Origin of the sequence: Methanobacterium sp. (assembly GCA_016222945.1) — an archaeon.
Classification (GTDB): domain Archaea; phylum Methanobacteriota; class Methanobacteria; order Methanobacteriales; family Methanobacteriaceae; genus Methanobacterium_D.
In genome coordinates this window covers 87,699-145,369 of sequence record JACRPY010000003.1, presented here as the reverse complement: position 1 = coordinate 145,369, position 57,671 = coordinate 87,699, and the positions used below count along the sequence as shown (strand labels likewise).

At 35.3% G+C, this 57,671-nt stretch carries 51 protein-coding genes, 5 tRNA genes and 1 pseudogene (1 of these 57 only partly in view); 19 read left to right on the top strand and 38 right to left on the bottom strand.

What is annotated here, in order from left to right; all coding sequences use genetic code 11:
- A protein-coding gene (locus HZC47_05340) for an Ig-like domain repeat protein (GenBank protein MBI5680296.1) crosses the window boundary here: on the bottom strand, positions 1-1,074 show its 5' end (the start). 2,520 nt of this gene lie to the left of the window's left edge; 1,074 of the gene's 3,594 nt are visible here — the first part of the coding sequence; it begins with the start codon at positions 1,072-1,074; the stop codon falls past the left edge of the window.
- A 206-nt stretch (positions 1,075-1,280) separates the two neighbouring features.
- On the bottom strand, positions 1,281-6,377 hold the full coding sequence (locus tag HZC47_05335; GenBank protein MBI5680295.1) for a DUF11 domain-containing protein: 5,097 nt from the start codon (positions 6,375-6,377) through the stop codon (positions 1,281-1,283).
- Positions 6,378-6,875: 498 nt separating this feature from the next.
- Between HZC47_05335 and HZC47_05330 the strand changes: the two genes are divergently transcribed.
- Complete coding sequence (locus HZC47_05330) at positions 6,876-7,331, top strand: HIT family protein (GenBank protein ID MBI5680294.1); 456 nt, start codon at positions 6,876-6,878, stop codon at positions 7,329-7,331.
- Positions 7,332-7,538: 207 nt separating this feature from the next.
- Positions 7,539-7,745 (top strand): hypothetical protein, encoded by a 207-nt coding sequence (locus HZC47_05325; GenBank protein MBI5680293.1) that lies wholly within the window; start codon positions 7,539-7,541, stop codon positions 7,743-7,745.
- A gap of 88 nt (positions 7,746-7,833) precedes the next feature.
- On the opposite strand, the gene HZC47_05320 is transcribed toward HZC47_05325, so the two are convergent.
- Positions 7,834-8,214 carry a DUF5518 domain-containing protein gene (locus HZC47_05320; protein MBI5680292.1) on the bottom strand — a complete coding sequence of 127 codons (381 nt, stop codon included), beginning with the start codon at positions 8,212-8,214 and terminating at the stop codon, positions 7,834-7,836.
- A 245-nt stretch (positions 8,215-8,459) separates the two neighbouring features.
- Here HZC47_05320 and HZC47_05315 point away from each other — a divergent pair, with 245 nt between their 5' ends.
- Positions 8,460-9,668: a cation:proton antiporter gene (locus HZC47_05315; GenBank protein ID MBI5680291.1), complete on the top strand. Its 1,209-nt coding sequence runs from the start codon at positions 8,460-8,462 to the stop codon at positions 9,666-9,668.
- A 327-nt stretch (positions 9,669-9,995) separates the two neighbouring features.
- On the opposite strand, the gene HZC47_05310 is transcribed toward HZC47_05315, so the two are convergent.
- From HZC47_05310 to HZC47_05285, 6 genes are read right to left on the bottom strand one after another with little or no spacing between them, the layout of a single operon-like run.
- Positions 9,996-11,297, bottom strand: a complete 1,302-nt coding sequence (locus HZC47_05310) for an acetyl-CoA hydrolase/transferase family protein (GenBank protein ID MBI5680290.1) — start codon at positions 11,295-11,297, stop codon at positions 9,996-9,998.
- A 55-nt stretch (positions 11,298-11,352) separates the two neighbouring features.
- Positions 11,353-11,784, bottom strand: a complete 432-nt coding sequence (locus tag HZC47_05305; GenBank protein ID MBI5680289.1) for an ATP-binding protein — start codon at positions 11,782-11,784, stop codon at positions 11,353-11,355.
- A gap of 52 nt (positions 11,785-11,836) precedes the next feature.
- On the bottom strand, positions 11,837-13,189 hold the full coding sequence (locus HZC47_05300; protein MBI5680288.1) for a SpoIIE family protein phosphatase: 1,353 nt from the start codon (positions 13,187-13,189) through the stop codon (positions 11,837-11,839).
- Positions 13,190-13,239: 50 nt separating this feature from the next.
- Positions 13,240-14,961, bottom strand: a complete 1,722-nt coding sequence (locus HZC47_05295) for a thiamine pyrophosphate-binding protein (GenBank protein ID MBI5680287.1) — start codon at positions 14,959-14,961, stop codon at positions 13,240-13,242.
- A gap of 15 nt (positions 14,962-14,976) precedes the next feature.
- The gene (locus tag HZC47_05290) at positions 14,977-15,312 is read right to left on the bottom strand and encodes an STAS domain-containing protein (GenBank protein MBI5680286.1); all 336 of its coding nucleotides are present in this window, start codon (positions 15,310-15,312) and stop codon (positions 14,977-14,979) included.
- A gap of 44 nt (positions 15,313-15,356) precedes the next feature.
- Positions 15,357-16,826 carry an ATP-binding protein gene (locus tag HZC47_05285; protein ID MBI5680285.1) on the bottom strand — a complete coding sequence of 490 codons (1,470 nt, stop codon included), beginning with the start codon at positions 16,824-16,826 and terminating at the stop codon, positions 15,357-15,359.
- Between the two features lie 398 nt (positions 16,827-17,224).
- On the opposite strand from HZC47_05285, the gene HZC47_05280 reads away from it, so the two are divergent.
- Both HZC47_05280 and HZC47_05275 read left to right on the top strand, forming a co-directional pair.
- Entirely contained in the window at positions 17,225-18,016 is a 792-nt protein-coding gene (locus HZC47_05280) for a methyltransferase domain-containing protein (GenBank protein MBI5680284.1), read from the top strand.
- A gap of 158 nt (positions 18,017-18,174) precedes the next feature.
- Positions 18,175-18,661 (top strand): annotated as a pseudogene (locus tag HZC47_05275) (HD domain-containing protein).
- A 298-nt stretch (positions 18,662-18,959) separates the two neighbouring features.
- Here the strand turns inward: HZC47_05275 and HZC47_05270 are convergent.
- From HZC47_05270 to HZC47_05255, 4 genes are all read right to left on the bottom strand, one after another.
- Positions 18,960-20,042 carry an acyltransferase family protein gene (locus tag HZC47_05270; GenBank protein ID MBI5680283.1) on the bottom strand — a complete coding sequence of 361 codons (1,083 nt, stop codon included), beginning with the start codon at positions 20,040-20,042 and terminating at the stop codon, positions 18,960-18,962.
- Between the two features lie 273 nt (positions 20,043-20,315).
- Positions 20,316-20,807: a hypothetical protein gene (locus tag HZC47_05265; GenBank protein ID MBI5680282.1), complete on the bottom strand. Its 492-nt coding sequence runs from the start codon at positions 20,805-20,807 to the stop codon at positions 20,316-20,318.
- 190 nt (positions 20,808-20,997) lie between these two features.
- Entirely contained in the window at positions 20,998-22,233 is a 1,236-nt protein-coding gene (locus HZC47_05260) for a hypothetical protein (protein ID MBI5680281.1), read from the bottom strand.
- A 41-nt stretch (positions 22,234-22,274) separates the two neighbouring features.
- Positions 22,275-22,808 (bottom strand): hypothetical protein, encoded by a 534-nt coding sequence (locus HZC47_05255; GenBank protein MBI5680280.1) that lies wholly within the window; start codon positions 22,806-22,808, stop codon positions 22,275-22,277.
- 372 nt (positions 22,809-23,180) lie between these two features.
- On the opposite strand from HZC47_05255, the gene HZC47_05250 reads away from it, so the two are divergent.
- The 3 genes from HZC47_05250 (at position 23,181) to HZC47_05240 (ending at position 26,309) form a co-directional block, all read left to right on the top strand.
- Positions 23,181-23,363: a hypothetical protein gene (locus tag HZC47_05250; GenBank protein ID MBI5680279.1), complete on the top strand. Its 183-nt coding sequence runs from the start codon at positions 23,181-23,183 to the stop codon at positions 23,361-23,363.
- A complete protein-coding gene (locus HZC47_05245; protein MBI5680278.1) occupies positions 23,347-25,791 on the top strand; it encodes an AAA family ATPase in 2,445 nt (814 codons plus the stop codon). Before HZC47_05250 ends, HZC47_05245 begins: the two co-directional genes overlap by 17 nt.
- Before the next feature lie 77 nt (positions 25,792-25,868).
- Positions 25,869-26,309, top strand: a complete 441-nt coding sequence (locus tag HZC47_05240) for an ROK family protein (protein MBI5680277.1) — start codon at positions 25,869-25,871, stop codon at positions 26,307-26,309.
- A 161-nt stretch (positions 26,310-26,470) separates the two neighbouring features.
- Here HZC47_05240 and HZC47_05235 read toward each other — a convergent pair whose 3' ends face one another.
- On the bottom strand, positions 26,471-26,644 hold the full coding sequence (locus HZC47_05235) for a hypothetical protein (protein MBI5680276.1): 174 nt from the start codon (positions 26,642-26,644) through the stop codon (positions 26,471-26,473).
- Between the two features lie 238 nt (positions 26,645-26,882).
- Between HZC47_05235 and HZC47_05230 the strand changes: the two genes are divergently transcribed.
- Positions 26,883-27,578: an isoprenylcysteine carboxylmethyltransferase family protein gene (locus HZC47_05230; GenBank protein MBI5680275.1), complete on the top strand. Its 696-nt coding sequence runs from the start codon at positions 26,883-26,885 to the stop codon at positions 27,576-27,578.
- Positions 27,579-27,656: 78 nt separating this feature from the next.
- Positions 27,657-28,349: an isoprenylcysteine carboxylmethyltransferase family protein gene (locus tag HZC47_05225; GenBank protein ID MBI5680274.1), complete on the top strand. Its 693-nt coding sequence runs from the start codon at positions 27,657-27,659 to the stop codon at positions 28,347-28,349.
- Positions 28,350-28,517: 168 nt separating this feature from the next.
- Here HZC47_05225 and HZC47_05220 read toward each other — a convergent pair whose 3' ends face one another.
- On the bottom strand, positions 28,518-29,906 hold the full coding sequence (locus HZC47_05220; GenBank protein MBI5680273.1) for an MATE family efflux transporter: 1,389 nt from the start codon (positions 29,904-29,906) through the stop codon (positions 28,518-28,520).
- A gap of 311 nt (positions 29,907-30,217) precedes the next feature.
- On the opposite strand from HZC47_05220, the gene HZC47_05215 reads away from it, so the two are divergent.
- Together HZC47_05215 and HZC47_05210 are read left to right on the top strand one after the other, a co-directional pair.
- Entirely contained in the window at positions 30,218-31,075 is an 858-nt protein-coding gene (locus HZC47_05215) for an alpha/beta hydrolase (GenBank protein ID MBI5680272.1), read from the top strand.
- Between the two features lie 399 nt (positions 31,076-31,474).
- On the top strand, positions 31,475-31,894 hold the full coding sequence (locus HZC47_05210) for a hypothetical protein (protein MBI5680271.1): 420 nt from the start codon (positions 31,475-31,477) through the stop codon (positions 31,892-31,894).
- Positions 31,895-32,067: 173 nt separating this feature from the next.
- Here the strand turns inward: HZC47_05210 and HZC47_05205 are convergent, their stop codons facing one another.
- Both HZC47_05205 and HZC47_05200 read right to left on the bottom strand, forming a co-directional pair.
- Positions 32,068-32,286, bottom strand: coding sequence for a TIGR04165 family Cys-rich peptide (locus tag HZC47_05205; GenBank protein MBI5680270.1), 219 nt, complete (start codon positions 32,284-32,286; stop codon positions 32,068-32,070).
- A gap of 169 nt (positions 32,287-32,455) precedes the next feature.
- A complete protein-coding gene (locus HZC47_05200) occupies positions 32,456-32,839 on the bottom strand; it encodes a helix-turn-helix transcriptional regulator (GenBank protein ID MBI5680269.1) in 384 nt (127 codons plus the stop codon).
- Between the two features lie 105 nt (positions 32,840-32,944).
- Here HZC47_05200 and HZC47_05195 point away from each other — a divergent pair, with 105 nt between their 5' ends.
- On the top strand, positions 32,945-33,115 hold the full coding sequence (locus HZC47_05195) for a hypothetical protein (protein MBI5680268.1): 171 nt from the start codon (positions 32,945-32,947) through the stop codon (positions 33,113-33,115).
- A 210-nt stretch (positions 33,116-33,325) separates the two neighbouring features.
- Here HZC47_05195 and HZC47_05190 read toward each other — a convergent pair whose 3' ends face one another.
- Positions 33,326-33,490, bottom strand: a complete 165-nt coding sequence (locus tag HZC47_05190; protein ID MBI5680267.1) for a hypothetical protein — start codon at positions 33,488-33,490, stop codon at positions 33,326-33,328.
- Between the two features lie 460 nt (positions 33,491-33,950).
- Here HZC47_05190 and HZC47_05185 point away from each other — a divergent pair, with 460 nt between their 5' ends.
- The 5 genes from HZC47_05185 (at position 33,951) to HZC47_05165 (ending at position 40,190) form a co-directional block, all read left to right on the top strand.
- Positions 33,951-34,544, top strand: coding sequence for a hypothetical protein (locus tag HZC47_05185; GenBank protein MBI5680266.1), 594 nt, complete (start codon positions 33,951-33,953; stop codon positions 34,542-34,544).
- 221 nt (positions 34,545-34,765) lie between these two features.
- A complete protein-coding gene (locus tag HZC47_05180) occupies positions 34,766-35,560 on the top strand; it encodes an acetoacetate decarboxylase family protein (GenBank protein ID MBI5680265.1) in 795 nt (264 codons plus the stop codon).
- A gap of 19 nt (positions 35,561-35,579) precedes the next feature.
- On the top strand, positions 35,580-36,452 hold the full coding sequence (locus HZC47_05175) for an SDR family oxidoreductase (GenBank protein MBI5680264.1): 873 nt from the start codon (positions 35,580-35,582) through the stop codon (positions 36,450-36,452).
- A gap of 457 nt (positions 36,453-36,909) precedes the next feature.
- Positions 36,910-38,862, top strand: a complete 1,953-nt coding sequence (locus HZC47_05170) for a DUF362 domain-containing protein (GenBank protein ID MBI5680263.1) — start codon at positions 36,910-36,912, stop codon at positions 38,860-38,862.
- An 83-nt stretch (positions 38,863-38,945) separates the two neighbouring features.
- On the top strand, positions 38,946-40,190 hold the full coding sequence (locus HZC47_05165; GenBank protein ID MBI5680262.1) for a DUF308 domain-containing protein: 1,245 nt from the start codon (positions 38,946-38,948) through the stop codon (positions 40,188-40,190).
- A 169-nt stretch (positions 40,191-40,359) separates the two neighbouring features.
- Here the strand turns inward: HZC47_05165 and HZC47_05160 are convergent, their stop codons facing one another.
- Complete coding sequence (locus tag HZC47_05160) at positions 40,360-40,761, bottom strand: hypothetical protein (GenBank protein ID MBI5680261.1); 402 nt, start codon at positions 40,759-40,761, stop codon at positions 40,360-40,362.
- A 322-nt stretch (positions 40,762-41,083) separates the two neighbouring features.
- Between HZC47_05160 and HZC47_05155 the strand changes: the two genes are divergently transcribed.
- On the top strand, positions 41,084-41,704 hold the full coding sequence (locus HZC47_05155) for a hypothetical protein (protein ID MBI5680260.1): 621 nt from the start codon (positions 41,084-41,086) through the stop codon (positions 41,702-41,704).
- A 69-nt stretch (positions 41,705-41,773) separates the two neighbouring features.
- Here the strand turns inward: HZC47_05155 and HZC47_05150 are convergent, their stop codons facing one another.
- From HZC47_05150 to HZC47_05060, 19 genes are all read right to left on the bottom strand, one after another.
- Complete coding sequence (locus HZC47_05150) at positions 41,774-42,241, bottom strand: hypothetical protein (GenBank protein ID MBI5680259.1); 468 nt, start codon at positions 42,239-42,241, stop codon at positions 41,774-41,776.
- A 52-nt stretch (positions 42,242-42,293) separates the two neighbouring features.
- Positions 42,294-42,896 (bottom strand): DUF2807 domain-containing protein, encoded by a 603-nt coding sequence (locus HZC47_05145; GenBank protein MBI5680258.1) that lies wholly within the window; start codon positions 42,894-42,896, stop codon positions 42,294-42,296.
- 454 nt (positions 42,897-43,350) lie between these two features.
- Positions 43,351-43,435: transfer RNA gene (locus HZC47_05140), tRNA-Ser, on the bottom strand.
- A 133-nt stretch (positions 43,436-43,568) separates the two neighbouring features.
- Entirely contained in the window at positions 43,569-43,877 is a 309-nt protein-coding gene (locus tag HZC47_05135) for a 30S ribosomal protein S10 (GenBank protein ID MBI5680257.1), read from the bottom strand.
- Positions 43,878-43,929: 52 nt separating this feature from the next.
- A complete protein-coding gene (tuf, locus tag HZC47_05130; GenBank protein MBI5680256.1) occupies positions 43,930-45,171 on the bottom strand; it encodes a translation elongation factor EF-1 subunit alpha in 1,242 nt (413 codons plus the stop codon).
- A gap of 162 nt (positions 45,172-45,333) precedes the next feature.
- Positions 45,334-47,526 carry an elongation factor EF-2 gene (locus HZC47_05125; protein MBI5680255.1) on the bottom strand — a complete coding sequence of 731 codons (2,193 nt, stop codon included), beginning with the start codon at positions 47,524-47,526 and terminating at the stop codon, positions 45,334-45,336.
- A 124-nt stretch (positions 47,527-47,650) separates the two neighbouring features.
- Complete coding sequence (locus HZC47_05120) at positions 47,651-48,211, bottom strand: 30S ribosomal protein S7 (GenBank protein MBI5680254.1); 561 nt, start codon at positions 48,209-48,211, stop codon at positions 47,651-47,653.
- A 65-nt stretch (positions 48,212-48,276) separates the two neighbouring features.
- Positions 48,277-48,702 (bottom strand): 30S ribosomal protein S12, encoded by a 426-nt coding sequence (locus tag HZC47_05115; GenBank protein MBI5680253.1) that lies wholly within the window; start codon positions 48,700-48,702, stop codon positions 48,277-48,279.
- Between the two features lie 85 nt (positions 48,703-48,787).
- On the bottom strand, positions 48,788-49,219 hold the full coding sequence (locus tag HZC47_05110; protein ID MBI5680252.1) for a NusA-like transcription termination signal-binding factor: 432 nt from the start codon (positions 49,217-49,219) through the stop codon (positions 48,788-48,790).
- Between the two features lie 5 nt (positions 49,220-49,224).
- Positions 49,225-49,521, bottom strand: coding sequence for a 50S ribosomal protein L30e (locus tag HZC47_05105; protein ID MBI5680251.1), 297 nt, complete (start codon positions 49,519-49,521; stop codon positions 49,225-49,227).
- A gap of 50 nt (positions 49,522-49,571) precedes the next feature.
- A complete protein-coding gene (gene rpoA2 / locus HZC47_05100) occupies positions 49,572-50,696 on the bottom strand; it encodes a DNA-directed RNA polymerase subunit A'' (GenBank protein MBI5680250.1) in 1,125 nt (374 codons plus the stop codon).
- Positions 50,697-50,744: 48 nt separating this feature from the next.
- Positions 50,745-53,357 carry a DNA-directed RNA polymerase subunit A' gene (locus HZC47_05095; GenBank protein ID MBI5680249.1) on the bottom strand — a complete coding sequence of 871 codons (2,613 nt, stop codon included), beginning with the start codon at positions 53,355-53,357 and terminating at the stop codon, positions 50,745-50,747.
- A gap of 49 nt (positions 53,358-53,406) precedes the next feature.
- Positions 53,407-55,221 carry a DNA-directed RNA polymerase subunit B gene (rpoB, locus tag HZC47_05090; GenBank protein MBI5680248.1) on the bottom strand — a complete coding sequence of 605 codons (1,815 nt, stop codon included), beginning with the start codon at positions 55,219-55,221 and terminating at the stop codon, positions 53,407-53,409.
- 12 nt (positions 55,222-55,233) lie between these two features.
- Positions 55,234-56,727: a DNA-directed RNA polymerase subunit B'' gene (locus tag HZC47_05085; GenBank protein ID MBI5680247.1), complete on the bottom strand. Its 1,494-nt coding sequence runs from the start codon at positions 56,725-56,727 to the stop codon at positions 55,234-55,236.
- Positions 56,728-56,750: 23 nt separating this feature from the next.
- The gene (locus tag HZC47_05080) at positions 56,751-56,987 is read right to left on the bottom strand and encodes a DNA-directed RNA polymerase subunit H (GenBank protein MBI5680246.1); all 237 of its coding nucleotides are present in this window, start codon (positions 56,985-56,987) and stop codon (positions 56,751-56,753) included.
- Between the two features lie 218 nt (positions 56,988-57,205).
- A tRNA-Lys gene (locus tag HZC47_05075) sits at positions 57,206-57,279 on the bottom strand.
- Positions 57,280-57,288: 9 nt separating this feature from the next.
- Positions 57,289-57,360 (bottom strand) — tRNA-Asp (locus tag HZC47_05070).
- Between the two features lie 119 nt (positions 57,361-57,479).
- Positions 57,480-57,553 (bottom strand) — tRNA-Tyr (locus tag HZC47_05065).
- A 42-nt stretch (positions 57,554-57,595) separates the two neighbouring features.
- Positions 57,596-57,670: transfer RNA gene (locus HZC47_05060), tRNA-Pro, on the bottom strand.
- Position 57,671: the final 1 nt, after the last annotated feature.

Here is a 57,671-nt window from a genome sequence, read left to right as displayed (position 1 = left end):
ACTGTTAATTACAGTTAAAGTGGCAGTACCGTCTTGACGGGCAGTATTTTTGATGGCTCCACCAAGACCTCCCAATCCATCCGAATCAAATCCTACACGGTTATCTGTGAATGTGCAGTTATTTAGGTTAAGATTTATAGTGCTACCACTATGTTCACTAAAGCTACAGATGGCTCCACCACATAATGCTTCATTACGGGTGAATGTGCAGTTGGTTAAATTAACATTGATAGTGCCGTAATTGCAATGATTGTAGATGGCACCACCCTCACCACCACCACCAAAATCAAATGTAGGTGTTCTTAAGTAGAGGTAGTTACCGGTGAATGTGCAGTTAGTTATATCAGCAGTTGTAGTGCCAAAAGTACAGTAGTTTTCGATAGCTCCACCATAACATGCGTAATTACCGGTGAATGTGCTGTTATTGATGATTAATGTTCCATAATTGAGGATAGCTCCACCCTTATAGTCTCCTCCATCTCTATATTTTGCAGCGTCGTTTCCAGTGAATGTGCAGTCGGTGACATTTAGAACACCTGTATTTTGGATGGATCCGCCTCCATCTGCCCGTCCTCCTGTGAGTGTGCAGTTGATTAAGTTTAAGGTACCTCTATTCCAGATTTGCCCGCCACGTGATGACTCTCCGTTTGCAAGTGTTATGTTTTCCAGGGTGACTGTGATTCCAGGTTCAATCCTGAATATACGGCCTAATCTTTGGGCATTAATTACAGTTCCACTCTGGCTTTCGCCAATGATTTTCATGCTCCTGTCAATTGTGATTCCAGTGTTGTTTACTCCAGTGTATCCTCCATCAGCTAATTGAACTGTTCCATCTGTGTTTACGGTTCCTGTTGCGTTTTTAATGGATAATTTTGGCCCGTGATTGGTTATGGGGTCGTATATTGAATTAAAACCGTCATATGAGTCATCCCCGATGTTGTTATTCACGTAAATTATATCACCATCTGCAGCAGAAACACTACTTGCGCAAAACAGTATTGTTAAGCTTAAAAGGAGTGGTAAAATTAAAAAGTTAGTTTTAATTGTAATTACTTGGTTTTTTATCTTTTTCACCTCCTAAAAATTCTTTGAATTTTTTGGGCCACAAAATTGTAAATTTTGTAGGCTCCTTTATGTTTAGTTAATAAAATATTTCAGTTTTAAATGGAATTTAGTTTAATTAGTTTGTAAGTGTGTTATTCAAAAAGAGTTAGTTTTTGCTATCATTAATACTTAACTAGATTAATAAAAAAAATAAAAAAATTGAGGAAGAATTTTATCTATTCTTCGGTTTCTCTTTTAGCTGCTAACAAGAACCAGAGTAGCCTGCCTGCTATTAGAAGCAGAATTGCTAGTATTATCCACCAGTATGAGAGTAACCAGTTTCCAAGTGTTTCTTGTGGTGTATCTTTGTATGGATCTGGAGTTACTTTAGATGTTATGTCTTTGGGTGTTATCAGTCCGTTTGCTGTGTTTTTGTTTACTGTTGCTGCATGTACTGTTATAGTTCCTGCTTTAGGTACGTAGATGCTTGAACTTGCTGAGCTTGTTGTTCCGGGGATTGTTGCAATGTTAGTTGTGGTTTTACCAACTAGAGCTTCTGTGACTTCACCGGTGAGGGTTAAAGTTGCTGTTTCACCACTTAAAAGGTATAGTGTCCAGATTCCAGAAGTATTGTCATATGTTCCTTTAGATGGAGTTATTACAACGTTATTAAAGCCAGATGGCATTATATCTCGTATCTGGATGTTTGTTCCAGCGTCTATCCCATTGTTTTGAACTTTGACTGTGAATGTGACTTTATCTCCAACATGTGGCCTTGGTTTATTAACTGTCTGGGTAACTGTTAATTTTACGTCTTTGTTGATGTTGATAAATGCAGATTCTGTGTCTGTTGTGTAACCATCTGCTGCTGCTGTTACCTTAACTGGATTGTATAATGGGTTTACTGGTCCTTCATTGGAGTAGAATGTTGTTGTTATTGCGCCGTCTACAGTATTTGCTGTGATTGAATGGGTGATTGCTGGGTTTTGGAAGCTTCCCCATGGTATGCCTAAAGTTATGGGCCCGTCGGGAATGTGTCCGCCTGTAAGTGCGCCACCACCGTTGATGTGGTTGAAATCAGCTGTAATAATGGATGTTCCACCATTGGTAATGGTTGTTGGGTTTGCAGTAACGGTTAGAATAACCCATGGATCCACAATTATGTTGGATGTTGCTCTTCCTTCTGCTATAGGGTTGGTTCCTATAAAGTTATCACCAAACCAATTTTTGGTGGCATCAACATTGGTTCCAGTGCTGTAAATGTCAACTCCGGGGTTGTTTAAGATGCGGCTGAAATGTATCTGTATATCTCCATTTCCATCGGTAAAAACAGCCCCACCATTACCAACATTCGTTGCTCTATTATTAATAAATGTGGCGTTTGATATGGTTACTGTTCCAGCATGGTTGTAGATAGCTCCGCCAGAATGAATACCTGCATAGTTACCGGTGAAAGTGGTACCAGATATGGTTACAATTCCAGCCTCGTTGTAGATTGCTCCACCACCAACAGCTATCAACCAATCATTTGAAGAATTGTTGTTGGTGAATGTGCTGTCAGTTATATCTAATCTTCCTGAACGGTTGTAGATTGCTCCACCAGCTATCCATGCGCCGTTACTGTTGAATGTGGTTCCGGATATGGTTACAGATCCACCATCATTGCAGATGGCTCCACCCACATTTGCAGTGTTACCATTGAATGTGTTGGTGCCTGATATGTTTAGTGTTCCAGCATTGTTGATAGCCCCACCATAACCATATGCATCGTTACTGGCGAATGTGTTAGTGCCTGTTAGGGTTACTGTGCCCGTGTTGTAGATTGCTCCTCCACCGCTTGTTGCGCTGTTGGTGTTGAATGAATTTATGCCAGATATGTTTAGTGTTCCAGCATGGTTGTAGATAGCTCCACCGTAACTTGTCGCAGTGTTACCATTAAATGCGGTGCCTGATAAGGTAACGGCTCCAACATCATTATATATGGCTCCACCATTTATTGCGGAGTTACCGGTGAGAATGCTGCTGCCGGATATGGTTACAGTTCCACCCATATTGTATATAGCTCCACCATAACTATTTATTGCAGTGTTACCTGTGAATGTGTTGGTACCTGTTATGTTCACTGTCCCTGAGTTGTGGATAGCTCCACCAGGACCGAATGTGGCAGTGTTACTGTTGAATGTGGTTCCGGATATGGTTACAGTTCCGCCATTATTGTAGATAGCTCCTCCTTGTGATGATGAGCTACTGGTGAAAGTGTTGGTACCTGTTATGTTTACGGTTCCACTACCGGTGTTGTAGATGGCCCCACCAAAACCATCTGACGTGTTACTTGTGAAATTGGTGCTTGATATGTTTACGGTTCCACTACCGGTGTTGTGGATAGCTCCACCATCACCATCTGACGTGTTACTTGTGAAATTGGAGCTTGATATGTTTACGGTTCCACTACTGGTGTTGTAGATAGCTCCGCCACCTGTATTTGTTAAAGGAATATTTGTATGGTTGTTTGTGAATGTACTGCCAGATATTCCGACGGTTCCGGTATTGTAGATGGCTCCACCATCACCACCGAATGAAGTGTTGCCTGTGAATGTGCTGCTGCCGGATATGTTTAGTGTTCCACTATTGTAGATGGCCCCAGCATAACCTGTCGTTGCAGCATTATTGATAAATGAGGTGTTAGATAGGGTTACTGTTCCACCTGCATTGTTGTTGATAGCCCCACCATTCAATGCGGAGTTACTGGTAAATGTTGTGTCTGAAATGGTTACTATTCCACCAACAGTGTTGTAGATAGCTCCACCATTAGTTCCTGCAGTGTTACCCTCAAATTTAGTGCCGAGTGCATCGCTAGATATGGTTACAGTTCCGCCATTATTGTAGATGGCTCCCCCATAAGTAGTTGTTGCTCTATTATTAATAAATGTGAGTTCGTCGCATGAAAAGTCTATATTTCCACCAACAGTGTTGTAGATTGCTCCACCATCACGTGTTGCGGTGTTACCGTTGAATGCGCTAGTGCCTCTTATGTTTACTGTTCCACGATTGTTGTAGATGGCTCCACCATACCCGGATATAGGATCAGTTGCGGCGTTACCGTTGAATGCGCAGCCGCCGAATATAGTTACTGTTCCACCATTGTTGTAGATGGCTCCACCACCACCACTTGCGCTGTTACCGTTAAATGAATTAGGGGAATTCCATATTAGGATGTTTCCACCATTATTATAAATGGCACCACCATAACAAAGCTGCCACCCCATAAACTCATCTACTGCCCTGTTGCCTGTGAATGTTGCGCATGATATGTTCATTATACTAGTGTTGTAGATTGCTCCACCATAACCACTTGATGCGGTGTTACCGTCGAATAGGGTGCCGCCAAATATGTCTGCTGTCCCGGCATTGTAGATAGCTCCACCACCACCATCGAATGAAGCCCTGTTGCCTGTGAATGTGCTGCTGTCTATTCTTAACGTTCTAGTGTTGAAGATAGCTCCACCATAACAATCACCAAAATCATGATATGCATGGTTGTCTGTGAATGTGCTGTCGTATATGTTTGCAGTTCCAGTATTGTAGATAGCTCCACCATCACCACCATTTGTGTGGTTATTGTCGAATGTGCCGCTGTATATCTCTACGGTTCCACCATTAACATTGTAGATGGCTCCCCCATCATAATTTGCAGAGTTGTGTGTGAATGTGCTGCCTGCACCTATGTTTACGGTTCCACCAACATTGTTGTAGATAGCTCCACCATCAATGTTTACGGTGTTATCAGTGAATGTGCTGCCTGACATGTTTACGGTTCCACTATTGTAGATAGCTCCACCATAATTTGCGGTGTTACCCTCAGATATATCGCCGAATGCAGAGTGGGATATATCTATCATTCCAAAATTGGCGATCGCTCCACCAATCCCTGCGCTGTTATTGATGAACCTATTGATTATACCATAGTCAAGTATGTTTACTGCTCCACTATTAGAATTGTAGATGGCTCCACCATAACCATCAGATACTTCGTTATGGTCGAAAGTGCTGCTTTCGAATATGTTTACGGTTCCATCATTGTTGTAGATGGCTCCACCATTACCATGTTGTGCATAATTACTGTTGAATGTGGTGCCTGATATGAACACCCTCCCGTCATTAGTGTTGTAGATAGCTCCACCGCTATAACCCGGATTATTTACTCTGTTGCCTGTGAATGTGCTGCCTGTACCTATGGTTACTGTTCCTCCATCATTGTAGATGGCTCCGCCATTACCACTAAATGCTTCGTTATTTTGGAATGTGCTGGTGTTTATGTCTAATGTTCCTGTGTTGTAGATGGCTCCGCCACCACCATTTGGTGCCGTGTTACTGTCGAATGTGCTGCCTGGTATGGTTACTGTTCCACCATTGTTGCAGATTGCTCCACCAAAGTCACCTGCGCCATTACTATAAAATGCACTGTTTAATATGGTTAATGTTCCACCATTGTTGTAGATAGCTCCGCCATAGTTAGTTACATAGTTACGATCAAAAATGGTATTAGATATGTTTACGGTTCCACTAACCGTGAGGATAGCTCCACCATAGGCAAGAGCATTTCCATGGGTAAGTGTTAGTTGTTGTATATTGACATTTGAAGCAGTTATATAGAATATACGTCCATTTTGGCCGTCAATTATGGTTGAGCCCATGTTTTCACCGTGTATTGTAACTGGGTTGTCGATAACCAAGTTGTGTTCATAGTAAGTGCTGGGTGCTATGTATACTGTGCTTCCAGTAAGTTCAGCGTGATCTATACCTGCTTGTATAGTAGTTCGAGCATTAGGTGCATTTCCATTAATTGTGGTAGTATCAGAGAAAGTAATATCATGAGTAGGATCTGAAGCCCATCCATTCCAGACGTAGGCGTCGTTAGCTCCCAGTTTGAAATCTGATGTTCCTGTGTAAGTACCATCGGAGTTTTCAACAACCGTAACTTCCTGAGTTGATGGTTTGTGTCCGTTGGCATTGGCTGTTACTGTGAAAACTCGCTTTTTGCTTTGGAAATTAAAATTGTAAGTCCCATCGGGATTTGTGGTGGTACTGGCAATCTCTGTCCCATTATCATGGACTTTTACTGTTGCTCCGGGGAAAGGTTCTCCATTAGAACATTGGTTGACTTGACCTGAAATTTCTATAAAGGCAAGGTCATCTGAAGAAACAGAATCAGATGGATTATCAGTTAAATTTGTATCTGCTGCCGAAACAGCACCTATTAATGTTAATGAAGCGATGATAAAGATAATAGAAATGAGAATTTTTGTAGTTGTTTGTTTTTTTATGTTTTTCACCTCCTAAAAATTCTTTGAATTTTTTGGGCCACAAAATTGTAAATTTTGTAGGCTCCTTCATGTTTAGTTAATAAAATAGTTCAGTTTTAAATGGAATTCACTTTAATGGCGCACCTCAAAGAAGATAATTGAAGTGAAAATAACTCCATTTATACTCAGATTAATTAGTTTGTAAGTGTGTATTCAAAAAGAGTTAGTTTTTGCTATCATTAATACTTAACTAAGTAAAAGAGAAATATGTGTATTGGTTTAATAAGCCCTAATTTAATTAATATGGCTTGATTTATATTATTCAATCATTTAATTAGAATTTCGCTAAACCCAACTATTTTTAGTTATATAGTTGCTATATTTTAGAAAATCAATTAAAAGATTTATAGATTATTTTTCTTGTATGGAAATTTAAAAAATATGAGATTACATGTGATAGGAAAAGTTTAAATGGACTAAATTTGAGAATAAGGAAATTGAATAGATAAAACTCTTAGGATAAATCATATGAATAGTTATAATACTGATTTAAAGAACCGGAATTACGGTGATTTAATATTTGAGTCACTTTACTGGACTATCTTTCTTGCACCAAACCAAAGCAACATAGGAACTTGTGTAATTGCCCTAAAAAGACGTTGCGATACTTTAAAAGGTTTAAAAGAGGAAGAATGGCTTGACTTTGGAAAAATAGTCAAAAAGTTAGAATGTTCACTTGAAAGTGCATTTAAACCCGTTATGTTCAATTGGGGTGCATTAATGAATGCTGACTATCTTGTTGAGAATCCAGATCCGCATATGCATTGGCATTTAATACCTCGTTATAAGGAAAAGATCCATTTTCAAGGATTAATATTTGAAGATAAGTACTTTGGTTCTATGGAGCCAAGGCCAATAAAAATTAGAGAAGTTCCAAAAAGTGTTAGAAAGAAAATAATTGAAAAAATAGGAGAAAATATATAGAATTAACTTTGACCTACAAAGAAAAGGTAGGGCTATTCTTCGTTAACTCAACTATATTTGGCCACATGGTCCTATATCATAATTGAAAAAATAATAGTACACTTATAATGTGAAGTATAATAAATATAGATTGAAAATATTTTAGTTTTAGATATATTCTTAGATTTAGTGAATCGGTAAAAAATTAAATTAATGGAGTTGAACAATATGGCAAAAGAAATAAATCAATTGGTAATTGGTATAAGTCGAGAGGGCGATGTAATTGTTAAAAGTGCAAGAGGCAGAATATATTCTGTTAAAAAAGCTGCAGATTTAAAATTTAGTTGTGAGGATTTATTAAAAGACACAGAAAAAGAGTTATACGCCACAATTGATACGGAAGCTCAACCTTGGGAATGTACCGCTATTGAATAGAGCAAATGGTTCCATATAAATAAATTATCATAAACAAAATAAGACGTTTTGAGATGTGATTTAACACAACCGTCTCTTTTTGGAACATTTACTTTTTCATAAGGATCCCTACGACTCCTCCCACTAATCCTAAAATAAAACTAATGATTAACGACAATTGAAGGATAATAAAGCTGCTGATAAATATATTGTTGATTGCCATTACTTCTATGACGTTACTTATATTTCCAATGCCCAGAATAGATAATAAACCTATTATTAAACCACCAATTAATCCTGAAATTGCCCCTACAACCATTCCATCTTTTTCATCCATTTTATCATAATCTTCAAATCCTTTGCTAAGGTAAGATGCTAAGAATCCTCCAATAAGCGGGCCTAAAACTAAGAGAGGAAAGAAGATTATTGATAAGACAATAGTTAAAGCAGCATTTACGAGAGCGGTTAGTCCTATAAGTTTTAAGTCCATTTTTTATCAACTCAAATAAGAGTTTAAATTTTCAATTAAATAAGTTTTTATTTATTCTAAAAATTATTGTCAAAATCTATGATTTTAGAAAGTGAAATAGAAAGTAGATTATTCTCTCTTATTCCATTAAATAACTTTTATAATTCTTAAATTATATCTATTATTTTTTAGAAATTAATTTAAGCATGGGGACTGAATATCAAATTAAGGATTTTAAAGAATAACGGTAAGAAGTTGGGCATGGCATGATAGAATTAACTGGTACTTTTTATAATCTTTCAATTATTTTCATAGTAGCTATTTTAGCCCCGATAATTGCCAGTGCAATCCCTCGGTTTAAATTACCTGTGGTAGTGCTTGAAATTTGTTTAGGTATCATTATTGGCCCACAGGTACTGGGATTAGTTCATCTTGATCCTACCATAACCGATTTAAGCTACTTTGGTCTGGCATTTCTATTTTTCCTGGCTGGTTTTGAGATTGATATTGATCTTATAAAGGGTAAGCCCCTGAAATATGCATTCATAGGCTGGATTTTATCATTATTAATTGCATTACTCATTGGAGGCATTCTACAGGCCAGTGGACTGGTTATTTCATTTATTTTCATTGGTTTAGCCATGAGCACAACTGCAGTGGGGGTATTGGTTCCTATTTTAAGGGATGAAGGAGAATTAAACTCTAATTTCGGTAGATTTGTTTTTGCAGCAGGAGTAATAGGTGAATTTGCACCTTTGACTATTCTGGCCTTATTTTTTAATAAAGTTTATGATAACTTCAGTAGCTTGTTATTAGTTATTTTATTTATCATAATTGCATTTTTAATATTAATTACAGTAAGACGATGGCAACCTCCATATATAGTTGATTTAATGAGAAAAACCATGAATACCAGTGGTCAGTTGGCTTTAAGACTTTCAATTTTACTATTAGTTGCTTTAATTTTCATTAGCATGAATTCTGGAATAGATTTCCTCTTTGGGGCATTTACAGCTGGAATTATTCTCTCAGAAATAATAAAAATGGCAAAAAATAAGGAAGATAAGGACATTGAAAATATGAGGATTAAATTTGAAGGTATTGGTTTTGGATTATTAATTCCAATTTTCTTCATTGTAAGTGGAATAAATTTCGATTTAATAGCATTTTTAACTAGTCCCACAAGCATTTTAATGGTTCCAATATTCATTATCTCATTCTTAATTGCCAGAGGATTACCAGCAATGGTCATCTACAGAAAAATACTATCAAAAGCTGAACAAGTTCCCCTAGCTCTATTTTCTGCAACTCAACTACCTCTTGTAATTGTCATAACAACTTTAGCAGTAAAAAGCGGAGCAATGCAACCAACTAATGCTGCAGATCTTGTTGGAGCAGCTATAATATCTGTAATTCTTTTCCCGCTTATTGCATTAATCTTACGACACGCTAAGACTAAAGAAAAAGTAGTATAATGTAAACATCTTTAGATTAAATCGAACATCAAAATATTCGCAAAAAAAACTATATATTACCTTTCAATTCTTTTAACTCTTTTTTCATCTTAGAAAATATGTCACATAGCCGGTTGTTTTGTCTTTGTAGTTTTCGGAACTCATCCAATGAATATTTTACATTTGAGTCTTTCACAGAAATATACTTGGATAAATCTTAGTATATTTTTCTTAACTAATTCGGAAATAACCGGATACTTCGTATTATAATATCTTATGTTAGTTTTATTGTTCCTTTTTTTTAATACTGATTTTATTGATTTTCAAGAGGTTTTATAAATAAAGTTTTTACAGCAAATACATATCCTCGGCACGCTTTATAAGGTCATCCCGGAATTTGGGGTGTGCAATATCGATGATTGCCAGTGCCCTGTCTCTAGTGGACTTACCCTTGAGATTAGCCACGCCGAATTCAGTTACCAAATAATGCGTGTCCATTCTGGGCGTTGTTACCATAGCTCCTGGATCTAAACGGTCTACCACCCTAGAAATAGTACCACCTTTGGCGGTGGAATAAAAAGCTAATATAGACTTCCCATCTTTCGAGTCAAAAGCACCCCTTACAAAGTCTAGTTGACCTCCTGTGCCGCTGTACTGGTGGCCGGATAGATATTCTGCATTGCATTGCCCTAACAAGTCAACCTGGAGAAGAGAATTTATAGATATCATTCGGTCATTTTTTGCTATTATTGCAGGGCTATTGACATAAGAACAAGGATAGCTGACCATGGCTGGATTATTATCCATAAACTCCAACATCTCCTGATTCCCCTGAGCCACGGTGAAGACATGTTTTCGAGGATGTAACGTTTTTCTCTCGCCAGTGATAACTCCTTTCTTTATAAGATCCACCATTCCAGGTCCAAAAACCTCTGTATGAATGCCAAGATCAGAGTGGTTATCCAGATATTTGGCAACGGCATCTGGCAGAACACCTATTCCCATTTGTAATGTAGCACCGTCAGGAACCATTTGGGATATGATTTTTCCAATGGTTTCAGCTTCAGGTAGCATTTTACCGGTTGGAAAGTCTGGAATTGGCTCATGATTTTCTACAACGGCATCTACTTCTGAAATATGGAGAAGAGATTCACCAAAAACTCGAGGCATGTTCCGATTTACTTCAACTATCAAAACCCTTGCTGCCCTTGCTGCTTTTGAAGTGAAATCATTGGCTGTTCCAAATGAGAAATAACCAGAATCGTCCATAGGGGATACTGTAGTTATACATACATCTACTCCAATGAACTCTTCTAAAAGTCTTGGAACTTGGTGTAGATGATTTGGCACATAATAATTAAGTCCTGTGCTTACTAATCCTCTTGTACCTCCATCAACAAACCCACTGTAGGCCTCAACGCAATCAACTAAATCTGAAGCTAGAACTGTGGAGCAAGCATGGGCCAAAGGAAGTATAGAAAAGACCTTCATATGTTTAATTTCACCTGATTTAAGTCGTGAAGCAACTGCCCTTAATAATGCTGGTGGTTCAGCCATGGTTAATCCGTGAACCAGCATATCACCTTCTCTGATTGATTTTACAGCATCATCAGGATTAGTCAATTTTTTTTGGTATTGGTTATGATACATTCAATCCCTCTCTATTTCAATTCCCATTATCAATATCATTTATTTTTTAACTCCTTTATTTAAGCTTAATTTTACTATTAAATGATTTTATCATGGTTAAAACGTTTTTACCATTTTCCTCATGATATTTGACATGATCCATAAAGGTTTTGATGAAATGTATTCCCAGACCTCCGATTTGACGTTCTTTAAAACCGGATTTAAGATCTGGAGGTTTAACTGATTGAGGGTCCCATGACTTCCCCCAGTCTTCTATAACTATTAGAATCTGTTCTTCTTTTTTAAAGCAGATAATATGGATTTTTCCTTTTTTTTGAGGATATGCATGATTTATTATATTAGTACAGGCCTCATCAACTGCTATTTGAATTTGATGCACTGTTTTTTCATCTAAATCAAAATCATTCATGGAATGAAAGATGAAATCTGCAATCATGGCTAAATTTTCGAGTTTTGCATCTGTCTCCAGTTGGAAATTTAATTTCATCAAAAATCACTCCATTTTTACATATTTATAATCAAAAAGATTTTCTAAATAGTTATGTGGCTTTTAAAACCATAAGGGTAATGTCATCAAACTGTGTTCTTCCTCCAGAGAATTCCTCTACTTCATCTATTATTTTACTTACCATTTTACTTGGGGATAAATCTTTATTCTCCTTTAAAAGCTTAAATAACCTTTTATCACCAAATTGTTCCTCTTCATTATTTAAGGCTTCTGTTACGCCGTCAGTATAAAATATTATCATATCACCAGTTTCAAGTTTTATTTTCTTCTCTTCAAATATCACTTCTTCAAGTGCACCTATTGCAATTCCTTCTGTTTTAAGGATTTTAATGCGATCAGTTTTTGATTTAAATATTAAGGGAGGGTTATGCCCTGCATTAACATATGTAAATGTTCTTTCTATGCAATTTAGAATGCCATAAAAGAGCGTTACAAACATACCTGACTCAGCTTCCGAAGTGATGAGGCGATTGGCATTCTTTATAATATCAATGGCTTTTTGAGTTTCAGTTGTCTTTGCCCTGATTACAGTTCGAGAAAAAGCCATGAAAAGCGCAGCAGGTACACCTTTTCCTGAAACATCTGCGATTACTAGCCCCATTTCTTCTTTACCTATGGGAATGAAATCATAAAAGTCACCCCCTACCTCCAAAGCAGGTATATTTATTGCATCCAAGTCAAAATTCTTGGGTTGAGGTATCTCCTTTGGAAGGAAACTTTTTTGAATATTTCGGGCGATCTGTAGTTCTTTTTTCTTTTGTTCCAATTCTTTGAAGTATTTATCGCGTTCACCGGATGTTTCTATTTCTTTTATCAAATTGGAGATTATGAATCCAAATATAAGTATTCCTAACGTATTAGAGAAAACCAATGGTAAACCTAGATATATGATGTAGTTGAACTCGTCAGGATAGTAATAAACCACAAGCAAGATAGTTAAAGAGCCCATTAAAAGCGAATATACAACTGAACCCAACATCCCTATGAATTTTCGCTGATTTAACATGTAGATTATTCCAGCAAACAACCCCGAAAGCATGATTGAAATGGAAAGAATTAAACTGGCAGGACCACCTGCCAAATAACGGGAAATACCTCCAATGACACCTACTGCTAGGCCAATAATGGGGCCTCCCACCAGACCTGCCACCATAGGAGCTAGCTCTGCCATGTCAGCTTCGGTATCAAATATATCTATTCCTGAGGCAATGGAAAATATGGTGATAATCCCAAAGATGGATATAAAAATAACCATGGTTTTTATTGAGAATTCACGGTCTAATATTCTGGTAAATAATTTCGTGCGGGTTATCAAATATGCTATAACTATGAATACACACATCTTTTCCAAGAGACTTAGCAGGAAATCTATAGTGACATCCATTTTTTTCACTTTTAGGGGATTTTTGATTGTATTTTAAATTTTTGAAAAAATTATAAATAGTCTAATCTTGAGCCAAGCTCTCTTACACCTTTAACCCAACTTTCTAAGGGTGGAACTTCATCTGGGTCGATGATTACATCTATTACTGTAGGTATCTGGCTTTCTATTGCTTTTGGAAGAATATCGGATATTTCTCCGGGTTTTTTTATTCTATATCCTTTAGCACCTAATCCTTCAGCTACTTTTGCCAGATTAACTTCTTTAAATGTTGTAGAAACAGTTTTATCTCCCAAATCAAATCTTTGAAGCTCATGCACCAGTCCCAACTTGGAGTTGTTTTGAACAATCCAAACAACAGGTATATCATGATTTACAGCAGTTGCTATCTCCATTCCATTCATCTGGAAGCATCCATCTCCTACAATGGCAATCACAGGTTTTTCGGGAGCTGCAAGCTTTCCTCCAATTGCAGCAGAAGTTGCATATCCCATGGGAAGAAATCCAAATGGAGGTATTATATTCGGACTTTTAAATTGCATGTAATGAATTGACCAGCATAAGATGTTACCTACATCAATGAAAACAATGGCATCATCAGGCAGATTTTCTTGAATTTCCCTGGTTAAAGCCTGGGGTTTTATAGGCACAGATTCAGAAAACATTTTATCCTCATCAATATACTTTCCCACACTTTCTTTGAATTTAACAATGTTTTCAGTTGGTCTTTCCTTTTGAAAGTCATGTTTTTGTAATTCTCGTAAAATACGAAATGAAATTTCATTTAAAACGGTTTGACAGTCTCCTACCAATCCAATATCTGCAACATAGTTTTTTCCAATGTCTGCAGGGTCAATGTTAATATGAATCATGGTTTCACTGGGTTGAAGTTTAGGATCCCATGATAAGGTGGTCATCTGATTTAAACTGGAGCCTACTACTAAAAGAACGTCTATATCGCTTTTTAAATATTCAGTCGCTGCTGGAGATCCGCTGAATCCAAAAACACCCAGGGAAAGAGGATGATCTTCTGGGAACGCCCCTTTTGCTTTGGGGGTTGTGGCCACAGGAATATTGAGCATTTCTGCAAGTTCAAAAACCTCCATGGTTGCATTTGAAGCTATAACTCCAGAACCAATCAACATTGCAGGTTTTTTTGCATTTATAAGCTTTTGGGAAGTTTCAACAACTAATCTCCGATCGAAATAGTTGGATTCTACCCTATAACTACGGGGCGGTAGCAGAGTATCTTCAATCTCCTCTTGCATAATATCTTTAGGATAACTTATATGTACAGGGCCTTTTTTACCGCTAAAAGCTATTCTTATAGCTTCCCTTAACGTTTCGGGCATTTTATATCTGGAAATTATCATTTCACTGAATTTGGTCATTGTATCGAACATGGCTACAGAATCAATACCCTCTTTAGTGGAGTCTTGAAATGTTCCTTTGCCATAAATATTGGTAGGGACCTGGCCAGTTATAACCAGAAGAGGGATATTATCCATATAAGCATTGGCAACACCAGTAACAAGATTCGTTGAACCTGGACCGGATGTAGCATAACAGACGCCGAGTTTACCACTTACTCTGGCATAACCATCAGCCATAAAAGCCGCGCCTTCTTCATGTTTACTTAAAATAGGTTTAATTGCATCCTGCTTGTTTAAAGCATCGTATAGAGGGACTAATGATGTACCTGGAACTCCGAAGATGTATTCTACACCTTCACCTTCCAAATAAAGTAAAAAAAGCTGTGCAGTGGTGATTTTCATATGTCTTCACCTTATTCATTGAAGACTGTTCACTGCTTCTTCTTCACTTTCATAAATATCAAAAAGGTGTGTAAAACCTGCTATTTCAAAAACTTCCAGTACATAGGGTTTAAGACAGGCTAATTTTATATCTCCGTTAATTTTCTTTAATTTTTTAAGCGATGCCAGCATAACCCTTAAACCGGAGCTGCTTATGTATTCTATCTCTTTAAAATTAACCACAATTTTGATTTTACCATCCTCGATTAGCGAATTTATGGTTTTTTCAACCTGGCTGGATGAATAGGCATCAAGCCTACCATTTAGAGGTATTATCTCCACATTATCTACACTTTTTTTCCCTATTTCCATTTTTTCACCACACCTTCCCCTTTAAATTAAATTTATCCCTAAAATTAATAATAATTTTTTGATTTCCATTCTTCTACTACATATGAAAATATATCCTTTCCAAATTCTGAGTAGACCTGTACATCTTCTGGATTAAAGATCACATTGTTAAGGTATTGCAGGCGCAGAGCATCTCCATCAAGGTATTCTGGCATGAGTCCACTAAAGAAAAATCCCAGATCTTCTATTTCTGGACAAAGGAGGGCAGTGGCAGGATCGCTTAATGGAAGATCAAGTACAATTAATTCCACATGACGATAGCACAGGTCATTTACTTGAAGCTTGAGTTCATCAAGAAAATCTATTCCAAATTTATTTACTCTAAGGAAAGCACTACTCATCTCTGGAAGTAGATGGGAGTGTATTTGTGAATGGAAAGATAATCCTTCATTAGAAGATTGATTGAAAGTTCGTTTTAATTCTCCATGATTATAAATCTTTTTGAGGATATCTCCATGTTTTAGTGGTAAAAAAACATTATGTCCAGGGTCAGGTGCAACAGGCACATAGAAAAGGGCTACTGTTCTTCGGTTACTTCCACTACTTGCTTCCATTTTTTTAAATATAGCAGTGGGTGGTGAATGTGCTAACACGAAACCAGTCTCTTTAGCCCCCATTTTTACGTTAGACTTTTGAGATGCCACATGTACAGTTACAGCACGGCTATAAAGTCCAAGAAGACCTTTCTTTTGGACATGTTCCATCATCAAATTTTTCATCTTTGGAAAGATTCCCCTACCTCGATATCGTGAATCCACTGCAGCTAATGCTGATTCTCCTACCAAATCATCTGGGTTCTCCAAGAAAACTCCTAAATGTCCAATAACATCATCTTTTGAGTTTACTGTAACGCAAGAAGTAACCAATCCTGATTCAATGAGAGAACTGAACTTTTGAGGATAGTAAATGTCTTCATGGGGATAAGTATAGCCATAAACCTTGTAGATGCATCTGGCTAAAGCCACGGTCTCATCAGGTCGCATAATTCTAAGTGAAATTTCTTCAGATTTAGGGGCAAGTAACTCCTCTTCTATAGGATGCTCAGGCTCTTCTATGGGTTCAAATGGAAGATATTTTACCAGTTCCACTTCTTTACCTTCCTTTCCCAAGTATTTACTGTTTATCTCGTCAGTATAAGCTCGCATTATCTTTATTCCAAGATCTGTCGGTTGTTCATCGGTTAAAAGGTTGAGGTTGAAAGGTATTCCCTGATCTTTAACGGTGATTACGAATTTGGTGGGTTCTTTATGAATTTCAACTTGATAATAACCCTTTTCATTATCAGGGTATGCATGTTCAATAACATTGTGGCAAGCTTCCTCTGTGGCAAGTTCAAGGTCCCGGGCATATTTTTCTTCTAACCCATATTTTTGGCTAACTTCACGAACTGCATGAAGAACCATGGGTAAGAGCTTTAATTCAGCTTTTACATCTATTATTGCCAGTTTTTCAGTTTTGGTCATGTTAAAACCCATTTCATACCACCTTTATCTAAAGATGCATTTGCTTTTAGAAATCTAAAGCATTTCTATTTTAGAGAATATTTTTTAAATCTCTTGAAAATCATTACCGCTACATTAAGACTCATCAACAAAGAATTATATAACAATATGTTTAACGAACTAATAAATATTATCATAAGGATAGAACTAAAAATAAGATGTAATTTCTTCTTTTAAGCTGTATTCTGGCATTCATTGCAGCATATTTTTTAATGTGAAATAAGAGGAATAGGTTAATAATTATCTTAATATATAAATAAAAACAACTTGTGCCGTTTTCAAAAAAATTGATAGTTTTTAAGTTAGATAGGGGAAATGAGCATTATTAAGTTGGAAATTATTCAATGAATTTTAGGGGAGATGGAGTAATTATGGACAATTTTGACCAGGCTCAAAAGGAATATTCCGAGGATTTTTGCACTTTGCTGGAGGAAGCATATGGTAAGGGTTTCTTATCAGAAGGGGGAAGTGAAGCTATTGATCATTCAGTAAAGGGTTTCCAATTGGATAATAAGAAAATACTGGATATAGGTTCAGGATTGGGTGGTGCAGCAATACATTTTGCTGGAAAATACAATGCAATAGCCACCGGTGTGGAAATTAATGAGATGATGGTTGATGAAGCTAACCGCAGAGTCCCTGAAAAACTTACAGGTCGAGTGAAATTTCTATATTATGATGATATAAATCATCTCCCCTTTCTGGATGAATATTTTCACCTGGTTTACAGTAAAGAGGTTTTTCTTCACTTAGATGTGGAAGATAAACTGATATTATTTAAAGAAATTTACCGAATCTTAAAAAATGATAGCTATTTTATCATAGTGGATTGGCTCAGTCCGGTTAAAGACCATTGGGGGAATAAATTAAAGGAGATGATGAGATTAGATGGCATAACCCTTTTTGCAAACACAGAAGAAGACTATAGTGATGTGCTTCGCCAAGCAAGATTTAAAATAGTTTCAATAGACGAAGAAAGTGAAAAGTATGCCCAATATAATAAGGAAATCATCAATCACCTAAAAAAAGATGAAATCCAAAATAAATTAAAAGGAAAATTTTCAGATAAAGAAATTCAAGATAATATTCTTGCATATAGCCTGTTATATGATTCGCTTAAAGAGAAAGAATTATTTATCCGTAGAATTATCTGTAAAAAGTAAATATATGGATAGGGATTATTCGGGGGATGAGCGAAAACTGATAATTTTTTTGTTTCGTTAAACTCGACTATCTTTAGCCACATGGTCACTATATTTATAAAAAAAATAAATATTTTTAAAATGAATAGGAGATTTATAGTTAGTTTAAAGGTGAAATCATGGTTATAATGGTTATGGAAAAAATGATTGAATACTTCCAGAGCGATGTTAGAAGAATTAATCATGCCTTGAAAGTCTTTGATTTTACCCAGATAATAGCAGAAGATCTAGATTTAGATAATGAAACAAAAGAAATTATTTTCTACTCGGCTATTCTTCATGATATTGGTATTAAAAATGCTGAAGAGAAATATAGCTCCTCTGCAGCTAAATATCAGGAATTAGAAGGTCCAATTGTAGCAAGAGAAATCCTAAAAAGCCTGAATATTCCAGAAAAACATGTAGATCGGGGTATGTTTTATAGTGGGAAACCATCATTCTTACAATAGGATAGAAGGGATTGATTTTCAGATAGTTGTTGAAGCCGATTTCCTGGTTAACATATTTGAGGATAATATAGGTATAGAAGCAGTAAAAAACATTCAGCAGCGAATATTTAAAACTGAATGTGGAAAGAAGTTATTAGAGACAATGTATTTAAATTAAAATACAGGAATAGTCGTAACTATCCATTTTTAAAATTTTTTTACAGGATAATGGAGCTTCTATTTCCGAGAAGGCATTATTTGTATTCTTTTTTTATAAATTAATTAAAAACAAATAATAGAAAGCCCAAAACACTAAAACAATTATTATATTTATTATCAGCCTTTTCCAAAGATTATCCCTAAAATATTTTAAATCTAAAAATACTATAAGAGCTACTGCTATCAGTACATATATTATATTAATTATTAGATTTGCCATTTAAACACCAATTGTTTTTTATAAGCCCTTCTATTATTTAATCTTTGATTCCAAACAGGAACCTTGTAATCTTAATTCTCCTAGTGATTTCATATGTGGCTAGTGTTAGCGTAAAACCTACTGTAAAGACGAGTATTACTTGAAGAATTATCATATTGGGGAATAATGTTAAAAATAAGTACTCTGCCATGGTAATCCAGGCTATATGGAAAATATAGATGGGATATGATGCTCCTGAAAGATATAATGTAGCCGGAGTTTTAAATTCGAGATAACGTTTACCCATTCCCATTACAGCAAGTATTCCAATCCATGCAATTGAAGTGGTGTATAATAGATACACTGGAATCATTGTACTTAACATAGTTTTGGAAGATAATAAATTTGATAAATAAAGGATTATTAAGACTGCAATTAAAAGGAGGAAGGCTATGAATAAGGGCCATCTTGCATCTTCCAGTTTCTGCTGGATACCATCATCTGATAACAAAAAGTATCCAAAAATAAACAGCAAAAAGAACTGGACCACGCTTTTCTCAGGAGATAAATTAAGAAAAATGCTTCCAATAGCCAAGGGAATGATTAAAAGTAATAAATAAGGCACGGTTATTTTTTCGATGGGTATTCTCCATTCACTCTTTTTATATTTCATGATAACAGGAAGTGCCGCTAAAGATATTATAAAAAGGTACAGTAAGAACCATAATGGGCCTATACCCAGTCCATTAACGAAATAATACCACCAGTTTGTTAAAAAATTAAACCAGAAGTTCAGGAAGCTTATATTTTGCCCATTATAAAGGAAACTAAAGTAGGTCTGGAAAGGTATAACAAATATAATCCCTGCAACCATGGGAATAAAGATTTTCTTTACTCTTTCGTTTAAATATTGTTTTGAATTTCTTCTTTTTAATGAATAAAAGGTACTTATCCCCGCTACTGCAAATAATAACTGCATAAACCACATAGAAAATGATAAAATGAAAACAGTGGCAAGGACATTGCCTGTTGCGTTAATCACATATTGAACGCCAATATCGTTATAAATGATTAGGACATGGTAGAGAACCACAATTATAATTACCATCCAGCGTAAATTATCCAGAAAATACTTTCTCATCTGATTTCTTCCTGTTATGTCTCTTAATTAAATTAACCTTGACATGCCATGATTTTTTCATGTATTTGTCAATTTGAATAGATATTATCTACTATTTAAATAGATAGTATATGATTTAGGATATTTTGACACTGTTGATGGTATTAATTTAATAATTCGAATTTAACTTTCCTGATCCGAATTTTAGCTAAAAGGGTATCAAATTCCAAACATTTATAAAAAAAGGAATTGAATAAGAACAGATTATTAAGTTTTTATCAGTATAGGTACGTTTTAATGTTTAGATAAGAAGTTCTCAACATCATTAATGAAGTTCAATGTAACCGTCTCTATTTGTCCTGTTAAAGTATCTAAATCACTGAAATCTGGATTTTCAACTAGAATATGTTCCACAATAGAATCAATGCCTTTTATTGTTGATGGAATGTGGTATTTATCCCAATTCATGTCTTTAAAAAATTTCCAGTATTCATTTTGAACCTTTTTATTAGATCCAGCCAACCAGACTTCAAATCTAAATGTATCATGGATAAAAACTATTGCGATTTTCAATTTCCGACGTTTTAATGATTCTGGGGAAAAAGAAAAATAGGTCATGTCCATATATCCATAATAAATACTTGATACGAAATATTTTGGATATTTATTTTTAAAATGCACTCTTAAACCCATTATATATTCCATCAATCCTTTATATGCCTCCTGTATGTAACCCTTCTCTATCTGTTTTCTATATTCAAGCATATATTCTGGAAATGATTCCATATTGTAATTCCTCCATCAAACTAGCTTGTTTAATAAATATAGATTAATATTAATTAAAATATTCTAAAAAAATGTCTTGATATTAGATCGTTATAGAGGACTATAACGAAGTATATACTAGAAAATTCTATAAATTTAAAGGTGTTGCATCTTAAAAAAAATAAAATAATTTGATTAATTAAAATGCATATTAAATGGATAAAGATGTCTTAAATTCAAAAATTAGCATTTTTTCACAGTTTTTACAAATAGTTTGTAAAAGGATAGCTATTACGTTTCCTTTAATATGCATACCTATTAAATTAAATACATAGTTTCGAGAGCCACATGAACATTCTGGACCATTTTGATCCCATGTTTTTACATGATAAGGGCATAAACCATAAATATCCCAATGAGGATATTTTTCAAGTTTTTGCTTGATTTTGTCCCAAGTATCTTTCAAATCAGGGTCCGGGTAACTTTCCATAGTTTCTGATATTAATTCTATGAGATAATCATGCGCTCTTTTTGATAATAGCTTATTTCCTATTTTCCCCATGTTTTCACTAATTTCAACAGAGGATAATTTCTGATTTTTTAATATTTTTTCAATTTTTTTCCTTTTTAAAGATATTTCGTAGTTCTTATCAACTTCTTTATTCATTTCAATGTCAAAAAAATACGTTTTTTCAAAATTTTCTCCTTTATAGCCATTAGATAATAACACCAAAAAATTAAGGGCACCATAAAGTTCAATATAACAATATAAAATCCTTTCTTTTTTACTTCCTTTTAATATTATTGAATGTAAAACTTCACAGCTATCTTTTGAGATATAAATATCTTTACCATAATAAATCCACGCTATATCTTTTGGATTAGAGCTGTTTTTTACGTAATCAATTATAGATTCAATATTTTCTTTAGAAAAACCATTATATGTATAAAAATTACTTGCTATTTTTGTAGCTGCCCTAAAAGTTTCATCTGATAAAATCTGCTTGTTTTCGAGTGTTAATGGGCCCAAATATTCTTCTATTTCTTTATTAGTAGCACTCTGAATCGTATATTTTTTCCCTAATCCCTCTTTTATCTCTTTTAACTTTTTTTTATTTGAAACTTTTATACTTAGATTATTCCCATTTCTATCAACCTGAGTTTTTATTTCTACTTTGCCTCCGGGTTTTATTAAGTAGGGGTCCCCAGCTTTAGACATTGCACCCAATGGCTTGGAAGCTCCTCTATCTCTTTTGGCATTTAGAAAGATAGATATAGAATCTAGATCATTTACTAAAGATTCATCAATTTTAGAAAATTCACTATTGCATGTTTTACAAAGTATATAATTTGATCTTAACTTGCCAAAAAGAGCGTTTGGAATTATATGTTCTTTTGATGTGTTATGGGAGTCAATTTTATTTCCGCATGACCAGCATTCCTTCATTGAATCTCTCCTTATGAATTAAAAGTATTTTATTGAAAAATTTACTTTTTTATTCGTATACTCAAACCAGAATTTGGTCCTGGAGGCATTCCTAAAACAGTGTCTACTCCAATTTTTACTCTTAAATCTTCTAAAAGTTTTTTAGGATCTAATGATTTTCCAATAATTATTTGAGATTCCTTACGTGGGTTCCTAACTTGTTTAGCCCTATAAATTTCTATTTCATTTTTATTTATTATTGCTTTTCTGCAAAGTGCCCGTATATAAAATCTATTAAATTCACCCTCAGCAAGTGTTTCATGGGCATTTTTGGGAACCTTTACATATTTTAAACCGTATTTTTTTGATCTTCTTGGCTCTTTTTCATTCCAATAATTTTCAAGTATTAATGCAGCTGCTAAGGTTTCACAGTTTCCTTTTAGCATTCCGTTTTTAAGTATTTCAGGATATTCAGACTTTCCATAATTATTAAGTCTTTCACTTAAGTATAATCTCTTATTTTTCATATCTAAGTCTAATTCTTCTAACATTAACCCTCTTATTTCTTCATCTAAGTTTTCTAAATTAAAGCTCATAAAATCACCTGAAAATTTACTATTAATTTATTGTTATTAATCCATATAAAATTGCCATGATTATTCATACCCATAAACGTATCAAATAAAATAATCACCAATTTTAGATTGTACTATTAAGCTATCATATTCTGAATTACATTAAAAGAATATCTAAAATACAGAATAATGTAAATAAAAAAGATTAAAACAAATAAATAGATTAATTAAGGCATATTTATTCTAATAATCTATGATATTTTTATTTTAAAACTATTTATATGGCTTATTTGAAGCTAAATTTTTCTTAATATATGTAAATAGAAACATTATTATATTGAAATTATAATAGAATTATCATTATATTACTATTAAGTGAAAAAGAGGGATTAGATGAAGAAATCTGTGGGGGAAATGATTTTTGATAAATTTGCAGATAAAATAATTAATGATGCTTCGTTTAAAGGGATTTCTAGTGATTTAATTGCTGTTGTAACCCAAAAAAAGCCAAAAAGAACCGAAATTGAAGAATTATTGAGGAAACAGCATGATGAAGATATTGAATCTAGAGATTAATAACATAAGGGGAATAAAAAAGGCCAATATTGAACTTAATGGTAGCAACACAGTAATTTTTGGACCTAATGGAACAGGTAAAAGTGCAGTAATAGACTCACTAGATTTTTTACTTAAAGGTAAGATGACTAGGTTTATGGGAGAGGGGACAAAATATTTACCTATAACAAGTTATGGAGGCCATATTGATTCTATAAAAACTCCGGAAAAAGTAGTTATAAAGGCAAAAATTTTACTTAATGATTCTGAAGTTTTATTAGAGCGTAATTTTGCAAAACCTTCTTCGTTAAAGGTTTCTCCAACTTCTTATAAGAAAATTGTAGAAGAACATTTAGAAACTGCAAAACTGGGTCAACATATTCTTTCAAGAAGAGAAATTTTAAAATTTATCAATGCTGAGGCAGGTAAAAGAGAAAAACAGATACTTGCCCTATTAGATTTAAATGATATTGGTAATTTAAGGCGTGATTTTGTTAAAGTTAATTCTGAAGCAGATAAAGAGTTAAAAAATTCTACCAGTAATTTTGAGATCGCAAAAAACGATTTATGTGTGCTTATTTCTGTTGAGGTGTTCTCTGAAGAAAGTATAATTGAAAAAATTAATCATATGAGGGCATTATTTAAAGGCACTCCTATAATATCGCTTCAACCTGAGGAAATTAAGTCTAGTTTAGAGCCATATCTTCCAGGAGCAACAGAAGATGCTTTGACAAATGAACAAGTTGAAAATTATATTAAAAGTGTGAGAAATATATTAGAAGACAAATCGAATGTTTTATTAAAAGAATTAGAGTTAAAAAAACTTTTTGAAGACATAAAAACAGAATCTAAACTGAGATATTACTCTGCGTATAAAAAATTATTTGAAGCAGGGATCAGTATTATTGATAAAACAAATATCTGTCCATTATGTGGTAAAGAATGGACAGAAGGTGATTTTAAATCGTATTTAGAAGATAGAAGCAAAGAAATGGAATTATCTAAAGAAAACAAAGACAAAATAAGCAAATTGTCTTTAGATATAAAGAAAAAAACTGATTTATTAAAAGATGATGTTAAAAAGTTGTTAAAGGCACGTGAACAGTTCCAGATTGATGAAATAGATGAAAAAGAAATAGAAAATTTTTTCATAATCATCAATAAATGGTCCACAATAATGTTAGAACCTTTAAAATACTTTGAAGAGGGTAAATGGCCAAAAGAAGATTTTGAAAAAGCATTTAATAAATTGTTTTTGGAAGAACAGATTATAAATCCGTTAGAAAAGATTCTAAAATTGAAAGGCGATGAATTATCTGAACAACAAAAAGCGTGGGATACTCTCACTAAAATGGAAGAAAAAGTCAAAAAGTACATTGAAGAACTTAAAAAATTAGAAAACGCACAATTATTTAGTAAAAGAGCTCAAAAAGCTTTAGAATATTTTAATGAGTCTAGAGACATTATTCTTGGGGAAATATATAATGATTTGGAGGATAACTTTGTAACATTTTACAAAGAACTCCATTCAGAGGATGAAGAATCATTTAAATCTAAATTATCGCATAATGATGCTGAATTGTTATTGGATGTTGATTTTTATGGAAAGGGAATGTTCCCACCAAATGCACTACACAGTGAAGGTCATCAAGACAGTATGGGGCTCTGCTTATTTTTTGCACTAAATAAATATCTTTCGGCAAATGGTCTTAAAACCATAGCTTTAGATGATGTTGTAATGTCAATTGATAGAGAGCATCGAAAATCAATTTGTGACCTTATTAACAAGTTTTTCAAATCTGAACAGTTTATTATAACTACACATGATACTTCTTGGGCTAAACAATTAAATACACAAGGTATAGTGTCAAAAAGAAATATGCTTCATTTTTTCAATTGGAATATAGATACAGGGCCAATTTATGAATTAGATGAAGATTTATGGGATCAGATTGGGAATGATTTAGATAGAAACGATATTCCTGCTGCAGCTTATAAGCTTCGACGTAATTCTGAATGGTATTTTGAAAATGTTTGTGACTTTTTAAGCGCAAAAATACCATATAAAGGAACTCACCAGTGGGAATTAGGTGATCTCGCCCCTTCTGCGATATCAACATATAAGGAATATCTTAAGCGAGCAAAAGTCAATTCGGAGAAAATTGGAAATAAAGAAAAGTTTGAAAATCTTAAAGATTTAGAAAAAAATTCTAAAGAAATAATTAATAATGCTCAAATTGAGCAATGGGTTATTAATGAAAATGTTCACTATAATCGTTGGGCAGAATATAGTAAAAAAGATTTTGAAGATGTGGTTGAAGCATATAAGAATCTTTTTGGATTATTTATGTGTAATTCTTGTAATTCTATGATATCTGTCAATAGAGGAAAATCAGATCCTACTTTAAGCTGTAGCTGTGGAGAAATATTCTGGAATATTAAAAAATAATTAAATTCAGAATAGGAGTTGTAATGAGTTGTAATAATTTAAAAAACATAATATGCTCCAGTAAAGGAGATAATTCTATGATAACCGTATCCATAATAACAAGAAGGCTTAGGGAAGGTAAAACATACCAGGATTTCCGCAGGGCATGGTACCATACAGTGGGCTTTGGAGCTCCAAGCAAACTCTACACCGCGCTTAACGTGAACGATCCGCGTGAAATCATGGTTATAGGGTTTGTTGAATCAGAATTAGAAGAGCTCATGGCCGGCCTTGAAATTGACGTCAAGGAAAGGCTTTCAAATCCCTTAGATGATGTGATTGAGCCTGAAATCGGGCGTAAATTTGGGGTCATGATTAGCGAGGATGATTTTTCAGCTGAAGGCGCCATAGACTATAAACCGCCGGCAGTTAAAGGCGAAGAAACCAATTTAGAGGATGTTTACGATGACATCAATCAGGTTGCAGAATTTATAAGCCAGGCGTCAGCAAAACGTGATAAATTAAAAAAAGAAGAATGAATTAGAAAAAATTACTTTGCAGACTATATGAAATATGGATTTGGGAAATAGGGAGGGATTTGATTTGAGTAAGAATCAAACATACCTAAATGATTCTGTAATCTTCTATGACGGCACTAAAATTGGTTACAGGCAAAATGGAGAATAAATCCTCTCCATATTCATTTGTTTATGAATTTGAAAAATATAACTAAATACACTACAAAAATTCCAATATTCACAATTAATCGTTCCCAGAATAAATGCCTTAAGAAAAGTAAATCTACTGTAATTATTATAATTGCAAATATCACTACAGATGCTATATTTTTCGGTGTTCGTTCAACTCCTTTCATAGTTTTAAATTTTGCCCGATATTATATTTAATTTTCACGGTTTAAATTTCAAATCCCTTTATGGTTTTCAATAAATTCAAATAAAAAAAACAATTGGATATATAGGTATTTTAAGGAGTATTCCTGTTGCCGAGGCCGTGGTTTAAGTGGGCCAATTGATGATGATTACAAAGCCAGAAATTATTGCGCAGTAATTAAAAAAATTTTTCAAAGATTAAAAAATATATAATACAATATTATGACCAATCAAAAAAGAAAGCAAAAAGAAGTAGATAGGAAATTACTTTTTAGAAATATTTCCGCATTTATTTTAATATTTGCACTTGTTTTCATAGGTGCAGGGCGTTTTTATTACTGGCAGGGATGGCTTTATATTGGATTGAATGTAATCTTTATACTTGCAAGTTATTTCATGATTCCTTCTGAATTAACCCAGGAAAGGTTAAAACCGGGAAAAGGAACAAAAAAATGGGATAAAATATATTATATCATTAATGTACCTCTTTATTTTGCAATGATCATTATTTCTGCTTTGGATGCAGGGCGTTTTGGATGGGAACCACATATTCCTATTTATGTTGTTATTTCTGCAGCTTTTGTATATATTGTAGGGCAAATAATCATGTTATGGGCTAAAAGGGAAAATAAGTTCTTTTCATCAGTTGTGCGTATTCAAAAAGACAGAGAGCAAACAGTTTGTAAAGAGGGGCCTTATGGGTTTGTTAGACATCCCGGATATTTGGGAGGGATTATCTTCACAATAGCTACTCCAATTGTTCTTGCTTCATTTTGGGGATTAATTCCAGCATTACTTTCTGTTGTAACGCTATTTATAAGAACATATTTAGAAGATAAGACTCTACAGGAAGAATTAGAAGGATATAAAGAGTATACTAATGAAATAAAATACAGAATAATACCTGGAATCTGGTGATATTGTGGATTAATTTCACTAATAAAAGATTAAAACAGTATCATAAAATTTATTCAATAGTAATCAGGAATAAAAAATATGGTGAAAATAAATCTTATCCGCTACAATTTAAGGCTATTTTTAAGTCTCCTTGCTCAGGCTATAATTTTCTTTGCTGCTGCAGGGCAGATAGAGATATTCAGAGCATGGGGTTTCTTCGTTTTAACTTTTATTTATTATATTTCCAGTTTCATCATCGTTTATCGGTTAAACCCGGAGGTTATCTTAAAAAGGGGCGGCTCTGCATTTCAGGAAGGAACTAAGACTTGGGATAAATATATACTCATAGTTTACACTATTTTGGGGGTTTATGGTCAATTTTTTGTTGCTGGATGGGATTTAGGCCACATAAATTTCTGGCCCCTTGGCTTAGAGTACATGGTATTAGGCCTAATTTTATATCTGGGTTCAATGGTTCTTGCGGTATGGGCTTTGATAAAGAACCCTTACTTTGAACCTTCAGTGAGAATACAAAAAGATCGTGGTCAAAAAGTCATTGAATCAGGCCCTTACAGGTTAGTAAGGCATCCAGGTTATCTTTCTGGAATTCTATTGCATCTGGCTATTCCAATGATCATTGGTTCTGGATTAACTCTAATTTACACTGCTATAATCGTTTTACTGCTCCTTATACGTACTTATTGTGAGGATAAAACTCTTCAAAGAGAACTGGAAGGATACAAAGAATACACAAAGAAAACCAGATACAGAATTTTGCCAGGAATCTGGTGATTAATGTAATTTGTGAGTATTTTGAGAGATTGCATAGGTAGAGGAAAAATATGACGACTTTTGAAGTAAGCACTGTTATTAATCAACCAGTAGACATTATAGTAAATGCTTTGATGAATCCGGACAATTTTACCTATTGGACAACCGATCTGGAGTTTAAATTCATGCTCAGTAATTAAATATCCTTTTTAGACGATTTATGTATATATTTGCCCAGATATAGGCCACTATACAGCCAAGTCCGCCTCCAACTACTATTCCCCACCAGACACCCTGGGATCCGAAGCCCAGTGTGAAGGCAAACAGGTAGGCAAAGAAAGAAATGAAGACTACTTCCCTAATTACAGTTAAAATTAGAGAGGTAACTCCCTTACCCATGCCCTGGAAGACTGAGCTGGCGGTGATTCCCAGAGGGACTGTCAGGTAGAACAGGAACATCACCTGAAGGAAGGCTGCAATGGATGGTGCCATGAAGGCACTCTGGGAGGAATAGGTGAATATGCTGGCTATATTACCTGCGAAGATATATGAGATTAGGCCAGTGACTATGGCAATTCCCACACCTAACTTAGCTGAGTAAGTAAGCGCAGTAGAAAGGTTTTCGTACTTTCGAGCTCCGTAAGCTGCTCCGGCAACGGTTATAGCGGCGGTTCCTATCCCTATAGGTATTATCATGGCCATCATAACCACTCTCCATCCGGCGGTGTAAACTGCCACTGCTTCTGCTCCTCCGGTAATGACCAGTATCAGATTTAAAACTACTCCCAATACTGACATGACAAAAGCCTCGGTACTGGCCGGCAGTCCCACCATCAAAATGTCTTTTACCACTTTCCAGCTGGCTTTGAAGTCTTTCCTGGAGAATGAAACATAAGTATCTCCTTTTAAGAGTAACCAGTAAACCATCAACAGGCATGCAATACTGGCAGAGATTATTGTGGCCCATGCAGCTCCACTGACACCCCATCCAAAGTAATAAATGAATATGGGGTCTAGGACTATGTTCAGGATGGCAGTGGCAGCCATGGCATACATGGGCCTTTTTGCATCTCCTTCAGCCCTAAGAACACCTGATGCAACACTGGAAAACATGAATAGAACCAGACCTCCGAATATGATCTGACCGTACTGTGTGGCCAGGTCAACTGTTTCACCTGCACCCATCAAGAGGAGGATGCTAGGAAGGAATATTAAAATTAATAGGGTTAAAACCACAGAAACAGCTAGAGTTATGATTAATGAGTGAATAGCAGCGTTATCAGCACCCTTCTTATTCTGGGCACCTATACATCGGGCGATTAAGGATGTGGCACCAGCCCCCAGACCATTACCTAATCCTATCACTATGAAAAAGAGAGGGTTTATAAAACCCAGAGCAGCTAGGGCATTGGGGCCGATACCAGCCACCCATATACTATCTGCCAGGTTGTAAGCCATGATGAGGAACATGGAAATTATCATTGGCACTGAAAGTACTCTGATAGCCTTTTTGGGGTCTCCGGTGATCAGGGAGACGCGATGATTCACATCACTTGAATTTTGATTATTAGAACTCATTTTTTTCTCCTAAATACTAAAAAACGACTAATTTGGTTAGATAGCGTTAAATATGGGTGATTATTATTTGATAATTATTCAAAGACAATTAAAAAAAGTATTTATCAAGATACAAATAAAGTTTGTTCTTTATTTAAATTGTTGCTAATTTATATAGGAAATACTATTGATATAAAAAAATTTTTTTAAATAAGTTTAAAAATAGTAATAAACATATGAGGAAAGTATCATGCAGAGTGGAGACAACTACTGGAAAAATTACAAGATTAACTGGTTTGGCCCTGATTTTGGCAAATAAAGGAGGAGTTAATATGAGTAAAAAACAAGAATACACAAAAGATTCGGTAATATCCAAAGACGGCACCACCATCGGATTTAGACAGATGGGAAGCGGGCCAGGTATTATTTTACTACACGGCGGGGTAAATGCTTCTCAAAACCTTATGAAGCTCGGCACCATGCTATCTGATGAATTTACAGTTTATATTCCAGATCGCCGTGGTCGTGGTATGAGCGGACCATATGGCGAAAACTACAGTATAGAAAAGGAAGATGAAGATCTTGATGCCATTTTAAAGAAAACAGGTGCACACTATGTCTTTGGAACGGCAGACGGCGCACTTTTTGCACTTCATGCAGCGATCTCTTTGTCTTCTATTCATAAGGTCGCTGCTTATGAACCTCTTGTTTTTGTTGGACAAGAAGGGCTGGATGAATTTAAAACCGCCATAGGTCATCTTGACAAGAATATGGCTGAGGGCAATGTAGCTAAAGCAACGGTCGGGTTATCAAAGGATTCGGTTAAAATGTTTAGAATCATACCAGATTTTATAGCGGTACCATTTGTCAAACTTGTATTGTGGAGAGATGCCAGAAATGTCAAAGGAGATGACGTAGCGTATCAGGATCTTGTTCCCACACTGCAAAATGAATTACACATCGTCAGGAAGACTGAAGGAACGCTTGAGGACTACAAAGATGTATCTGCAGAAGTATTATTGCTAATCGGCAGTAAGACTATATCCCTGATAAAAGATAGTCTCATTGCATTGAATGAAGTATTGCCGAATGTAAATCTCGTTGAACTTAAGGGTCTTAACCATGACTCGGCACAAGATTACGGCAAGCCGGAACCCATAGCGCAGGAGCTTAGAAGATTTTTTTTGTAGATTAAAATAAAATAAATGGATTATGAGTTTAAAAGTAATTTTAGTAGTTATTTGCACCGAGATATTTATTTTATAGTGGTTATAACTGTATGATTTCAATTAAAAATGGAAAAAAATCCGAAAGATGTAATGATTGAATTTATAAGTCCAGCATTGGCTATGCGTGATAAATTAAAGAAAAAGTAGATCAAAACAACTTAGGGGGTATTGGTAATGCATTTTCAAATGAAGTTACGCATTTTTTTTCGAAAATTTATTAGATCTCTGGTTAATTGGTTCAATTAGAAAAGAGGGTTAGCATAACGGCTGATTTTTTAAAACTTTCAACAAAAATATATTAATAAGTACTAACCAACATTGAAATTGTTTATTAATATACTTTAAAAGGGGGATGAGAACGTGAATAAGAACTTACTGTTTGTATTTGCAATATTATCCGTGGTTGTTTTGGGACTTCAAATCGCAGAACCTGTTGCAGCAGTAAAAGTAATTGATAAAAGAGTTTTGAACTGTCCTAGTGGTAGTCAAGATTTTAATAGTGGAAAATATGTGTTTACAACCTACAAATACAGCAACAATGTTGTATGGATAAATATAAAAGGATATGAAAGTAATGGTGCACTTGTTTCCAGCTCTTGGACTCAATTAAAAAAGGTCAGTAGACACAAGCTCCGGATTAAGGAACAATCAATTGAAGGTGGATGGATATACACATACAAAACCACTACATATAGTGCAGTGAAATATTATTGGAAGGTTTACAGACCTCAGCAAACTGTATTATGGACTAAAGGAACCTCTGATAGGTATTGGTCATAAAAAATAATTTAAAAAGAGATTTTTCCATTATAAAGCATGATTTAAAAAAACTGCTTTTTTTGGATCAAAATCTCATATTTTATTTTTATTTCTATTTTTTATATATAAATTAAAAAAAGAAAGATGAATTAAGAGTTTAAAATTAATTTTAGCAGTTATTTGCACTGATGAATTTAAATAACTTTCTTTTTTACTTCTAATACTGGTTTACATTCCTCACAGTATTCGAATATATGTCCACATTCGCTGCAGCGGATAACTTCAACACCATTTTTAGGTACATGAGGTATGAGAAAAATAGTGTCGTCTCCTTCGTCTTTTCTAATTTGGGATCTATTTTTATCCTGACAGCCGCATTTAGGGCATTTTTTAGCCATTTCTTCTGGTTTCATAGGTTTAGGCCTCCATTTGATTTAATCAAATTATCAATAATAATTTTTATTTGTATTATTGGTTCGCTTAAATCCGAACTGTACGTTATTATGCGAACTAATAGTATATATACTTTTGCAGGGAAATAAAAAAAGGAAATAAAAATCCTTATTTATTCCTTTTTACAATTTAAAGTGTTGAATCGTTTATGTGATGGGCTGGACGATATGAACTTGAACATTCACCTTTTTTAAAGTTTTCTCTTTTTGAAGCCCATTCAATAAGGGGCAATATAGCTTTTCTAAGTTCAATTCCATCTTCTATTAGTGAATATTCAACTCGGGGAGGTATTTCCTTAAAATTTTTCCTTTTAATCAATCCTTCAGCTTCAAGAACCTTTAAGGTATCTGATAATGTTTTAGGGCTAACGCCTTCAAGTTCTTTCATTAATTCATTGAACCTGAGTTTTCCGTGATTTCCAAGGGAATTTATTATTAGAAGGGTCCATTTTTTACTAACAATGTCAATTACTCCTTCTAAAGGGCAGAGACATAATTCTATGCATTTATCCATGTTATCACTTTCTCCCGAGATATTTACTATATTACTATAAACTTTGTATTATAAATACTTTATTTTTTATAGTTAGTTTAGAAATTGAAGGAGGTGAAAAAAAACATGTGCGGAAATAGCTGCTGTATGACATCAATAGGCAATGAACACTCCCCTGGACATCGAAGAAGATTTTTTACTAAAGAAGAGAAGATAAAACAATTGGAAGGATATGTAAGAGAACTTAAAAATGAAATAATAGCTGTTGAAAAAATGATAAGTGAAATTAAATCATAGATTGGCCAGTTTAAGATTTATTTACTTTGATTTTTCTTTTTTTATTTTCACCATCTCATTAAAATCATCAATAGAGGCCATACTACTTTTCTAGTCAGGCTTAACCATTTCAACCATCTAAACTGTGAGTGTATCCAAGCGATCCCCAATTTTTTTAAGATGTAATATGTCAATTTTATCAATAGATTTAACAAAAGACTAACTCCCTGGTTATTCTTTTTTCATTAAACATGTATAATGTGCATATTGACTTGCTATGGGATATGAAGAAAAGCTTTCAGGTATTAATGTATAACCTTGTGCTTCACATTCAGCTACTGCGTCATAGAATTTTTTTTTATTTTCATCTATTATTCTCCATTTTCTGTCTGTCATTATCTCACCTCATTTATTAATTTAGATTAAAAAATAATTATATTTTTTTATTTTGTTTTTACTTCTTCAATGTTAATTTAAGATTTCATAATTTTAGTCTTGTTGCATTTATTTGCATATTTTCCAGTCCTGCAATATATTTTCAGACATATACTCCTTCTCTTCCGTCTCCACCAGCTCGTTTTCCTCCTGAAGTAGAAAAATCTTTTCTGCCAAAATAATACATCCTCTTTTTATGTAAAGCAAAACATATGTATATTATTTGCTGTTAAACAATAATAAAAAAATTATTTTCTGAATTTATTGTTTATGAATCATTATAAAACGAAATTATTTTTTATTAGCTTATATTTCACGGTAAGGAGACAGGAAAATGAGAATTCTTAATTTTAACATTCGTTTTGGTGGGGAAAAAAGAACCCCAAAAATAGTGGAATATCTGTTGAAAAATGATTTTGACATGATTGTCCTGACAGAATTTATTAAAAACGATAATGGTCAGGAAATAATCCATAAATTAGTTAATAAAGGTTATAAGACCCAACCTTCCAATGAAAAAGGAGGTATGGGATCATTTATTGCCTGTAAGGATGATTTTGTAACAAAGAATGTTATGGATAGGTGGGTTGAAGTTTATATTCCAAAAATGGATTTATATGTGCTGGGAGTTTATGTTCCAGACCAGGCGGGTACTGAAAAGAATTTATTCTGGAAGAAAATTTTAGATTACGCAGAGAAGAACCTTGATAAGAACGTACTCATAACTGGTGATTTCAACAGCTGCACCAAATATGATTCTTCAAATAAAACAGAATACAATGCTAATGATTTAATTAAACTAGAGGAATTGGAGTACATTGACCTGTGGAAATACAACCCTACAGAGGATTCTGATGGATATACTTGGTTTCACCATTCAGGAACGGGGTTCAGATTGGACTATGCATTCGTTTCCCCGAAGCTTATTCCAACTTTAGAGGATGTATCTATTTACTCAGATTCTCAAATTCGGGAATCTAAAATTTCAGATCATTCACCAATCGTGGTAATTTGAAAAATGTAATTTAATAAATCACTATTTAGGGTATTCCTGCCTGAAGAGCGCTATAACATCCTTATTTTTCAATGTTTCTTTTTTTAATTCTTTTATTTTAAATATAATTTAATTTTAATGATTTATAAATAAAAGAACACTTATCTCCATTTATTGGTGCAAAGTTTAAGTATTATGGATGTTAATAGTTAATCACTTAGGCTAAGAGAGGGGAAGATAAAATGTTTAAACCAGAAAAAGATTCTGCATATTTGATGCCAATACATTTCGGCGGAGGAAAGTTCGACCCAAATGAAACAATTAATCAAAAATCAATAGGTCTTAACATCAGTTATGAGACTGATGCAAAAATTCTTGAAAATTTCATTCCTGAAGGGTTTGAATTACTGGCTCCTGTAGTTGATGTTGGCTTCGGCAAATTTAGTGAGATAAATTGGATGCATGGCGGACAATACAATGTGGTTAATGTAGCAGTGCCTGTCAAGTTCCACGGGAAAAAAGATGAACTGGAAGGAATTTACACATTGATTGTATGGGAAAATAAGACAGCACCCATCCTTGGGGGTCGTGAACAGACAGGACAGCCCAAAGTTTTCGCTGATATTGAAGACTTGCATATTTTAAAACCTCATTATGCCACAACTGCCAGTTATGAGGGAAACACCTTCTTGAACATGGATTTTGAAGCCACAGAAGAAGTAACTGGAAAAGAATTAGAAGAACTAAAACCCCAATTTGCAACGATAAACAACATTGGATGGAGATATATTCCTAAAGTAGGAGGTCCTGGAGCTGATTTAAGTCAGTTTATTCTGTATCCTCAAGGTGTAGATGTCGAACGTGCGCAAATAGGAAAAGGAAGTCTTAAATGGACTGAATTGACTCCTATGCAGAACCCTTCACAGTGGTGGATGATTAACAGTCTTGCTGCTCTACCTATAAAAAAAATAACTCAAGCTATACTAACTGAAGGAAATGCAACCCTTCACTCCCGAGGATCAAGACTTATTGAATAAAAAAGTGGAAGTGATTATTATGAGCAGTTCAGATTATTATAAAGATAAAATATGTATTGTTACAGGCGGAAATTCAGGTATTGGATATGCATTATGTGAAGAACTTTTAAAAAGAGGAGCAGTTGTTTACATGGCTGGAAGAAACCCTAAAAAGGTTGCCGACGCTGCAGAACAACTCTCTGAATATGGAGATAAATTACATACTCTAATTGTGGATGTTACAGTTCAAAAACAGGTACAAAAGGCCATTGAAGATACAGTAGCAGAAACTGGCAGGTTGGATATGTTATTCAACAATGCTGGAGTTGGAGGTACTCTACCTTTTACGACTGCTACCCTCGAGGATTGGAAAACTATTATTGATACCAATCTTTGGAGTGTCATTTATGGTGTTCATACTGCAGTACCCATCATGCTGAAACAGGGATTTGGTCACATTGTTAACACCAGCTCCATTGCAGGGATTGTCCCGCCTCCATTTCAGGCACTTTATTCCCTTACAAAATATGGTGTCACTGGGCTTACAGAATGCTTGAGATATGAATATGCAGATAAAGGCCTTCATTTTTCAACTATCTGCCCTGCCTTTGTTGCAACACCTATCTTAAACAAAGGAATTGATGGCAAACCTCGAGGAGAATTAAAAATCCCTAAAGATGCATATCCTGCAGATAAAGCAGCGATAGACAGTCTAGACAAAGTTTCAGAACTTAAGGGCATTATTATCATACCTGAGGAACCTAATACTGAATTATGGAGAGATTATGTCCTTGGAAAAGGAGATGAATCCCTATTAAGCTTGGCACGTGAACGCAGGGCAGATTATGAAAAAATCTTAAAAGAAATGAACCTCAGCCCAGAAGAATATGAAGAAAAACATATGTTGTTATAGAGATGGTTAAATGAATCCTAATGACTTTTGTAGAAAAAATATCCCTTTAAACTCAGATATAGACAATAAAAAAACCGATTCACAGGGATCACCTGTTTGCGGTGCAAAAATGGATGCTTCAAAAGCATATGCAGAAATTCCTGAATTACTTCAAAAGGTTATTAATTTAGATGATGAAGCTGCCTGGGCAACAATTGTTAAAAAAATCGACTATATATATGACCATATTGATTATTCCCTGGTTTCTCTTGACAAAGAGACAGATTTTATCAGTAAGCTGCAATCGGAAATACAATCAGGAAAAAAATTACTTTTCAAACCTAACCTGGTCGGACCACAAGTCATTGACCCCGATACCCATGGTGAAGATCTGGGTGCCCCTATCTGTACTGATTGGTCGATGATCGCTGCTTTGATGAGATGGTTCCACGATAAATTAAACATTGATTACTATCAGATGGCCTTAGGTGAAGCTTCCACTTCTGCACTTCTTGTTGGGGCAAGTTACAGTCTTAATTCAGAAAAAACTGTCACCACAGAAGCTGTTTTTGAAGGGAGGTGTGGAGACTTTTATGGGGGTTGGGGTTTTTATTTTGTCCGTAAATACCTTAAAGAGCATCACCCTTCATCTCATGTCGATGACCCTATGAATGGCTATGAAGATAGCATAAAAGGTAGATATTTCGCACCTGGTAAAGCTCATGACCGGCTGATGGTCTACGATCTAAACAAGATAGATGAAGATCCATTCAGAGGTAGAACTGTTTCTGTTCCAGGAGGAGAAAATTTCAAGGATATCACTTTGCATAAAGTCATTATTGGAGGCGATCCTCAAAATGCTGATGATATCAAAGATTACCCTGGCTGTGTCTTGATTAATGTTCCTAAAATGAAAATCCATGCTCAGGATCTAATAACAAATGCCATCAAAAACCTTGGTATTGGTCTTTATCCTACTCAATGTGCTTCATCAAGTGAAAGTAATTATTCATGGGAATACGCTATGCCTGCCACAGAAAATCCGACTTTCAAAGGCAAACTACCACATATGCCATGGATCGCTGAAATAGACGAAGATACTAACTTACCTATCATGGATGAAAATGGGGCATACATAGTTACAAAAACTGCAGGAATGAAAGGAACTCAAGCAGATGTTATCAAAGCAGTGCAAAATCAGGGAGTTTTTATGATGCATATTTCTGATTCTGTCAACATGATCAATCTAAGCCATAATCCTGAGGGGATAGCTGTTAGAATTCCTGAAGGATATATCTGGTCATCTTTAGACTGTGTTGCACTGGATCTTTTATGTGCACGTTACTGCTTCAAAACTGTCCCCATGTCTGAAGGAATGAGACTCAAAGAAGAAAATAACTGGAATACCGAGTTCGTACATCACGTCCCTGTGGCCAGAATAGATGGAAAAAATATAATAACTGAAGAAGGGCTTGATTCACCGCTTTTCAGGTATAATCTATATGAATATGCTGAAAAAAGAGGAATAGGACAGCAAAAGTACTATGTTACAGGTTGGGATAGTGTAACCAGTACTCCATTAACTTCTATTGCTGGTCATCTCGGTAGAATTGATAATGAAAAATTCGTTGAACTAATGACTAAAACCATGTACTATAATCCTAGTTGCATGCTATGGGACATGCAAAAAACTATTTTGAGCTATGCAGAAGCACACGATACATTAACAGGGACTTCAATTTTCAAAGAATTCATTGATAGTTTTGATGAGAATCATGATGGAATTATTGATTATGATGAGAATGGGCGAAAAGGCATTTGGACTCCCGGATTCAGTATAATGTCATATGCACTGGATATTATGATTACGGAAGATTTTGGAGCTCTTAAAGGGCCTTTTTATCAAAATGCAAATTTTTACCTTAAAAATGGCAACGAAAACTGGAATCCTCATGGACATAATTTTGCCCAGGAATATGTGTTAATGGGAATTGCTAATATGGCATATGAAATGTCAAAATCGAAGATTCAAAGTGAAGACCCATTTATACAAGGTATGAGCTGGGGAAATGGTTTATGGCCTAGTTGGGAGCTTGCAAAACATGCCATGATATTCAGTTCCATATACGGTGCCTTATCTTTAGATAAGATCAATATTGGCTCTCTTTATGGCCTAGCATTCAGTTACGCAGATAAAACTGGAAATAACGGTTTATACACTGGAAGTGTTGATCAGCGAGAATCTGATCCAGAAGCCTTAAATGCATACTTTAATGCAATCTCTAAAGGAGCGGATCTTTTGGATTTTATCCTTTATGTACCAATAGGCCTTGGAAATATGGATAATATTAAAATTCCTAATGTAGAAGAAACCAATGATCCCAGCAAAATATTTACTGCTCATTTTAACCAAGGTCAGGAAGTCTGGTAAAGCATTGAATATAGATATCTATAGGATTAAATTGTTATATCCATAGGCATAATAAGGAGGATTATCAATTGGCATTAGATAATATGCAAAAACAAAAAACATTTTTTAAAATAACTGAAGAATCTGATCTTTCTATGGAAGTTGTTATTTTAATGGTTTTCGGAGTATTTATGCTTCTATTTGGCTTTCTTCTTTTTGAAATTCATACAGGAGCTTTGCCTTATACTCCCGACAGCACATACGGACTTTTCCTAGTAATTGTTTCATTTCAAATTATAACAATGGGTAAAACTCCCTTTGGAGATCTCCGTCGTTCATGGGCACTTATTATAATTGGGATATGCACAGCAATTCTTGGAATGGTCGCTTGTTTCATTCCAGGGTACCTTTCAGGAGTTGTCAAGACACTGGTTGGAATAATCCTTTTTACTGGGGGGATTACCCTTCTTTTGCAGTTATTTATCTCCAAAAAAAGGGCAAAAACCTGGATTAAAATTCCAGGTATCTTACAGCAATTAACCATTGCATGTGGAATTGTATATGTAATAACAATAATTTCAGGCCTGATAACACTTATTCCAAGTATTACAACAGATTCAATAACTGCAGTGATTCTTATTATTTATGGAATCAGTTTTTTCTATCTTTCATGGTGTATTCACAATGTTTCAAAGGCATATCCTACAGAAGAACCAGGAAATCTTACATTAAATAAATCAAAAGGGCTTTTAAGCCTTTTTAACGAGGCCACTCTCCCACTAGGGTCTGCAATACTATTAGTACTAGCAGTTCTCCTAATACTTCTAGGAATACTCCTATTTCCAGTGGCAAATGGTCTAATACCCTTTTCTCCAGATGGTCAGTTGGGACTGCTTTTGTTTATCTATGCCATTCAAATAATGGCTTTAGGAGAAACCCCTATTGGCCAATATAAACGTTCCAGATTAATGATAATAATTGGACTAGTATTTGCCACATTGGGAATTTTTTCATGTATAGTTCCTGGAATTTTAACCGGGATAATAAAAATACTCATTGGACTTTTAAGTATCATCGGAGGATTTATATTACTTATCAAAAGATTCCGGCCACAAACATATGAAACCAATGATTCTGAAGTAAAAAAAGTAAATATTCCCCCTATTGTAAAAAAACTAATAATTACTCAGACCTTAATGAATATTGTAGCAATTGTTTTTGGTTTTTCCGCCCTTGCTGGAGGTCTTCTTCCAGGCCAGGTTGTAGCTGGAATGCTAGTTATCTATGGACTAATACTTCTAGTATTAGTATTTATCCTTCAGAAGATGGATCAGATTGAAATGAGTTGAGAACTATCTATAGAAAGCCAAACTATAAAGACATTTAACTTACAAGGCGCAATTTTTACGCATTTTTCTATTAAAATAAAAATGAAGGCTTGAAATGGAGTTATAAACTTTTAATCAGAAGTTGTCCATTTATAAACATAAAAAAAATAAAAAAAAGAGATAATGGATATTAGATACCTGTGGCGACGGCAGTAGCCCCTCCCCATGGAGCAGAGGTACTTTGTGAAGCAAGTGTTTTTCCACCTTTAGTTATTGAAACGGTTAGAACCCCATTACCTCCATCTGTTTTACGGGCAGCAGCAGTTACAGATCCGGTTACACCATTTATAGCAGTTGTTTGATCCCCAGTACCTGCGAGTGAACGATATCCGAATGGACCACTTACATCAACCGCCCAACTACCAGAATAACTTACCACAATGTTAACATCACTAGAAGCTGAAGCATTTGAACTGGATACATTAGAACTCAACGATTTATTGCTGGAAGTAGTATTATTTGAAGTACATCCTGATAGCGCCACAACAAAACAAATAACCAAGACTATTAGACCTATTTGAAGTTTTTTCACTTTATCTCCTCCCTTAAATTTTTATCTACTATTATTTTTATTAAATAACATTACAGTGGAGGTTTTATAATTATTTTTCGGTATATTTGATTCGATCTTTTAGTTTAAAATAAAAATAAAATACAAAATTGAACTTATTCAACATTATTAGTTATGGGTGAATTAATAATTTGAATTCATTTAAATCTCTAAATTTATAGATTTTTAAGAAATTCAAGTATAGCATTGACAGTTTCATTTAATATACTAAATGAAGTGTAAAAAAAATAGGTTTCAAAACTATAAATGCATGGCCAAATGATAAAATAATTGGTGAATAAATTTGATCAAAAATAAAGCGATTGCAATTATATTATCAGTTTTAACATTCATATTAGGAAGCATTTTAATTACATGGATTATCTTTTATCTTGCTAAAATACCTATTTCTTCAATTTGGGAAGGTCAAAATCAGCTTTACGTATTTTCTGCAATTTTAGCGAGTGCAGTGCTTGCTTCTATGGTTTATGGTCGAGGTAGCAAAGAAAGAGCGTCCAATGTGGCAAAGTTGTTGAATGAAGAATTAGAAATAGAAATTAAAGGAGAGGATATCAGAGGATTATTAGATATGTTGGAGCGATTTCCCCCATTCGTTGTTAATTTGTACGTGTCTATGGATATAAATGCGGTAGGGGCTTTTGAAAGTCAAATGGAAGATTATAATACTCAACTGACTGATGAAAGCATTTTAAAATTAAGGAAAGCTAAGAGTCGAATGACTGATGATGACTTTTTAAAAATAAGGAAGATTATAGAAACACCTGTCCCTGAGCTTCAGAGTTTATTGTATAAGATCTATTTGGAAACTAAATTGGAGCAGTTTGAAATACTGGCAGACCCCAATGCAGAGCCATTCATCACACTTAACTTGAAAGAACTCAAACGGGTTCTATTTAAGGAGTAAAATTTCATTAAATGAACTTGTTCAGTTAAAATCAGTTAAAATTAAAATGAAATTTTAATTTTCAAATGTTTATAATGTCTTTAAATAATCTTCTAAATTTGTATGGGTAATGATTTCAAAAGAAACTGACCCTGGCGTTGATCTGCGGGTCATGAAATTATAGGCAAATGACTTGGAATATTTTTTAGCATAATCTGAGTTTTTCCATTGATATATGCCCTGAAAAAATCCATTTTTATAGTTAATGGTCCAGACTTTAGCCTGAAATCCGGGAAGTCCTACAAAAAAGGGTACTGGTATCCATGAAAAGCGAATATTATCCTGTACTTTCATATTCTCCAGTAAGAATTTGACTTTGAAGACTGCAGAATCATTAGGGTCATCTGTGTGATCTATTTTTACTTCACGGAATATGCTGAATTCCTGGCCATCTTCTGTGATTAAAATTTTACCAATTTTGTTTTTAGGAAAGTGAATTTTTCTAAAAATAATATTTTTTATGGTATTTAAAAATGAGTAGAGTGGATTGAAGGACATTTTTATCACTAGAATTGTGTCATAAACGTAAAAATGGAATGTTCTTATTATTCTATCCTTTTATTTCTTCTATTCTACCAACAGATGGATGATCTATCTGTTTTTTTAATTGAGGTTTACCAATATAATATATGGCCCCATTATGTTTAACAATAGCATTTAAAACATCTGAAACACGTACTGTTGCCATTCCATTATTTTCAACATTAACATTTGCAATCTTACTGATAAGATTAGTTCCATTATATTCATTATTTTGTTCTATGTTTATATTCTGCTCATTAACTTCACCAGAAATATCTATAGATTCACTTCCAGTGAATACAAGTTTATCAGCTTTTAAATTGACTAGATTAATACTCATACTATTAGTATAAATATTCAAATTTGTGACTTTAAGATTCTCTGCTTTCAACTCTCCGGGACCCGTATCATTTAATTGAATAGAGTTTAGATCTTTTACAGTAATATAATATGTAACTGGATGTGAAGAATGTAGATATAGTTTACCATCTTTTACTTCTGTTTTTACACTTGGTGTTGCATATGGTCCTGCTTCTACTTCCAGGGATTCTTTATCACTCTGATTTATATGGATATCAGTAGGTCCATCTCCACTTGCAATGATCTGGTTGAATCCACTAATATCTCTCATTTCACTGTCCTCTCCATAACCTGAATTTAGACAACCTGAAGTGGATATAACTAGAAAAAATACTATTAATATTAAATAATTTTTCATTATTATGCCTCTTTTATCTTAAAATTATAATTACAATTAATATAAAAATAATTTTATATAAAATAATTGGATTAATTCTTGAGATAAAATCAAAAAAAAAGTTTTTTATAACATATTTAAAATTTCAACACTATCAAAATTTATAATTTTGATTTATGAAATCATGAATTTTGCTTTCAGGAAATAAAGCATAAATATCTTCGATCCGTGCTTCGAAATCGAAGATTTCGAGAGTTTCATTCAAAATCAAAAATTTATTAAATGTTATTGGAACAAGGTTTCGAGAAACTATAAAATTGAAAGTTTTATGAGTGTTCTACAAAACTTTCAGTTTGGGAGGCGTCAAAAAAAATCGTAGATTTTTAAACGCCGGGACTGGGATTTGAACCCAGGTGGAGCGATGCTCCACGGGATCTCAAGTCCCGCGCCTTCCCTGGCTAGGCTATCCCGGCATATGTGGATTTTTACTTTTTGATCAACCTTTTTTCTAAAAAGGTTGGGCCGGCTATCCCGGCAAAAAAGAGTGTTTTAAGCTTAAAACTTAATTTAAGCTAATCAAAATGAATTTAAGCTATAAAAAAGGAACTAGCTTCTTAATTCTATTTCTATGCTTACATTATCAGGAACGTTTACTTTCATGACTTGTCTCATTGCCCTTTCATCGGCTTCGATTCCTACAAGTCTTTTGTGTATTCTCATTTCCCATTTTTCCCATGTAGCTTTTCCTTCTCCGTCTGGAGATTTTCTGGTTGGCACTACTAATTTTTTGGTGGGTAGTGGGATTGGTCCTGAAAGATCTACTCCTGTTCTTTCAGCGATTTTTTGTAGTTGGTCGCATACGAATTGGAGTTTTTCTGGGTCTGTTCCTGTAAGTTTGATTCTTGCTTTATGCATTTAATATTCCTCCATAAAAATAAAAAGGAAGAGTAGGAATATTCCTATACTTCTATTTTGCTGGTACTAAATCGATACACATTCCAGCAGCTACGGTTTGACCCATATCTCTTATAGCAAATCTACCCATGTGTGGAATGTCTTTGATTTTCTCGATTACCATTGGTTTTGTTGGTTTAACAACAACAAACGCAGCATCCCCTGTTTTGAGGAAGTCTGGGTTTTCTTCTTTTACTTGACCAGTTGCCGGGTCGAGTTTTTTCTGTAATTCCAGGAATGTACATGCTACTTGAGCAGTGTGACAGTGGAATACAGGTGTGTAACCTACGGTGATAACACCAGGGTGTTGTAATACAACAATCTGTGCTGTGAATTCTTTGGCAACACTCGGTGGTGTGCTTGTGTGTCCTGCAACGTCTCCTCTTCTGATATCGTTTTTACCGACACCTCTTACGTTGAATCCTACGTTGTCACCAGGTTCTGCTGAGTCGAGCATTTCGTGGTGCATTTCGATGGATTTAACTTCTCCGGTTGCTCCTGGAGGTTCGAATATGACAGTGTCACCTTTTTTCATGACACCAGTTTCTATTCTTCCTACTGGTACTGTTCCCACACCAGTAATAGAGTATACGTCCTGTACAGGTACTCTTAATGGTAATTTTGTTGGTTTTTCTGGTGCTTTGAATTCGTCAAGAGCAGTTACAAGTGAAGGACCTTTATACCAAGGGGTGTTTTCACTTGGTTTTGTGATGTTGTCTCCTTCAAATGCGGAAAGCGGTATGAAGTGTATATCATCTGGTTTGTATGCTACAGTCTTAATGAGTGCGCTTACTTCTTCTTTAAGTTCGTTGAACTTTGCTTCATCGTATTTTACAAGGTCCATTTTGTTTATACCAATGATTAATTGGTTAATACCTAATGTTCTTGCAAGGAACGCGTGTTCCTTTGTTTGTGGCATTACACCGTCGTCTATTGCCACTACTAATACAGCAGCGTCTGCTTGAGATGCTCCTGTAATCATGTTTTTAACGAAATCTCTGTGTCCTGGACAGTCCACAATTGTAAATTCGTATTTTGGAGAGTCGAATCTTGCGTGAGCAAGGTCGATTGTTACTCCTCTTTCTCTTTCTTCTGTCAATTTATCCATGACGAATCTGAACTTATTTTCACCGTCAGAGAGCTGTTGCTCTGCGATAGCTCCTGACTGGAGTAAAAGGTGTCCCACAAGTGTTGATTTACCGTGGTCTACGTGTCCGATAAACGCCAAGTTCATATGTTCTTTTGCTTTAGCCATTTAATTAACCTCCATTTAAATCATGTATTCGATTAGTTTGAGAATATCATTATTTTGAGATAGTACTTATTAAAATTTATGGTTTGGATTTCAATTATCCTCCTGTGGCATGCAAAAAAAATATTTTTTTTTGAAAACCAAAAAGGAGAATATGGATTTATTTTATCCAATGTAATGGTCTGGTCCGTATGGTTCTGGACTTAGTCCTTTTCTATCTCTTATCTGCCTTACAATTTGTTTTTGAAGTTCTGTAGGTAATCTTTCGAATCCTGCGTTTTCTGTTGACCATAAACATCTGCCTTCTGTAGCAGATCTTATGTCTCCTGCAAATCCGAACATTTCTGCAACAGGTACTTTTGATTCAAGGGTCATCATGTCCCCTTCTTGTTGCATGTCCACAATTTGGCCTCTTCTGTTTTGTACTTCTCTTGTTGCTGAACCCATGTAGTCTTGGGGTGTGTTGATGAATACTTTTTGTTTAGGTTCAAGTAGTGTTGGGTTTGCCATCATGATGGATCCGTATACTGCTTTTCTTATTGCAGGTAGAACTTGTGCTGGTCCTCTGTGCACGGCATCTTCGTGAATCTTTGCATCCATGAGCTTTATTTTTATACCCATGACCTTTTCTCTTGCGATTGGACCATCATCTAATGCACTTTCGAAACCTTCAAGTAGAAGTTCTTTAATTTCATCCAGGTACTGTATACCACGGGTCATGTTTATGAATAAACTTCGCCCGTATACATCCCAAACTTTTCTTGCTTCTTCTTTAGGAAGACCGTATTCCATGAATGTTGCTATATCTTCTTTTCCTTTTACTTTACCTTCTTTAATCTTTTTATCTTGTAGCGCATGGAACATTTCATCGTTTAATGGTTCAATTTCAATGTAGAATCTGTTGTGCTTATTAGGTGATTTACCTTCCACTGGTCCAGCTGTACCGGCAATGGTTTCTCTGTAAACAACAATAGGTGGTGATGTCTCTATTTCCACACCTTTTTCATCAATTCTGTAAGTGATAATTTCTAAGTGAAGTTCACCCATACCTGCTATGAGGTGCTCACCAGTTTCTTCGTTAATTTCAATTCGTACTGTTGGGTCTTCTTTTCCGACCTGTCTTAAAACTTCTATAAGTTTTGGAAGATCTTTAGTGTTTTTAGCTTCAACAGCAACTGTAACTACTGGCTCGGATATGTGTTCCAATCCTTCGAAAGCTTTGATTTTTCTTCCAGGTTCGGAAATTGTTTCCCCTGCAACAGCGTTTCTTGCACCGGTTATTGCTACAATGTTTCCTGCTGGAACCTTATCTGTGTTGATCCTTTCTGGACCGAAGTATACTCCAACCTGCTGGGTCCTGGCTTTACCATGTGAACCTACGAAGTAGATTTCAGTACCTTTTTCTATTGTTCCACCGTATACACGACCAGTTGCAATTTCACCAGCGTGTTTATCTATACTGATGTTTGTAACCATTACCGCTAGCGGTGAATCTGGACTTGTATTGACCATACCTTGCCCTTCTTCACTTTCGATATCTCCATTCCAGATTGCTGGAACTCTGTATCTTTGTGACACGTCAGGGCTTGGTAAGTGTTCTATAACCATATCAAGTAAAACTTCAGTAATTGGTGCTTTTTGAGCTAATTCTTTCTGATTTTCCTCTTTACAGTATTCATAAATATTTTTGAAGGTTATACCTGTTTGCTGCATAATTGGAACGTTTATAGCCCAATTGTGGTATGCAGAACCGAATGCAACACTTCCATCTTCTACCTTGGCTAGCCAGTCAGCTTTAAGTTCTTCTGGAGCCATTGATCTTATAATTTTGTTTGCAGAAGCGATGATTTTTATAAATCTCTGTTGTAGTTCAGCATCATCTAATTTTAACTCATTTATCAGACGATCAACCTTGTTAATGAACAATACTGGTTTTACGTTCTCTTTTAGAGCTTGTCTTAGTACAGTTTCTGTTTGGGGCATGATTCCTTCAACAGCACAGATTACAACTACTGCGCCGTCTACTGCCCTCATTGCACGTGTTACGTCTCCACCAAAGTCAACGTGACCTGGTGTATCGATGAGGTTAATTAGATATTCGTCTTCTTTGAATTTGTGCACCATGGACACGTTTGCAGCGTCAATGGTAATTCCCCTTGCTTGTTCTTGCTCGTCAAAATCAAGGAATCTTTGATCTCCTGCAAGCTCAGCCGATATCATTCCTGCACCGGCAAGTAAATTATCTGAGAGTGTAGTTTTCCCGTGATCGATGTGGGCTACGATCCCTATATTTCTTATGTTTTCAGGTTGGTACATCAATTCTTTAATCTTATCAATCATTTTAGTCCGTCTACTCACTATAATCACCTGGTAATTATAAAATAGTTAAAAGCAGATATTTAAAGGCATTTAGATGGTTAATCTATATGTAATTTGCATAATTAATGGTTGATATGCCTTATCTGCTTAATTGAATTTAAATTTAGTGTGCAGATCTTGCAATTCTTTCTTTTTCGTCTTTCTTTCCAATTGCAAAACTTCTTGTGTCATATTCGGCTGCAAGTAACAATTCATCAGCTAAACATTCTGCTGCAGATCGTTTCCTTTTAAATGAGGACTGTATGGCGCCTCTTGTTATAAATCCGAGTGCTAAATCTACTCTTCTTTGAGGAGCAATATCTACTGCAACCTGGTATCCTATACCACCGTATTTTACCCTTGTAATTTCTTCCCTTGGTGAAGCATTTTCAACTGCTTTAACCAATATTTGGACAGGGTTTTCTTTTGATCTCTTATTTATGACTTCAAGAGAGTCTTTTACGATGTTATAAGCTTTATTTTTCTTACCGGAGTTTATATGTGTCCTCATGATTTTATTCATCAGTCTTTCCACTATTGAAACTCTTGATTTGGCGAACTGTCTCTTGACATGTCTTCCTAAGGTGTGTGGAACTAATATTTCGTCTAAGCAAATATAATTTACAAGACCCAAGTCCTCTACTTTCACCTCTTCTAAATCCCATTTATCAAAAACCTTACTCATCAAATTACCTCACTGGTTTTCCTAATTTTTTTTTACTAGTTGTTATTATAAAGAGTTCAGTTAGTTTATCTAACTGGCTTTTCTATTTTACCTTTAACCATTTCTTCTAAGGACACGTTATTTACTTTGGTAACTTTCCATCTTACTCCAGGGATATCTCCCATAGATCTTCCGGATGGTCCTCCAATACCTTCAATCATTACTTCATCGTGCTCATCAATAAATCCGATAGCACCATCTCCAGGAGCAAATGCTGTTAATTGCTTCCCGTTTTTTATGAGTTGAACTCTAACGCATTTTCTTATAGCAGAGTTAGGTTGTTTTGCTTCAATTCCCACTTTTTCAATTACAATTCCTCTTGCTTGAGGTGCGCCTTCCAATGGGTCCGCTTTAACATCTAACCTTAATGCTTTCCTTTTATATTCTGTATCCTTCCATCTGAAGTTCTGTCTATTCTTTTTAAGTTTCTTTGCTGCAAAAAGTCCTGGCAATCGTGATTTCTCCTTAATACATCCTTAATTATTGTTATCAAAATAACGAATTAATTTGATCATAATCTAAAATTTATTATCTGAATTATTTTATCACAATGTTATTTATATTGTGCTGTCTTTTTGCTAAAAGTCTAGCTCTTTCTATGTTTTTACCGCCTTTTCCAATAGCAGTCCTTTTATTTCTAGGATCTGTCTCTATTGTAGCGATTTTTTCCCCATTTTCTTTTTGAAGTATTCTGATACTTCTAATTTTAGCAGGGGCCATTAAATTACTTATAAATTCTACAGGGTCTTCTGAGTGTTCTATGACTTCCACACCTTTATCAACTGTTTTTTGGACTTTAGTAACTGTACTTCCTCTTTTTCCAATTGCAAGTCCCATATCTCCTTTTTTTACAAGGAATGTTAGTTTACCGACTTCGTCATCAACAATACAGTCTTTGACCATTGCGCCAGTCATGCTCTCAAATAAAGCTATATATCTTATTTCGTTTGTTGAAAATTTTATAGTCACAGAAATTACCCCATAGCTTCTAATATTGTAGAATCTCCTTGATCCTTTATTATAAGTGTAGCTACTGTAAATGGTTTACCGCATACAGATCCAAGCTCTACACTTGTTCCTTCATATGTGTAAACAGGAATGTCTGATAATTTTGAGTAGTACATTACATCTTCCCTTACTTCTTCAGGGCAATTATCTGCAATGATCACCAGTTTTCCTTTACCTAACTTTAAAGCCTGAACAGACTTGTCCGATCCTAATGTGACGGTTCCTGTGTCTACAGCAACCCTAATTCCTCTATCTATGTCCATGTGCTGCCTCCTATTGTATCGTTGTGGTAAGTTTGGATAAGTCTCACCTATTATTTTCTTTCTTTCATAATGACGCCAACAGAACCTGTTCCAAGTGGTATTGGCTGTCCAATTATAATATTTTCAATTATTCCAGTGAGATGATCTATTTCTCCTCTTATGCTGGCTCTTAAGAGGTGTTTTCCAGTTTCTTCAAAAGAAGCTCTTGCCAGTACACTTGCTTTCTCACCGCTTATACCGTGTCTTCCTATGGATTTTACAGAACCATCTGCAGTCATCATATCTGCAACGAGCATTATATGCCTTACATCCACTGTAAGTCCTTGTTCTTCCATTGTACTCTGTGCTTCTCTTATTACTGCGTTTCTGGCTGCTTCTATTCCCAGAACTTTCTCTATTTCGTGAATGTCGTTTGTAGTGGTTCTAACTTTATCAATACCTTCCATTTTTAAAACGGACCCAAGATTTGAACCTTCAGTATGTATAACCCATTCAAGGCCTTCCTTACTTATAACTACCTTTCCTATGTTCTTTACACCACTGATTTGAAGGTCACGAACCTTATCAGATAAAAGTCTTAATTCTCTTATACTTGGTGCTGGGGGTTCAAAACTTAGTATATTGTTATCTATTTGAACTCTTTTAAAAGCTTTTTCTATTCGCTTTATAATGTCATCAAGATCAAGTCTTTTGTCTTCAATCTTCTCAATATTAAGTTCCACTACGATATTCATATCTGCATAGTTAGTATTGAAACTCTTTAAAATATCACTCATATTACTTTTACCAATCTGGTTAGCAATTCTTCTTACAAATTCCTCATCAGCCATATATTCCTCTTCAAAGTATATGGCCATGGTTGGAGTTGATATTTTCTTTCTGGCATCCACAATTTCAATCAGTCTTGGAAGACCGAGGGTAACGTTTAATTCAGCTACCCCTGCATAGTGAAATGTTCTCATTGTCATCTGGGTACCTGGTTCCCCTACAGATTGAGCTGCTACAGTACCTACAGCTTCACCATCTTCTACTGTGGCTCTTTCATACGCTTTTTTAATTCTTACAATTAATTCAGTCAATTCTGCATCAGTCAGTTCATGTCTCTGGCTGGCATCTGCAATTTCCTCGATTAAGCTTTCAGGAAAGTCAGCTTTTTTCTTCTTTAAAATTTTCATGACACGTTTTAATTCTGGCACAAAACCACCATTATCCCTTTAATTATCCTATTTAGTTGATTTAATCCTTATTTCTTCAATTACTCTGTCGATATCTGCTACTTTCCCGTAATCACTTTTTGCAGGGTCTACTTTATCTTCGCCGTACATGGTCTGGATTATAACGCCTCTGTTATCCCTTACAGTTCCGTCAGGTTTGACACTTAAATCTTGAAGTGCGTTTACAAGTCTACGTTGCATGTAACCACTTTGCGCTGTCCTTATCGCTGTATCTACAAGACCTTCTCTACCACCCATAGCATGGAAAAAGAATTCAAGTGGATCAAGCCCTGTTTTGTAACTTGAATGCACAAATCCACGTGCTTTTGCACCTAATTCTCTCCGTTTAAAGTGTGGAAGGGTTCTTTCACTGTAACCTCTTTCAATTCTTCCACCACGAACAGATTGTTGGCCTACACAAGCTGCAATCTGAGTTAAGTTAAGCATTGAACCTCTTGCACCTGTAAGTGCCATTATAACTGCGTGGTTTTCATTAATATCAAAGTAACTTTCGGCTATTACTCCTGATTTGTCCCTTGCTTCCCCTAATTCCTGCATTATTTTCATTTCAAGAGTTTCTTCTAAACTTCTTCCAGGGAGGGCTTCAAGTTCTTCATTTTCGTAGGCAGCAATGAGCAGTTCAACTCTTTCTTCTGCACGAGATAAGAGTTCTTCTATTCTTTCTTTAGCTTCCTGAGGAATTTCCTCATCATCAGTACTGGTGGTAAATCCTTTTTTCATTATTCCTGAAATGGAAAGCTTAGTTACAGAATCTAAAAAGTCTCTGGCCCTATCAGTACCATATTCTTTTACTATAGAATCAAGAATCTTTCCAGAAAATGATCCAAATGCTTTATCGTCAATTACACCAGTTTTTAGCTGGCCGTCTTCAATTATGACGTATGCATCGTTTTTACACTCGTTTTTAAGGCATTCATCACAGTTCCTGCAGATTTCTGCTTTATAAACCATGTTAAGGTCTTCTGGAAGTAATAAACTGAATATTTCTTTTCCAGTCCATGGTTTGCCTCTTGGTTCTGGTAATGGCATTTTAGCCCTTTTTACCATCTGGAATACTTCATCTTCTTCAAATATACTGCTTTGCCTTGTTAAAAGGTAAGCTCCAGATATATGATCGTGTATTCCTCCAGTAATAGGTCCTCCGAACCTTGGAGATAAAATATGTTCTTGAACTCTCATTAATGATTTAGCTTCAGCACGTGATTCTTCTGTCTGGAAGATGTGCATGTTCATTTCGTCCCCATCAAAATCTGCATTGTAAGGCGGACATACACAAAGGTTAAGTCTGAATGTTTTATATGGTAAAACTCGAACTTCGTGAGCCATCATGGACATTCTGTGCAAGGAGGGTTGCCTGTTGAATAGTACAACATCTCCATTTATTAAATGTCTTTCAACTCTAAAACCAACCTCTAATTTTTCAATTATGGCTTCTTTGGTTTCTTCGTATACTCTTACCTTCCTTCCATCAGGTCTTTCCACGTAATTCGCTCCAGGATGGACATTTGGGCCGTTCATAATGTATTCTTTCATTGCATCCATGTTCCAAGGAGTCACATATATAGGCACGGTGACTTCTTTTGCAATCATTTCAGGAACACCGACTTCATTAATACTTATGTTAGGATCTGGAGATATAACTGTCCTTGCGGAGAAGTTTACCCTTTTACCAGATAAATTACTTCTGAAACGTCCTTCTTTACCTTTTAATCGTTGTGCAAGAGTTTTAAGTGGTCTTCCTGACCTATGTCTTGCAGGAGGTACACCTGATGCTTCATTATCAAAATAAGTTGTAACGTGGTACTGTAAAAGCTCCCATAAATCTTCTACAATAAGTTGTGGAGCTCCAGCTTCCATGTTTTCCTTTAATCGTTGATTAATCCTTAATATGTCCACGAGTTTGTGAGTTAAATCGTCTTCTGATCTTTCACCGGTTTCAAGTGTGATTGATGGCCTTACAGTAACTGGTGGAACTGGTAAAACAGTTAAAACCATCCATTCTGGTTTTGCAACCTTTGGATTCACTCCAAGTAGCATATGATCCTCTTCAGGAATCTTTTCGAGTCTTTCACGCACTTCACTTGGAGTTAACTTGTAGTTTCCCTCTACAATAGATACAGGTTTGTCTATTTTAACATCTTCCTGTTCCTCTTCACAATGAGGGCATTTATCCCGTCTAGCAACTGTATAAATCTCTTTTATAATATTTGTCAGGCTTTCTTCGTTTTTGTTCAAGGTTTGGAACTTGTCTTTGTAGTTAACGATTTCAGTTTCAGTTAATAGGACTCTTCCACATTCTTTACAAGTTGATCTTAAGATCTTATGAATCGTGTCTGCGAAACCAACATGGATTACTGGTCTTGCTATGTTAATATGACCAAAGTGTCCCTGACAATCCCCACCTTTTGATCCACATGACCTACATTTAAGTCCAGGATCAATAACTCCGAGTCTTGGATCCATAAGCCCTGCTTCTATTGGATACCCGTCCTCATCGTATGTGTCAGGAGTTACAATCTTGGTAACGGACATTTTCCTTATGTCTTCTGGAGACATCAAGCCAAAATTAATCTGGGCGATTTTCTTTAAAATTCCTTTCAAAATATTCACTCCTTGCTTATTTTACCCATTAATAATTTAATTTGCTTAATCATGCTTTATCCTCAAGTACAAGTCTTGGGAAGATACAAAGACTCTTAAGCTCGTCTAATAGAAGTTTAAATGCATATGAAATCTCTACTGGGAATGAATCTGAGTCCCCGCATATTGGGCAATATTTCTTTCCTCTGATTCTATCATAAACCCCAATCATACCACAATCTGCACATACAATAGCTTCGTATTTATCTGATTCATCAAGAAGCCTTTCTTTAAGTGCTAATGCAGCACCGTGAGCAATGAGACAGTCTCTTTCCATTTCTCCAAATCTTAGACCACCTTCTCTTGCTCTTCCTTCTGTTGGTTGTCTTGTTAATACTTGTACTGGTCCTCTTGACCTTGCGTATACTTTATCGGATGTCATGTGGTGTAATTTCTGGTAGAAAGCAACTCCTACGAATATTTCTGCTTCTATTCTTTCACCGGTGATTCCGTTGTATAATGTTTCACGTCCAGCAGTTTCAAATCCGTTTTCTCTAAGAAGATCTTTAATTAATTCTTCACCGTCTGCCCCTGTAAATGGAGTTCCGTCCATTCTTCTTCCTTCCATTGCACCTGCTTTTCCTGCAAGCATCTCAATTACCTGACCAACAGACATCCTTGAGGGGATAGCGTGTGGATTTACAATTAAATCTGGAACTATTCCTTCTGATGTAAATGGTACGTTTTCCTGTGAAACTATTAAACCAACAACACCTTTTTGACCGTGTCTTGATGCAAATTTATCTCCGAATTCTGGCTGTCTTTGGTCACGAACTCGTATTTTTGTAAGTTTACTTCCTTCAACAGTTTCTGTGACCAGCACTGCGTCAATAGTACCTTTTTCACCGTGTCTTACAGTAATGGATGTTTCACGTCTTCGCTCTGCAGGTGTTCCAAATTCGTCTATTTCTTCAAGGAACCTTGGAGGGGAAGTTTTACCTATTAAAACATCACCTGATTTAACTTCGACTTCAGGGTTTATTATGCCGTCTTCGTCAAGATGTCTGTAAACTTCATCTGAACGGTATCCTCTAACGGTTTTTTCAGGTAATTCGAATTTATCTTCCTGTCCACCAGGATATCTTCTCTCTGAAGCTTCGTATGATCTAAAAAATGATGATCTTGAAAGTCCTCTTTCAATAGATGCCTTGTTAAGTATCAATGCATCTTCCATGTTGTATCCTTCATAGGACATAACTGCAACCACAAAATTTTGGCCTGATGGTCGTGCATCGTAATTAGTTGCATCTATTGATTTTGTTTTAACCATTGGTAACTGTGGATGGTGTAAAAGGTGAGCTCTGGTATCAGTTCTTAAAGCGTAGTTTGAAACGTAAAGACCTAATGCCTGTTTTGTCATCCCTGCTTCCATCGTGTTTCTAGGAGATGAGTTGTGATTAGCATAAGGAATGATACCTGCACATATTCCCAGCATTGTAGAAGGGTCAATTTCAAGATGAGTGTGGTCCTCGGTTAATTGCTCCTCAAACATGGCAATATATGTGTTTTCTTCCTCTTCAGCATCTAAATATTCAATTATTCCCTGATTTATTAGGTCATTCCAGTCTAAATCTCCTGATTTTAGGCCTGCAATGATCTCATCTTTAACCATTGATTCGCCGTCTTTAACAACAATAAGAGGTCTTCTTGTCCTTCCAGGGTCGTTGAAAATAAATATTTCATCTGTTTCTTGGTAATGGGTGATGTTCATTTCATGAGAGATTTCACCACTTCTTCTTTTTTCTCTCATTTCCTCTACAAAACTTTCTGGATCGTCACAAGCTCCTGTGAGCTTACCATTAATGTAAATTTTGGACTTTTTCACGCTTTAACCCCTCTATTTGGAACTTAGAACTCCCATTTTCTTAATTACATTTTCAATTTCATCTGGATTGGAACCTTCAGATATTTTTGCAAGAAGCGCGAGATTTTTCACAAGCCCACAATTTGGCCCCTCAGGCGTTTCATTTGGACATATCTTTCCAAATTGCGTTGGATGCAAATCACGAGCTTCAAAGTGAGGTTGGCTCCTGCTTAAAGGTGATACAACTCTTTTAAGGTGAGACAATGTTCCCATGTAACTTGTTCTGTCAAGCAATTGGCTTACACCTGCTCTTCCACCAACCCAGTTCCCAGTGGCAATAGCATGCTTAATGTTTTCTGTTAAAACGTCAGATCTTACTGCCTGTTTCACAGAAGGTTCTTTTCCACGAGCTAAGCTTCTTTCAAGTTGGTATGTCATATCTCTGGTTAGGCTGGTAAATGCAACCCTAAATAAATCCTCCATTAGATCGCCAGATACTCGCAGCCGTTTGTTAGCGTAATGATCTTTATCGTGGGGTTCACGTGTTTCAAAAATAACTTGAAGCAACATCTCGGTCATTTCAGCGAGATATGTTGATTTTTCGTCCCTGTTTTCAGAGTCCACGCCGATATGTGGTAATAAATATCTATCTATTACATCTTCAGCTCTTTTAATCCTGTATTCTTCAGTCATGCCCTTAGCGACTCGGTTACCAATATATTTAACCGCGTCATATCTTGTCATCACTTCTGAAGTTTGAATATCATCTATAAGAAGGAACTGTATGTCGCCTTCATCTGAAACGCTTTTTACTAATTCTTCATCAGTTTCAAGTCCCAGTGCTCGCAGCAAAACAACAAGTGGTATTTCTCCTGGAACATAGGGGAATGATATTCTAAGGAATACTCCTTTTTTCCTTGGCTTTCTATATTCAAGAGTTATTCGAGCTCTAAAACCGCTTTTAATTGAAGTAACAATGGCTCTTGCTCGTCTATCTTCTTTTTCACCAATTCGCTCAAGTATAATTTTATTTGGAGCTATTTCTTCCATTGTAACGATTGCCCTTTCTGAGCCGTTTACAATAAAATATCCTCCAGGATCTTGTGGATCTTCTCCTTTTTCATCTAATTCTTTTTCATTTAATCCATTCAAGTGACATATGCTTGATTTCAGCATTACTGGCAATTCACCAATATATACATCTTCCATTTCTGGTTCAGGTTCTCCTTCTCTTACAAGGGCCATTTCCAGATACATATGCGCAGAATATGTTAAATTTCTTAGTCTTGCTTCGGTTGGAAATATCTCACTTTTTGATCCGTCAGCTTCTTTAATAAATGGTTTTTTTATGGTTAACTTGCCTGTTTTTACTCTGTATTCGCCTTGTTCAAGCACAATTTCGTCGGTTATATCAATTATGTCCTGTATTCGATGGTCTACAAAGTCGTTATAGGATTTTATGTGATGGTCTACCAAATTGTACTGATCAAAAAATGCATCAACCAGTCCCCATGCATTTTTCCCCATTAAACTCCTCCAAAAATAAATTATTATTCTAATACTAGTCGATAAGTAACAAACTTCCCGGCAGTATGGCTTTTTCGTGTTATTTTTAAAATATCCCCTGCTTTAGCTTCAATTGATTTACAAACAGGATCATCCTGTTTTATCTTGGGAAGCTGTTCAGGATGGATATCTAACTTTTTTATTACTTTTTTAATTTCAGATTTTGACAAAATAGCATGTTCTGGAACTAATCTGTGTTTTAAGATATCTTTCTTCACAATTTATCCTCCAGTTAAAAATTGCAAATCCCTCGAAAACTTCGTTTTCGGGGTCACGAAACATAGTTTCGTAAGGCCTTCAAAACCATTGGTTTTGGGCACAAAAATCTTTGATTTTTGTATGTTTTGATTTGCAAGCTTGCAACGAAAGCATTTGAAAATCTACGATTTTCGATGCACCGAAAATTTCCAATTTTCGAGTGTTGCATAAGAATCAAGAACGGGCCCGACGGGAATTGAACCCGCGGCCACTTGGTTAAAAGCCAAGCGCTCTGCCAGACTGAGCTACGGGCCCCAAATACAACGCCCTGGCCGGGATTTGAACCCGAGTCGTGGGCTCGACAGGCCCACATGATAGCCCCTACACCACCAGGGCAGCTCTTAAGAATGAGAGTATAATAAGGTATACGCATACCTACTTAAATACTTTTCTATTTCTTTCTGGAATACAATCTAATGTCATTTATTTTCTGGAGTATTTTATAATGATCAAAATCCCGCCTGCCGGACTTGAACCAGCAACCCTCGGATCTACAGTCCGATGCTCTGCCAAATTGAGCTAAGGCGGGGATGTGAATATATTTCTAACTCCTATTTACCTTAATGTAAAATGGGACCACCCGGATTTGAACCGGAGTCTCAGGCTCCCAAAGCCCAAAGGATCGACCAAGCTACCCTATGGTCCCA

What these genes read in the sequence shown, in the direction of transcription:
- HZC47_05205 (MBI5680270.1), bottom strand. Translation starts at nt 32,286, where the DNA reads ATGAAACCAGAAGAAATGGCTAAAAAATGCCCTAAATGCGGCTGTCAG.
- HZC47_05330 (MBI5680294.1), top strand. Translation starts at nt 6,876, where the DNA reads ATGAATAGTTATAATACTGATTTAAAGAACCGGAATTACGGTGATTTA.
- HZC47_05250 (MBI5680279.1), top strand. Translation starts at nt 23,181, where the DNA reads ATGAAGAAATCTGTGGGGGAAATGATTTTTGATAAATTTGCAGATAAA.
- HZC47_05255 (MBI5680280.1), bottom strand. Translation starts at nt 22,808, where the DNA reads ATGAGCTTTAATTTAGAAAACTTAGATGAAGAAATAAGAGGGTTAATG.
- HZC47_05300 (MBI5680288.1), bottom strand. Translation starts at nt 13,189, where the DNA reads ATGGATGTCACTATAGATTTCCTGCTAAGTCTCTTGGAAAAGATGTGT.
- HZC47_05195 (MBI5680268.1), top strand. Translation starts at nt 32,945, where the DNA reads ATGTGCGGAAATAGCTGCTGTATGACATCAATAGGCAATGAACACTCC.
- HZC47_05310 (MBI5680290.1), bottom strand. Translation starts at nt 11,297, where the DNA reads ATGTATCATAACCAATACCAAAAAAAATTGACTAATCCTGATGATGCT.
- HZC47_05315 (MBI5680291.1), top strand. Translation starts at nt 8,460, where the DNA reads ATGATAGAATTAACTGGTACTTTTTATAATCTTTCAATTATTTTCATA.
- HZC47_05260 (MBI5680281.1), bottom strand. Translation starts at nt 22,233, where the DNA reads ATGAAGGAATGCTGGTCATGCGGAAATAAAATTGACTCCCATAACACA.
- HZC47_05200 (MBI5680269.1), bottom strand. Translation starts at nt 32,839, where the DNA reads ATGGATAAATGCATAGAATTATGTCTCTGCCCTTTAGAAGGAGTAATT.
- HZC47_05240 (MBI5680277.1), top strand. Translation starts at nt 25,869, where the DNA reads ATGATAACCGTATCCATAATAACAAGAAGGCTTAGGGAAGGTAAAACA.
- HZC47_05325 (MBI5680293.1), top strand. Translation starts at nt 7,539, where the DNA reads ATGGCAAAAGAAATAAATCAATTGGTAATTGGTATAAGTCGAGAGGGC.
- HZC47_05165 (MBI5680262.1), top strand. Translation starts at nt 38,946, where the DNA reads ATGCAAAAACAAAAAACATTTTTTAAAATAACTGAAGAATCTGATCTT.
- HZC47_05185 (MBI5680266.1), top strand. Translation starts at nt 33,951, where the DNA reads ATGATTGTCCTGACAGAATTTATTAAAAACGATAATGGTCAGGAAATA.
- HZC47_05285 (MBI5680285.1), bottom strand. Translation starts at nt 16,826, where the DNA reads ATGGGTTTTAACATGACCAAAACTGAAAAACTGGCAATAATAGATGTA.
- HZC47_05295 (MBI5680287.1), bottom strand. Translation starts at nt 14,961, where the DNA reads ATGAAAATCACCACTGCACAGCTTTTTTTACTTTATTTGGAAGGTGAA.
- HZC47_05105 (MBI5680251.1), bottom strand. Translation starts at nt 49,521, where the DNA reads ATGGACATAGATAGAGGAATTAGGGTTGCTGTAGACACAGGAACCGTC.
- tuf (MBI5680256.1), bottom strand. Translation starts at nt 45,171, where the DNA reads ATGGCTAAAGCAAAAGAACATATGAACTTGGCGTTTATCGGACACGTA.
- HZC47_05270 (MBI5680283.1), bottom strand. Translation starts at nt 20,042, where the DNA reads ATGAGAAAGTATTTTCTGGATAATTTACGCTGGATGGTAATTATAATT.
- HZC47_05135 (MBI5680257.1), bottom strand. Translation starts at nt 43,877, where the DNA reads ATGCATAAAGCAAGAATCAAACTTACAGGAACAGACCCAGAAAAACTC.
- HZC47_05220 (MBI5680273.1), bottom strand. Translation starts at nt 29,906, where the DNA reads ATGAGTTCTAATAATCAAAATTCAAGTGATGTGAATCATCGCGTCTCC.
- HZC47_05085 (MBI5680247.1), bottom strand. Translation starts at nt 56,727, where the DNA reads ATGGGGAAAAATGCATGGGGACTGGTTGATGCATTTTTTGATCAGTAC.
- HZC47_05215 (MBI5680272.1), top strand. Translation starts at nt 30,218, where the DNA reads ATGAGTAAAAAACAAGAATACACAAAAGATTCGGTAATATCCAAAGAC.
- HZC47_05175 (MBI5680264.1), top strand. Translation starts at nt 35,580, where the DNA reads ATGAGCAGTTCAGATTATTATAAAGATAAAATATGTATTGTTACAGGC.
- HZC47_05145 (MBI5680258.1), bottom strand. Translation starts at nt 42,896, where the DNA reads ATGAGAGATATTAGTGGATTCAACCAGATCATTGCAAGTGGAGATGGA.
- HZC47_05120 (MBI5680254.1), bottom strand. Translation starts at nt 48,211, where the DNA reads ATGAGTAAGGTTTTTGATAAATGGGATTTAGAAGAGGTGAAAGTAGAG.
- HZC47_05290 (MBI5680286.1), bottom strand. Translation starts at nt 15,312, where the DNA reads ATGGAAATAGGGAAAAAAAGTGTAGATAATGTGGAGATAATACCTCTA.
- HZC47_05190 (MBI5680267.1), bottom strand. Translation starts at nt 33,490, where the DNA reads ATGACAGACAGAAAATGGAGAATAATAGATGAAAATAAAAAAAAATTC.
- HZC47_05305 (MBI5680289.1), bottom strand. Translation starts at nt 11,784, where the DNA reads ATGAAATTAAATTTCCAACTGGAGACAGATGCAAAACTCGAAAATTTA.
- HZC47_05150 (MBI5680259.1), bottom strand. Translation starts at nt 42,241, where the DNA reads ATGTCCTTCAATCCACTCTACTCATTTTTAAATACCATAAAAAATATT.
- rpoA2 (MBI5680250.1), bottom strand. Translation starts at nt 50,696, where the DNA reads ATGAAAATTTTAAAGAAGAAAAAAGCTGACTTTCCTGAAAGCTTAATC.
- HZC47_05320 (MBI5680292.1), bottom strand. Translation starts at nt 8,214, where the DNA reads ATGGACTTAAAACTTATAGGACTAACCGCTCTCGTAAATGCTGCTTTA.
- HZC47_05225 (MBI5680274.1), top strand. Translation starts at nt 27,657, where the DNA reads ATGGTGAAAATAAATCTTATCCGCTACAATTTAAGGCTATTTTTAAGT.
- HZC47_05235 (MBI5680276.1), bottom strand. Translation starts at nt 26,644, where the DNA reads ATGAAAGGAGTTGAACGAACACCGAAAAATATAGCATCTGTAGTGATA.
- HZC47_05230 (MBI5680275.1), top strand. Translation starts at nt 26,883, where the DNA reads ATGACCAATCAAAAAAGAAAGCAAAAAGAAGTAGATAGGAAATTACTT.
- HZC47_05170 (MBI5680263.1), top strand. Translation starts at nt 36,910, where the DNA reads ATGGCCTTAGGTGAAGCTTCCACTTCTGCACTTCTTGTTGGGGCAAGT.
- HZC47_05280 (MBI5680284.1), top strand. Translation starts at nt 17,225, where the DNA reads ATGGACAATTTTGACCAGGCTCAAAAGGAATATTCCGAGGATTTTTGC.
- HZC47_05265 (MBI5680282.1), bottom strand. Translation starts at nt 20,807, where the DNA reads ATGGAATCATTTCCAGAATATATGCTTGAATATAGAAAACAGATAGAG.
- HZC47_05180 (MBI5680265.1), top strand. Translation starts at nt 34,766, where the DNA reads ATGTTTAAACCAGAAAAAGATTCTGCATATTTGATGCCAATACATTTC.